At 68.0% G+C, this 50,481-nt stretch carries 51 protein-coding genes (1 of these 51 cut by a window edge); 24 read left to right on the top strand and 27 right to left on the bottom strand.

Going from position 1 to position 50,481, the window contains the following annotated elements; all coding sequences use genetic code 11:
• Positions 1-110: 110 nt before the first annotated feature.
• From cueR to DXK32_RS08050, 3 genes are all read right to left on the bottom strand, one after another.
• Positions 111-545 carry a Cu(I)-responsive transcriptional regulator gene (gene cueR, locus DXK32_RS08060; RefSeq protein WP_114858033.1) on the bottom strand — a complete coding sequence of 145 codons (435 nt, stop codon included), beginning with the start codon at positions 543-545 and terminating at the stop codon, positions 111-113.
• On the bottom strand, positions 542-2,950 hold the full coding sequence (locus DXK32_RS08055; RefSeq protein WP_114858032.1) for a heavy metal translocating P-type ATPase: 2,409 nt from the start codon (positions 2,948-2,950) through the stop codon (positions 542-544). Before DXK32_RS08055 ends, cueR begins: the two co-directional genes overlap by 4 nt.
• Before the next feature lie 231 nt (positions 2,951-3,181).
• On the bottom strand, positions 3,182-3,388 hold the full coding sequence (locus DXK32_RS08050; protein WP_114858031.1) for a heavy-metal-associated domain-containing protein: 207 nt from the start codon (positions 3,386-3,388) through the stop codon (positions 3,182-3,184).
• Between the two features lie 138 nt (positions 3,389-3,526).
• Between DXK32_RS08050 and DXK32_RS08045 the strand changes: the two genes are divergently transcribed.
• The 3 genes from DXK32_RS08045 to DXK32_RS08035 are packed head-to-tail and all read left to right on the top strand — an operon-like array spanning position 3,527 to position 5,427.
• Positions 3,527-4,366, top strand: a complete 840-nt coding sequence (locus tag DXK32_RS08045; RefSeq protein WP_114858030.1) for a TIGR02587 family membrane protein — start codon at positions 3,527-3,529, stop codon at positions 4,364-4,366.
• Between the two features lie 14 nt (positions 4,367-4,380).
• Positions 4,381-4,806, top strand: coding sequence for a hypothetical protein (locus DXK32_RS08040; RefSeq protein WP_014198257.1), 426 nt, complete (start codon positions 4,381-4,383; stop codon positions 4,804-4,806).
• A gap of 60 nt (positions 4,807-4,866) precedes the next feature.
• Positions 4,867-5,427, top strand: coding sequence for a hypothetical protein (locus DXK32_RS08035; RefSeq protein ID WP_114858029.1), 561 nt, complete (start codon positions 4,867-4,869; stop codon positions 5,425-5,427).
• A gap of 33 nt (positions 5,428-5,460) precedes the next feature.
• On the opposite strand, the gene DXK32_RS08030 is transcribed toward DXK32_RS08035, so the two are convergent.
• Positions 5,461-6,159: a pirin family protein gene (locus tag DXK32_RS08030; protein ID WP_114858028.1), complete on the bottom strand. Its 699-nt coding sequence runs from the start codon at positions 6,157-6,159 to the stop codon at positions 5,461-5,463.
• 169 nt (positions 6,160-6,328) lie between these two features.
• Between DXK32_RS08030 and DXK32_RS08025 the strand changes: the two genes are divergently transcribed.
• Both DXK32_RS08025 and DXK32_RS08020 read left to right on the top strand, forming a co-directional pair.
• Complete coding sequence (locus DXK32_RS08025) at positions 6,329-6,961, top strand: trimeric intracellular cation channel family protein (RefSeq protein ID WP_114858027.1); 633 nt, start codon at positions 6,329-6,331, stop codon at positions 6,959-6,961.
• A gap of 43 nt (positions 6,962-7,004) precedes the next feature.
• Positions 7,005-7,283 carry a GNAT family N-acetyltransferase gene (locus tag DXK32_RS08020; RefSeq protein ID WP_035678432.1) on the top strand — a complete coding sequence of 93 codons (279 nt, stop codon included), beginning with the start codon at positions 7,005-7,007 and terminating at the stop codon, positions 7,281-7,283.
• A gap of 3 nt (positions 7,284-7,286) precedes the next feature.
• On the opposite strand, the gene DXK32_RS08015 is transcribed toward DXK32_RS08020, so the two are convergent.
• The 5 genes from DXK32_RS08015 to DXK32_RS07995 all read right to left on the bottom strand — a co-directional run bounded on the left by DXK32_RS08015 (position 7,287) and on the right by DXK32_RS07995 (position 11,396).
• Complete coding sequence (locus tag DXK32_RS08015) at positions 7,287-7,715, bottom strand: carboxymuconolactone decarboxylase family protein (RefSeq protein ID WP_114858026.1); 429 nt, start codon at positions 7,713-7,715, stop codon at positions 7,287-7,289.
• Positions 7,666-8,079, bottom strand: coding sequence for a MerR family transcriptional regulator (locus DXK32_RS08010; RefSeq protein WP_114858025.1), 414 nt, complete (start codon positions 8,077-8,079; stop codon positions 7,666-7,668). The genes DXK32_RS08015 and DXK32_RS08010 overlap by 50 nt, the downstream gene beginning before the upstream one ends.
• A 92-nt stretch (positions 8,080-8,171) precedes the next feature.
• Complete coding sequence (locus DXK32_RS08005) at positions 8,172-8,876, bottom strand: ABC transporter ATP-binding protein (protein WP_114858024.1); 705 nt, start codon at positions 8,874-8,876, stop codon at positions 8,172-8,174.
• A gap of 92 nt (positions 8,877-8,968) precedes the next feature.
• A complete protein-coding gene (locus tag DXK32_RS08000) occupies positions 8,969-9,712 on the bottom strand; it encodes a sulfite exporter TauE/SafE family protein (protein ID WP_114858023.1) in 744 nt (247 codons plus the stop codon).
• Between the two features lie 67 nt (positions 9,713-9,779).
• Complete coding sequence (locus DXK32_RS07995; RefSeq protein ID WP_114858022.1) at positions 9,780-11,396, bottom strand: acyl-CoA synthetase; 1,617 nt, start codon at positions 11,394-11,396, stop codon at positions 9,780-9,782.
• Positions 11,397-11,545: 149 nt separating this feature from the next.
• On the opposite strand from DXK32_RS07995, the gene DXK32_RS07990 reads away from it, so the two are divergent.
• The 3 genes from DXK32_RS07990 to DXK32_RS07980 all read left to right on the top strand — a co-directional run bounded on the left by DXK32_RS07990 (position 11,546) and on the right by DXK32_RS07980 (position 14,654).
• Positions 11,546-12,085, top strand: a complete 540-nt coding sequence (locus tag DXK32_RS07990) for an RT0821/Lpp0805 family surface protein (RefSeq protein ID WP_432612340.1) — start codon at positions 11,546-11,548, stop codon at positions 12,083-12,085.
• 45 nt (positions 12,086-12,130) lie between these two features.
• Positions 12,131-14,293, top strand: coding sequence for a tetratricopeptide repeat protein (locus DXK32_RS07985; protein ID WP_114858020.1), 2,163 nt, complete (start codon positions 12,131-12,133; stop codon positions 14,291-14,293).
• A 115-nt stretch (positions 14,294-14,408) separates the two neighbouring features.
• The gene (locus tag DXK32_RS07980; RefSeq protein ID WP_114858019.1) at positions 14,409-14,654 is read left to right on the top strand and encodes a hypothetical protein; all 246 of its coding nucleotides are present in this window, start codon (positions 14,409-14,411) and stop codon (positions 14,652-14,654) included.
• Position 14,655: 1 nt separating this feature from the next.
• Here the strand turns inward: DXK32_RS07980 and DXK32_RS07975 are convergent, their stop codons facing one another.
• Complete coding sequence (locus DXK32_RS07975) at positions 14,656-16,356, bottom strand: tetratricopeptide repeat protein (RefSeq protein ID WP_114858018.1); 1,701 nt, start codon at positions 16,354-16,356, stop codon at positions 14,656-14,658.
• Positions 16,357-16,438: 82 nt separating this feature from the next.
• On the opposite strand from DXK32_RS07975, the gene DXK32_RS07970 reads away from it, so the two are divergent.
• Positions 16,439-17,203 (top strand): glycosyltransferase family 2 protein, encoded by a 765-nt coding sequence (locus tag DXK32_RS07970; RefSeq protein ID WP_114858017.1) that lies wholly within the window; start codon positions 16,439-16,441, stop codon positions 17,201-17,203.
• Here the strand turns inward: DXK32_RS07970 and DXK32_RS07965 are convergent.
• The 6 genes from DXK32_RS07965 to DXK32_RS07940 form a co-directional block, all read right to left on the bottom strand.
• On the bottom strand, positions 17,194-17,427 hold the full coding sequence (locus DXK32_RS07965) for a hypothetical protein (protein ID WP_035678364.1): 234 nt from the start codon (positions 17,425-17,427) through the stop codon (positions 17,194-17,196). The two genes, DXK32_RS07970 and DXK32_RS07965, sit on opposite strands and share 10 nt — an antisense overlap.
• Positions 17,428-17,868: 441 nt before the next feature.
• Positions 17,869-18,075 (bottom strand): DUF1656 domain-containing protein, encoded by a 207-nt coding sequence (locus DXK32_RS07960; protein ID WP_035678363.1) that lies wholly within the window; start codon positions 18,073-18,075, stop codon positions 17,869-17,871.
• Positions 18,072-20,159 carry an FUSC family protein gene (locus DXK32_RS07955; RefSeq protein WP_114858016.1) on the bottom strand — a complete coding sequence of 696 codons (2,088 nt, stop codon included), beginning with the start codon at positions 20,157-20,159 and terminating at the stop codon, positions 18,072-18,074. Before DXK32_RS07955 ends, DXK32_RS07960 begins: the two co-directional genes overlap by 4 nt.
• Positions 20,156-21,061, bottom strand: a complete 906-nt coding sequence (locus DXK32_RS07950) for an efflux RND transporter periplasmic adaptor subunit (protein WP_114858015.1) — start codon at positions 21,059-21,061, stop codon at positions 20,156-20,158. The genes DXK32_RS07955 and DXK32_RS07950 overlap by 4 nt, the downstream gene beginning before the upstream one ends.
• Positions 21,062-21,151: 90 nt before the next feature.
• On the bottom strand, positions 21,152-21,628 hold the full coding sequence (locus DXK32_RS07945) for a MarR family winged helix-turn-helix transcriptional regulator (protein WP_114858014.1): 477 nt from the start codon (positions 21,626-21,628) through the stop codon (positions 21,152-21,154).
• A 57-nt stretch (positions 21,629-21,685) separates the two neighbouring features.
• Entirely contained in the window at positions 21,686-22,585 is a 900-nt protein-coding gene (locus DXK32_RS07940; protein ID WP_114858013.1) for a LysR family transcriptional regulator, read from the bottom strand.
• A gap of 129 nt (positions 22,586-22,714) precedes the next feature.
• Here DXK32_RS07940 and DXK32_RS07935 point away from each other — a divergent pair, with 129 nt between their 5' ends.
• Together DXK32_RS07935 and DXK32_RS07930 are read left to right on the top strand one after the other, a co-directional pair.
• Positions 22,715-23,908, top strand: coding sequence for an MFS transporter (locus DXK32_RS07935; RefSeq protein WP_114858012.1), 1,194 nt, complete (start codon positions 22,715-22,717; stop codon positions 23,906-23,908).
• A gap of 43 nt (positions 23,909-23,951) precedes the next feature.
• Positions 23,952-24,776 carry an aldo/keto reductase gene (locus DXK32_RS07930; RefSeq protein ID WP_114858011.1) on the top strand — a complete coding sequence of 275 codons (825 nt, stop codon included), beginning with the start codon at positions 23,952-23,954 and terminating at the stop codon, positions 24,774-24,776.
• Between the two features lie 9 nt (positions 24,777-24,785).
• Here DXK32_RS07930 and DXK32_RS07925 read toward each other — a convergent pair whose 3' ends face one another.
• Together DXK32_RS07925 and DXK32_RS07920 are read right to left on the bottom strand one after the other, a co-directional pair.
• Positions 24,786-26,567 carry an SLC13 family permease gene (locus DXK32_RS07925; RefSeq protein WP_114858010.1) on the bottom strand — a complete coding sequence of 594 codons (1,782 nt, stop codon included), beginning with the start codon at positions 26,565-26,567 and terminating at the stop codon, positions 24,786-24,788.
• Between the two features lie 32 nt (positions 26,568-26,599).
• Positions 26,600-28,618, bottom strand: coding sequence for an AsmA family protein (locus DXK32_RS07920; RefSeq protein WP_114858009.1), 2,019 nt, complete (start codon positions 28,616-28,618; stop codon positions 26,600-26,602).
• 189 nt (positions 28,619-28,807) lie between these two features.
• Here DXK32_RS07920 and DXK32_RS07915 point away from each other — a divergent pair, with 189 nt between their 5' ends.
• Genes DXK32_RS07915 through DXK32_RS07905 form a run of 3 tightly spaced genes read left to right on the top strand, consistent with a single transcriptional unit; the run spans position 28,808 to position 31,643 of the window.
• Positions 28,808-29,911 carry a hypothetical protein gene (locus tag DXK32_RS07915; RefSeq protein WP_205215669.1) on the top strand — a complete coding sequence of 368 codons (1,104 nt, stop codon included), beginning with the start codon at positions 28,808-28,810 and terminating at the stop codon, positions 29,909-29,911.
• A 3-nt stretch (positions 29,912-29,914) separates the two neighbouring features.
• On the top strand, positions 29,915-31,243 hold the full coding sequence (locus tag DXK32_RS07910) for a hypothetical protein (protein WP_114858007.1): 1,329 nt from the start codon (positions 29,915-29,917) through the stop codon (positions 31,241-31,243).
• A 19-nt stretch (positions 31,244-31,262) separates the two neighbouring features.
• Positions 31,263-31,643, top strand: a complete 381-nt coding sequence (locus DXK32_RS07905) for a hypothetical protein (RefSeq protein WP_114858006.1) — start codon at positions 31,263-31,265, stop codon at positions 31,641-31,643.
• Here DXK32_RS07905 and DXK32_RS07900 read toward each other — a convergent pair.
• From DXK32_RS07900 to DXK32_RS07890, 3 genes are all read right to left on the bottom strand, one after another.
• Entirely contained in the window at positions 31,640-32,566 is a 927-nt protein-coding gene (locus tag DXK32_RS07900; protein WP_114858005.1) for a DMT family transporter, read from the bottom strand. The genes DXK32_RS07905 and DXK32_RS07900 overlap by 4 nt on opposite strands.
• A gap of 164 nt (positions 32,567-32,730) precedes the next feature.
• Positions 32,731-33,933: a CaiB/BaiF CoA transferase family protein gene (locus DXK32_RS07895; RefSeq protein ID WP_114858004.1), complete on the bottom strand. Its 1,203-nt coding sequence runs from the start codon at positions 33,931-33,933 to the stop codon at positions 32,731-32,733.
• 162 nt (positions 33,934-34,095) lie between these two features.
• The gene (locus tag DXK32_RS07890) at positions 34,096-35,298 is read right to left on the bottom strand and encodes an acyl-CoA dehydrogenase (RefSeq protein WP_114858003.1); all 1,203 of its coding nucleotides are present in this window, start codon (positions 35,296-35,298) and stop codon (positions 34,096-34,098) included.
• Positions 35,299-35,503: 205 nt separating this feature from the next.
• Here DXK32_RS07890 and DXK32_RS07885 point away from each other — a divergent pair, with 205 nt between their 5' ends.
• The 5 genes from DXK32_RS07885 (at position 35,504) to DXK32_RS07865 (ending at position 41,210) form a co-directional block, all read left to right on the top strand.
• Positions 35,504-36,421 carry a LysR substrate-binding domain-containing protein gene (locus DXK32_RS07885; RefSeq protein WP_114858002.1) on the top strand — a complete coding sequence of 306 codons (918 nt, stop codon included), beginning with the start codon at positions 35,504-35,506 and terminating at the stop codon, positions 36,419-36,421.
• A gap of 290 nt (positions 36,422-36,711) precedes the next feature.
• Positions 36,712-37,809 carry an ABC transporter ATP-binding protein gene (locus tag DXK32_RS07880; RefSeq protein ID WP_247877034.1) on the top strand — a complete coding sequence of 366 codons (1,098 nt, stop codon included), beginning with the start codon at positions 36,712-36,714 and terminating at the stop codon, positions 37,807-37,809.
• 95 nt (positions 37,810-37,904) lie between these two features.
• Positions 37,905-38,951: an ABC transporter substrate-binding protein gene (locus tag DXK32_RS07875; protein ID WP_114858001.1), complete on the top strand. Its 1,047-nt coding sequence runs from the start codon at positions 37,905-37,907 to the stop codon at positions 38,949-38,951.
• A gap of 169 nt (positions 38,952-39,120) precedes the next feature.
• Complete coding sequence (locus DXK32_RS07870) at positions 39,121-40,383, top strand: ABC transporter permease (RefSeq protein WP_114858000.1); 1,263 nt, start codon at positions 39,121-39,123, stop codon at positions 40,381-40,383.
• The gene (locus DXK32_RS07865) at positions 40,380-41,210 is read left to right on the top strand and encodes an ABC transporter permease (RefSeq protein ID WP_162801115.1); all 831 of its coding nucleotides are present in this window, start codon (positions 40,380-40,382) and stop codon (positions 41,208-41,210) included. Before DXK32_RS07870 ends, DXK32_RS07865 begins: the two co-directional genes overlap by 4 nt.
• Positions 41,211-41,359: 149 nt before the next feature.
• On the opposite strand, the gene DXK32_RS07860 is transcribed toward DXK32_RS07865, so the two are convergent.
• Positions 41,360-41,944 (bottom strand): cupin domain-containing protein, encoded by a 585-nt coding sequence (locus DXK32_RS07860; protein WP_114857999.1) that lies wholly within the window; start codon positions 41,942-41,944, stop codon positions 41,360-41,362.
• A gap of 140 nt (positions 41,945-42,084) precedes the next feature.
• Between DXK32_RS07860 and gabD the strand changes: the two genes are divergently transcribed.
• From gabD to DXK32_RS07845, 3 genes are all read left to right on the top strand, one after another.
• On the top strand, positions 42,085-43,545 hold the full coding sequence (gene gabD, locus DXK32_RS07855; protein WP_205215668.1) for an NADP-dependent succinate-semialdehyde dehydrogenase: 1,461 nt from the start codon (positions 42,085-42,087) through the stop codon (positions 43,543-43,545).
• Between the two features lie 38 nt (positions 43,546-43,583).
• Positions 43,584-44,870 carry a 4-aminobutyrate--2-oxoglutarate transaminase gene (gene gabT, locus DXK32_RS07850; RefSeq protein ID WP_114857998.1) on the top strand — a complete coding sequence of 429 codons (1,287 nt, stop codon included), beginning with the start codon at positions 43,584-43,586 and terminating at the stop codon, positions 44,868-44,870.
• A gap of 131 nt (positions 44,871-45,001) precedes the next feature.
• Entirely contained in the window at positions 45,002-45,886 is an 885-nt protein-coding gene (locus DXK32_RS07845; protein ID WP_114857997.1) for a hypothetical protein, read from the top strand.
• 9 nt (positions 45,887-45,895) lie between these two features.
• On the opposite strand, the gene DXK32_RS07840 is transcribed toward DXK32_RS07845, so the two are convergent.
• From DXK32_RS07840 to DXK32_RS07825, 4 genes are read right to left on the bottom strand one after another with little or no spacing between them, the layout of a single operon-like run.
• The gene (locus DXK32_RS07840) at positions 45,896-46,261 is read right to left on the bottom strand and encodes a DUF1428 domain-containing protein (RefSeq protein WP_114857996.1); all 366 of its coding nucleotides are present in this window, start codon (positions 46,259-46,261) and stop codon (positions 45,896-45,898) included.
• Between the two features lie 41 nt (positions 46,262-46,302).
• Positions 46,303-46,737 (bottom strand): VOC family protein, encoded by a 435-nt coding sequence (locus DXK32_RS07835; protein WP_114857995.1) that lies wholly within the window; start codon positions 46,735-46,737, stop codon positions 46,303-46,305.
• A gap of 49 nt (positions 46,738-46,786) precedes the next feature.
• A complete protein-coding gene (locus DXK32_RS07830; protein ID WP_114857994.1) occupies positions 46,787-47,251 on the bottom strand; it encodes an SRPBCC family protein in 465 nt (154 codons plus the stop codon).
• Positions 47,238-47,888, bottom strand: coding sequence for a TetR/AcrR family transcriptional regulator (locus DXK32_RS07825; protein ID WP_114857993.1), 651 nt, complete (start codon positions 47,886-47,888; stop codon positions 47,238-47,240). The genes DXK32_RS07830 and DXK32_RS07825 overlap by 14 nt, the downstream gene beginning before the upstream one ends.
• 205 nt (positions 47,889-48,093) lie before the next feature.
• On the opposite strand from DXK32_RS07825, the gene DXK32_RS07820 reads away from it, so the two are divergent.
• Together DXK32_RS07820 and DXK32_RS32060 are read left to right on the top strand one after the other, a co-directional pair.
• A complete protein-coding gene (locus tag DXK32_RS07820; RefSeq protein WP_114857992.1) occupies positions 48,094-49,281 on the top strand; it encodes a DUF262 domain-containing protein in 1,188 nt (395 codons plus the stop codon).
• A gap of 204 nt (positions 49,282-49,485) precedes the next feature.
• The gene (locus DXK32_RS32060; RefSeq protein WP_162801114.1) at positions 49,486-50,328 is read left to right on the top strand and encodes an MAE_28990/MAE_18760 family HEPN-like nuclease; all 843 of its coding nucleotides are present in this window, start codon (positions 49,486-49,488) and stop codon (positions 50,326-50,328) included.
• A 145-nt stretch (positions 50,329-50,473) separates the two neighbouring features.
• Here the strand turns inward: DXK32_RS32060 and DXK32_RS07815 are convergent, their stop codons facing one another.
• Positions 50,474-50,481, bottom strand: the 3' portion of a protein-coding gene (locus tag DXK32_RS07815; RefSeq protein ID WP_114857991.1) for a M14 family metallopeptidase. Its footprint extends 1,108 nt past the window's final position; 8 of the gene's 1,116 nt are visible here — the last part of the coding sequence; the start codon falls outside the window, past its right edge; its stop codon occupies positions 50,474-50,476.

Raw genomic sequence — 50,481 nt, 5'->3', positions numbered from 1 at the left:
CCCACGGCTTCGCCGTGGGCCCCTTCCCTCCCCCGCTTCGCAGGAGAGGGAGCTTGATCCCCTCCCCTGCGAAGCGGGGGAGGGTTAGGGAGGGGGCTCTTAGGGTGGAGTCACCGTGGAGGCCCGTCGCAACAACTCCCCCCACCCTCCTCCAGATCGCGCAGGATCGGGCAATCCGGCCGCTCGTCGCCGTGGCAGGCGTGGGCCAGATGGGTCAGCGTGTCGCTCATCGCGCGCAATTCGGCGATCTTGGCCTCCAGTTCCGCCACATGGTCGAGCGCCACGCGCTTCACCTCGGCGCTGGAGCGGCTGCGGTCCTGCCACAGCCCGACCAGGATCTGGATGCGCTCGATGCTGAAGCCCAGCGTCCGCGCCCGCTTGACGAAGCGCAGGACGTTCACGTCGCTGGACGAATAGACGCGGTAGCCCGCCGCCGTCCGCCCGGCCTCGGGGATCAGGCCGATGGACTCGTAGTAGCGGATCAGCTTGGCGTTGACGCCGGACGCCTTCGCCGCGTCGCCGATGGTCATGCCGCCCGCGCTCATGGCTTCCACCCCCGAAGCGACAGGGCGTTCAGCACGACGCTGACCGAACTCAGCGCCATCGCCGCCCCGGCCAGCACCGGGCTGAGCAGGCCCGACGCCGCAAGCGGGATGCCCACCAGATTGTAGATGAAGGCCCAGAACAGCCCCTGGCGGATCTTGGAGTAGGTGCGGCGCGACACGTCGATGGCGCCGGCGACCAGGGCCGGATCGCCGCGCATCAGCGTGACCCCGGCCGTGTGCATCGCCACGTCGGTGCCGGTCGCCATGGCGATGCCGACATCGGCGGCGGCCAGGGCGGGCGCGTCGTTGATGCCGTCGCCGACCATGCCGACGACCTTGCCCTCCGCCTTCAGCGTCGCCACCACATCGGCCTTGCCGTCCGGAAGCACCTCGGCGAAGACGCGGTCGATGCCCAGGTCGGCGGCCACCGCGCGGGCGGCCCCGGCACCGTCGCCGGTGACCATCACCGTCGCCACCCCCTGCGCCTTCAGGGAGCGGACGGCGGCGCGGGCGCTCTCCTTCACCGTGTCGCCGAAGGCGACGAGGCCCAGCACCCGGCGCTCCGGCGCCGTCTCGCCCAGCCAGGACACAGTGCGCCCTGCGGACTCCAGCGCCGCCGCCCGCGCCTCCAGCGCCGCGTCGGACAGGCCGTTCTCCGTGATCAGCCGCTTGTTGCCCAGCAGCAGGGCGCGACCCTCCACGCTGGCCGACACGCCGCGCCCGGCCAGCGCTTTGAAGCCCTCCGGCGCGGTGGTAGCCACGCCACGCTCCGCCGCGCGGTCGCGGACGGCGCGGGCGAGCGGGTGTTCGCTGCCGGTCTGGAGCGCCGCGGCCAGCCACAGAAGTTCTTCCTCCTCGACGCCATCCGCCGGCACCAGATCGGTGACGCGGGGCTTGCCCTCGGTCAGCGTGCCGGTCTTGTCGAAGGCGACGGCGGTGATGGCGTGGGCGCGCTCCAGCGCCTCCGCGTCCTTGATGAGGATGCCGTGGCGGGCCGCCGCCCCGGTGCCGACCATGATCGCGGTCGGCGTGGCGAGGCCCAGCGCGCAGGGGCAGGCGATGACCAGAACCGACACCGCCGTAATAATGGCGGTCTCCGCGTTCCCGGTGCCGATCCACCAGCCGGCCAGCGTCATCGCGGCGATACCCAGCACCACCGGCACGAAGACCGCGGCCACCTTGTCGACCAGCCGCTGGATCGGCGCCTTGGACGCCTGGGCGCCCTCGACCATGCGGACGATCTTGGCGAGCATCGTCTCGGCGCCCACCGCCACCGTCTCGACCAGCAGCAGCCCGTCCACGTTGATCGACCCGCCGGTGACGCGGGAGCCCGGCGCCTTTTCCACCGGCAGGCTTTCGCCGGTCAGCATGGATTCGTCGACGCTGCCCGACCCCTCCGCCACGTGCCCGTCCACGGGAATACGCTCGCCGGGGCGGACCGCCACGCGGTCGCCGACGCGCACCTGAGCGATGGGAAGCTCGATTTCCACGCCATCCCGGCGGACGCGGGCGGTGTCGGGGCGAAGCTGCATCAGCGCGCGGATCGCCGCCGCCGTCCGGCCCTTGGCGCGGGCCTCCAGCCACTTGCCGAGCAGCACGAAGGTGATGAGCACCGCCGACGCCTCGAAATAGAGGTGCGGCGTGTGGCCCGGATGGGCCGTCAGCATCATGTAGACGCTGAGCCCCCAGGCCGCCGAGGTGCCGAGCGCCACCAGCAGATCCATGTTGCCGGACCCGGCGCGCGCCGCCATGAAACCGGCCCGGTAGAAGCGCCAGCCCAGCCAGAACTGCACCGGTGTCGCCAGCAGGAACTGCGCCCAGGGCGGCAGCATCAGGTTCAGCCCCAGCAGGTCCCCCGCCATGCCGAGAACCAACGGCGCCGACAGCGCGGTGGCGATCAGCACATGGTGAAGGTCCCGCCTATTGCGGTCCTGCGCCGGGTCCTCCGCCGCCTCCGTGGAATTGGTGTCGGCAACGGGGGCGGCGGCGAAGCCGGTCATCTCCACCGCCTCGGCCAGCCGGGCGGCGTCCACCGTTCCGGCGTAGGCGGTGACGTGCGCCCGCTCCGTCGCGAGGTTCACGGCGGCCGACTCCACCCCCGGCACGCGGAGCAGCGCCTTCTCGACGCGCGCGACGCAGGAGGCGCAGGTCATGCCGCCGACCGTCAGGTCGAAGTCCTGTCTCTGCGGTTCGAAGCCGACGTTTTCGATGGCCTCCGCCACCGCCCGCGGATCGGGTTCGCCCGCGAAGGCGACCCGCGCCCGTTCGGTGGCGAGATTGACCGACACGCCGGTGACGCCCGGCAGGCGCGACAGCGCCTTTTCCACCCGCCCCACGCAGGAGGCGCAGGTCATGCCGGAAATGCCGATGTCGAGGTCGGTGGTGTTCATCGCAGGCGTCCTCATGAACCCTCTCCCCTCTGGGGAGAGGGTGGCCCGGAGGGCTGGTGAGGGGGTTGAGCGTGGCGGTGCGTTCGGGACAAGCGCAACCCCCTCACCCTAACCCTCTCCCCAGAGGGGAGAGGGGACAGAGCCGACATCGACTGTGCAGTGGCGGACATGACCGTCCCTTCTTCGTCAACCGGCTTCCCCAGATAAGGCTTCCAATGATTGGAAGGTCAAGGGCGCCGAAACCCGTTACGCGACCGGAAGCCCTTCGGCCTCGAAGCCGGCCTTGTCGAGGGCTGTCCGCAAGGCGTCGGCGCTGGGCGTCCCGCCGACGCGGACGTCTTTCGAGTCCAGGTCGATCTGCACATCCTCGACCCCGGCGACGGCGCCGAGCGCGCGGCGGACCGAGGCGGCGCAGCCGCCGCAGGTCATGCCGGGAACCTTGAACGCAACCATGACGAACTCCTTCCCACGAGGTGGTGTTGCCGTCAGCTTCCGCCTTCCAGCGATTGGAAGGTCAAGAGGAAATTCGCAGCCCCGGTCACCACCGTGGTACCGCCGGAACCAACCGCTCCGCTCGCGCATTCATGGGCCATGGACATCACCCGCCAGCGCAGCTTTCTCCATGACGAGGCTCAATTCGCCCGCGCATTGGCCCGCGCGTCGGCGGGGGCGATCATTTTCGCCCTGCCGCTGCTGATGACCATGGAGATGTGGGAGCTGGGCTTCTACATGGACCGCTTCCGGCTGGCCCTGTTCATCCTGGTGACCCTGCCGGTCCTGTTCGGCCTGTCCTACTTCGCGGGCTTCGAGGAAACCTTTTGTTGGCAGGACGACCTGATCGACGCGCTGTCGGCCTTCGCCGTCGGCTTCCTGATGTCGGCGGCGTTGCTGACCGTCTTCGCCATCGTGCGTCTGGACCAGCCCTTGCCGGAGATCATCGGCAAGATCGCGCTCCAGTCCGTGCCGGCCAGCATCGGCGCCATGCTGGCGCGCAAGCAGCTCGGCCAGCAGGACGACGCCGACCGGGAGCGGCGAATCCGCTCCAGCTATCCGGGCGAGCTGTTCCTGATGGGGGCGGGGGCGCTGTTCGTCGGCTTCAACGTCGCCCCGACCGAGGAGATGATCCTGATCTCCTACAAGATGTCGCCCTGGCATGCGGTGGCGCTGGCGGTGCTGTCGCTGGGGCTGCTGCACGTCTTCGTCTACACGGTCGGCTTCGCCGGGCAGGAGAGCGCCGGAGACGACGGGTTCCTGTCGGTCTTCCTGCGCTTCTCGGTCGCCGGCTACGGGATCGCCCTGCTCATCAGCCTCTATTTGCTGTGGACCTTCGAGCGGATCGCCGGCCTGTCGATGATGGAGCTGGTGACCGCCACGGTGGTGCTCGGTTTCCCCAGCGCGCTGGGCGCCGCCACCGCCCGCCTGATCGTGTGAGGGAAGGGACGCCGATGGCCGATATCCGGGAAAACGACATCACGTCAAGGGACGAGGACGGCAGCGCGTCGGTGTCGCGGCTGGCCTGGATCTCGTCGGGGCTGGGGCTCTTGCTGTTCCTGGGCTCGGTGGGGGTGCTGGGGTATGAGGGCATCACCCGCGGCAGCGGCCCACCGGCGATCACCGCCGTCGTCGAGGAGGTGGTTCCCGCCGGGCCACGCTGGCTCGCCCACATCCGGCTCACCAACGACGGCGGCAAGACCGGCGCGAAGGTCCAGGTGGAGGGGCAACTGATGGCGGGCGACGAGGCCTTGGAAACCTCCGTGGCCGAGTTCGACTATGTGCCCGCCGGCTCCGAACAGAAGGGCGGCCTGTTCTTCGACCGCGACCCGCGGGCGCACGCGTTGCGCCTGCGCGTGCTGGGCTATGTGGAGCCCTGAACCAAGCGGGCCCCCGGCCTGTTGTCCTTGGGACCGGCAACAGAGGACACCAACACCGCGATGACCCGCCTGACCATCGACGAGGCGCAGCAGCGCATCCGCCTTTTCCTGACCGGCGACATGGTGGAGGCGCTGCGCGCCGTGGATTATGAATCCCCGCCGCTGGCCGCCCAGCCGTCCGGCCTGACGCTGGAGGCGGCGCGGCGGGCCGCGGTGCGCTTCAGCCACGTCGAGGGAGCGTCCGACTGCCTGTACCGCGTCGACGCCTTCGAGGAATCGCTGGTGATGCGGCTGCAACTGAACGTCCGCCGCTTCGTGGCGATCTATCAGGTGCCGGTCGCCGATCCGGTGGCCAGCGCCACCATCTCCCCGCATTTCGAGCGCTGGGCCATCGGCGCCGGCCACGCCGGCTGGACCATCGGCTGGCGCGACGGCGCCGACCCCTGGCAGCCCGACCGGCGCGTGGTGGAAACCTACTGCTACGCCATGCTGCCGGAGGACTTCCTCGACAACCCGCTGGAGCAGCTCTACTGGCGGACCGACCTCGTGCAGATGACCCGCGCCTTCTTGCTGGAGGCCCGCCGCATGGGCATCCGTCTGGCGGTCCCGCAGGGGATGTGAAGGTCCCCGCGACCTGCGGGGACCTTCCTCACCTCACGCCAGATCGAACAGCAGCACCTCGGCGCTGACCACGCCGTCCAGCGTCAGGGCGGTTTCATTGCTGATCGCGGCGCCGTCGCCTTCCTTCAGGACCGTGCCGTTCAGCCGCACCTGACCGCGGGCGACCTGCACCCAGGCGTGGCGGCCCGGACGCAGCTCGTGGGTCACGCTGTCGCCCTCGTCCAGAAGCGTGGCGTAGAGGTCCACGTCCTGGTGGATGACCACGCTGCCGTCGCGCCCGTCTTGGGAGCCGACGAGGCGCAGGCGGCCCTGCTTCTCCTCCCGCTCGAAAGCCTTCTGCTCATAGCCGGGGACCATGCCCTCCTCGTTGGGCAGGATCCAGATCTGCAGGAAGTGCACAGGGTCCTTCTTGGACGCGTTGTACTCGCTGTGCCGGATGCCCGACCCGGCGCTCATCCGCTGCACGTCGCCGGGGCGGATGACCGAGCTGGTGCCCAGCGTGTCCTTGTGCTCCAGCGCGCCGTCGAGAACATAGGACACGATCTCCATGTCGGCGTGCCCATGGGTGGGGAAGCCGGCGCCGGGGATCACGCGGTCGTCGTTGATGACGCGCAGCGCGCGGAAGCCCATGTGGGCCGGGTCGTAGTAGTGGCCGAACGAGAAGCTGTGCTTGCTGTTCAGCCAGCCCATGTTGACGGCGCCCCGTTCGTTGCGGTTGCGGATCGTGATCATCTCTGCTCCTCCTCGTCCTGTGCGAGGCCCTGTGGCCCCTCGTCTGGAGAGGAATGTGCTCCCGTTTGCGCAAAACAACAATTGCCGGAGTTGCGGCTTATCTGTTCCATGAGACGCAACAAACGGCTATGGTGTGGGCTCCCCTCAACCAGCGTCGCCGACCGCCATCATGCCCACCATTATACCCGATGTTTCGCCCCTCCTCCTGGCCATGGACCTGACCGGGATCTTCATCTTCGGGCTGACGGGAGGGACGCTGGCCGTGCGGCACCGTCTGGACATCTTCGGCGTGATGGTGCTGGCGCTGGTCACGGCGCTGGCTGGCGGCGTGCTGCGCGACCTGCTGATCGGGGCGATCCCGCCGGCCACCATGCAGGACGAACGCTACCTGATCACGGCGCTGGCCTCCGGCCTGTTCGCTTTCTTCTTCCACCCCTTCATCAACCGGCTGGTCAAGCCGGTGATGGTGCTGGACGCGGCCGGCCTCGGCATCTTCGCGGTGGCCGGCTGCGGCAAGGCGCTGGCCTATGGGCTGGGCCCGCTGCCCGCCGTCCTGCTCGGCGTGCTGACCGCCTGCGGCGGCGGGCTGGTGCGCGACGTGCTGGTGGCCGAGGTGCCGCGGGTGCTGCGCGAGGAGATCTACGCGGTGGCCGCCCTGCTGGGTGCGGCGATCGTCATCGCCGGTGCCATGCTGGACCTGCCGAAGGCGCCGGTCGCCATCGCCGGGGCGGCGGCGGCCTTCCTGCTGCGGGTGGTCAGCGTGCTGCGCGGCTGGAGCGCGCCGCGCGCCCCCGGTTCATGACATTCGCTGTGAACAACCAAAGGCTTCGGCTGTTGGAAGGAGCATGAGCGACACCGTGACCGACAACCCGGCCATGAGCCGGTTCGAACTGGACGTGAACGGCCAGACGGTCTTCGCGACCTACCGCCGCCGTGGCACCATCCTGCACATCCCCTATGTGGAGGCGCCGCCGTCCCTGCGCGGCACCGGGGCGGCCGGGCGGCTGCTGGAGGGAGTGATGGCCATCGCCCGCGCCGAGGGGCTGACCATCGTCCCGATCTGCGGCTACGCCGCCAACTGGATGCACCGCCACCGCGAGCATCACGACCTGCTGGCGCGTTAGGTCTCACGACGGTCCCGGCGGCCTTTGCCCGTCCTTCATCGCGAAGACCTCCTTGGCCGCGAACAGCCCGTTGAGAGCCGCCGGGAACCCCGCATAGACCGCCATCTGGATCAGGACCTCGACGATCTCGTCGCGGGTCAGCCCGACGTTCAACCCGGCCTCGATGTGCACCTTGAGCTGCGGTGCGGCGTTCCCCATGGCGGCGAGCGCCGCGATGGTGGCAATCTCGCGCGAGCGGAGATCGAGTCCGGGTCGCGAATAGATGTCGCCGAAGGGAAATTCGAACAGATAGGTCGCGAAGTCCGGCGCGATGTCGGCAAGCGCCGCCACCACCTTGTGACCGGCCTCGCCGTCGATGTCGGCAAGCGCCCGTTGCCCGCGCTCAAGCCGGCTTTCTTCGACCCCGGATGCGATTTTGTTCAGGTGCGTCATCGTCAGTCTTCCTCTGTTCCGTTTCGACGTAACCGTCGATCTTGGTATCGAGGACGAGAAGACAGGCGTTCAGTTCATCGACCTGGGCACGCACGCGCTCGCGGTGCCGCTCCAGCAAGGCCCGCCGTTCCGCTTCGGTCCCGGCGCCCGCCTCGCGCAGCGCCGCGTAGCGGAGCATGTCGCGGATGGGCATGCCGGTCGTCTTCAAACGGCCGAGAAACTCGATCCAGGTCAGGATCGAGGCGTCGTAATCGCGGTGGCGGGATTGGTTGCGGTCGGCGTAGGGCAGCAGCCCGATCCGCTCATAGTAGCGGATGGTGTGCGCCGTCAGCCCCGAACGTTTCGCAAGGTCTCCGATCTTCATGCGCGTCTGCTTCTCATCACGATGCGCAGGACGCTACGGGTTCGAGCGCGCTCTAAGTCAAGAGGGATTCGGTCACCGCGACCGCCAAGGCGTCACAGGCCGAGATAGGCCTGCTTCACCGCGGGATCGGCCAGCAGCTCCTCGCCCGTGCCGGCCAGAACAACGCGCCCGTTCTCCAGCACATAGGCGCGCTGCGCCAGCTTCAGCGAGGCGGCGACGTTCTGTTCGACCAGGATGATCGTCATGCCCTCGGCGGCCAGCGCGCGGATGGTGCGGAACAGCTCCTGCACCATGGTCGGGGAGAGGCCGAGCGACGGCTCGTCGAACATGATCAGATCGGGCTTGCCCATCAGGCAGCGCCCGATGGCCAGCATCTGCTGCTCGCCGCCCGACAGGGTGCCGGCGGCCTGCTCCAGACGCTCCTTGAGGCGGGGGAAGAGGGTCAGCACGCGTTCGAACGTGCCCTTCGCCCCGGCGCGGGCGCGTGGAATGACGGCGCCCATCTCCAGGTTCTCGCGGATGCTGAGGGTCGGGAAGATCTGCCGCCCCTCCGCCACCTGCCCGATGCCGAGGTCGCAGACGACGTGGCTGGGCAGGCCGGCGATGTCCTTGCCGCGGAAGCGGATGGTGCCGCGGGCCGGCTTCAGGATGCCGGAGATGGTGCGGATCAGCGAGGTCTTGCCCGCCCCGTTGGCGCCGACGATGGCGGTCGTCGTGCCCTCCGCCACCGCGATGGACACGCCGTCGAGCGCCTGGGCGTCGCCGTAGAAAAGGTCGAGGTCGGATACGGTCAGCATGCGGAGTCTTGCGTCGTGGCGGCCATCATGGAGAGGGCCGCCACCTTAGCGCAGGCACCGCCGGAACCGAACGGCTTTTGCTTCAGCCCCCACTACTTCAGGAAGAAGAGGACGCTCATCGCCAAGCCCACGGCGATGATGCCCGCGCGCAGGATGCGCGACGGGATCTTGCGCCCGACCCGCGCACCGACGTAGCCGCCGGCCACCGCGGCCACGGTCATCAGCGCGGCGTAGGACCATTCCACCGCCCCGCCGACCGCGTAGGCGGCGACCGCGATGGCCGTCAGCACGGCGGAGAACAGGTTCTTCAGCGCGTTCATGGCGTTCAGGTTGGTCATCCCGAACAGGCTCAACTGCGCCAGCAGCAGAATGCCGAGGCCGCCGTTGAAATAGCCGCCATAGACCGACACCGCGAACAGCGTGGCGAGCATCGCCCCCGTCCCGTGCAGCCCCACCGCCCGCAGGCGGGCCGCCAGCATGCCGCCGAAGGCGAACAGCGCGGTGGCGACCAGCAGCAGCCAGGGCACGATGCTGCGGAACACCGAATCCGGGGTCACCAGCAGCAGCGCCGCCCCGATCAGCCCGCCGGTCAGGCTGACCACCGACAGCGTGACCAGCCCGACCCCGCCCACCGGCTCCAGGTCGTGGCGGTAGCCGTAGACGCCGCTGGCGTAGCCGGGCAGCAGCGCCACCGTGCCGGTGGCGTTCGCCGCCACCGGCGGCACCCCGGCGTAGATCAGCGCGGGAAGAGTGAGAAAGCTGCCGCCACCGGCGACCGCGTTCATCGCCCCGGCCAGGAAGGCCGCGGCGAGCAGAAGAAGGGATGTCGTCACCATCGTTCGGGTCGTTGTCTTTTCTTGTTGTTTTTCATCCCTCTCCCGTCTCGGGAGAGGGGTTTGGAAGTTACCCCCTCGTCCGCAACTCGCGGCGGATGATCTTGCCCGTGGTCGTCATCGGCAGGCTGTCGACGAACTCCACGGCACGCGGGTATTCGTGGGCGGCCAGCCGCGTCTTCACATGGGCCTGGATCTCCGCCGCCAGTTCGTCGCTGGGGCGCACGCCGTCCTGAAGGACGATGAAGGCCTTCACGATCTCGGTGCGCAGGGGGTCGGGCACGCCGACCACGGCGGCCATGCGGACGGCGGGGTGGCCGATCAGGCAATCCTCGATCTCGCCGGGGCCGATGCGGTAGCCCGCCGAGGTGATCACGTCGTCGTCCCGCCCGACGAAGCGGATGTAGCCGTCGGTGTCCAGCTCGCCCTGGTCGCCGGTGACCAGCCAGTCGCCGACAAATTTCGCGGCGGTGGCCTCCGGGTTGTTCCAGTATTGCAGGAACATCACCGGGTCCGGGCGGTGCACGGCGATCAGGCCGATCTCACCGGGCGGAAGGCGGTTGCCCTGTCCGTCGATCACCGCCACGTCGTGGCCGGGCGCCGGGCGGCCCATGACGCCGGGCTTGGGGGGCATGACCGTGGCGCAGGAGGACACGATCATGTTGCACTCGGTCTGGCCGTAGAACTCGTTGATGGTCAGCCCGAAGGTCTGGCGGCCCCAGTCGAGAAGCTCCGCCCCCAAAGTCTCGCCGCCGCTGGCGACGGAGCGCATGCTGTAGGCCCAGCGCGTCTGCGGGTCCTTCACCGCGCGCATCATCTTCAGCGCGGTCGGCGGCAGGAAGGCGTTGCGCACCTTGAAATCGGCGATCAGACGGAAGGCCTCCTCGGCGTCGAACTTCTCGAAGCGGTGGGAGACGACGGTCACGCCATGGTGCCAGGCGGGCATCAGCACGTCGAGCAACCCGCCGATCCACGCCCAGTCCGCCGGGGTCCAGATGCGGTCGCCCGGCTGCGGAAACAGGTCATGGGATATCTCCACCCCCGGCAGATGGCCGAGCAGCACCCGGTGCGCGTGCAGCGCGCCCTTGGGCTGACCGGTGGTGCCGGAGGTGTAGATGATCACCGCCGGATCGTCCGCCGCCGTGTCCACCGGCGTGAAGTCCTCCGACGCGGCATCGACCAGCGCGTGCCAGTCCAACTCGCCCTCTCCGGCCTCGTCGATGCGCAGGACGAGTTTCAGTTCGGGCAGGCGGTCGCGGATCTGGGCGATCTTGGCCGCACCCACGGCGTCGGTCACCACCGCCCGCGCCCCGCAATTACCGAGGCGGTATTCCAGCGCCTCAACCCCGAACAGCGAGAACAGGGGGACGGCGACGCCGCCCATCTTGTAGACGGCAACGTGGCTGACCGCCGTCTCCGGCGCCTGGGGCAGCAGGATGCCCACCCGGTCGCCGCGCGCCACCCCATGGGCGGCCAGCGCGTTGGCGAGACGGTTCGACAGGCGGCGGATGTCGGCGAAGCTGTGGGTCTCCACCGCGCCGTCGCGGCGTTTGTGGATCAGGGCGGTGCGGTGCGGATCGCGCTCCGCCCACTTGTCGCAGACGTCCACGCCGATGTTGTAACGCTCCGGCACCGACCAGACGAAACGGTCGCGCAGGCCCTCGTAGCTGTCCGCTTCCGGCAGCATGCTTTTCCTCCCGACAAGGTCTTGCCGGCCGCTTGACCGCGGCCATTTGGTTTCATCATAGGGGCAACGGCGGCGGTCCGTCACGCGGACGGAATAGTTTGCGGGGCTGCCATGTTCATGGACAGAGGTTCCGTTCCGTGGGGTTCGACATGAAGGCCAAGGGGATCGTTGCGGTTGTGTTGTCCGTGGGCCTGCTGGCCGGCTGCGCCAGCCCCTATGGCTATGGGTATGGCGGGGGCTATGGCGGGTACGGGGCCAATTACGGGGGCGGCTACGCTCCCGGCTATGGCAACAAGGCGACGGCGGGCACGCTGCTCGGCGGCGTGGCCGGCGGCCTCGCCGGGTCGCGCTTTGGCGGCGGCACGGGCAAGCTGGTGGCGGTCGGCATCGGCACGCTGCTCGGCGCGGCGCTCGGCAACGCCGCCGGCCAGTCGATGGACCGCGCCGACCTGATGTACGCGCAGCAGGCGGCGGGGCAGGCCTACATGGCGCCCACCGGCGCCACCGTGCAGTGGAACAACCCGCAGACCGGCAACTGGGGCACCTACACCCCGACCCGCGACGGCACCGGCCCCTATGGCGAGCTGTGCCGGGAATTCCAGACCAGCATCGTGGTCGGCGGGCAGCTCCAGCAGGGCTACGGCACCGCCTGCCGCCAAGCGGACGGAAGCTGGCGCATGGTGAGCTGACGCGCGCTCTTCAGCCCTGCGGAGAAATGCTTTACACAAGCCAGCATGGCGACGATCAAGGACATGCTGGCCGCGGCGCTGGCCCATCATCAGGCCGGACGGCTGGCGCAGGCCGCCGCCGGCTATCAGGCCGTCCTCGACACCGTGCCCGACCATGCGGACGCGCTTCACCTGCTTGGCGTCGTCTATCTCCAGGCCGGACACCCGGCGGAGGCCGAGCCGCGCATCCGCGCCGCCATCCGCGCCGACGCGACCGTCGCCGACTATCAGGACAATCTGGGCAGTGCGCTGCGCGCCCTGGACCGGGCGGCGGAGGCCGCGGACGCCCACCGCGCGGCAATCCGCCTGCGTCCGGCCTTCGCGCAGGCCCACTACAACCTCGGCAACGCGCTGGACCGGCTGGGCCGGCTGGAGGCGGCCGCGGATGCCTACCGGCAGGCTGCCGCGTTGCGTCCCGGCTACGCACGGGCGCGCTTCAACCTCGGCAACACGCTGACGGCGCTCGGCCGGCTGGCCGAGGCGGATGACGCCTTCCGCGCCGCCCTGGCCGACGATCCCGGATTCGGGGAGGCGCACGCCAACCGGGCCTCGCTGATGCTGCAACGCGGGCGGGCGGCGGAGGCTGAGCGGGCCTTGCACAACGCGCTGGCGCTGCGCCCCGACCACGCCACGGCGCTCGCCAACCTGTCGGCCGCCCGGCTGGCCCTCGACGCGCCGATGGACGCCGAGCGGGCGGCGCGCCGCGCCGAATCCGTGCGCCCGGACTTCGCGGAGGCGGCGCTGCGCCGGGGCGACGCGCTGCAAAAGCACAACCGGCTGGCCGAGGCCGCCCGCGCCTACGCCCGCGCCGCCACCCTCTGTCCCGATCTGGCGGAGGCTTACGCGAACCTCGCGCTGGTCCGCCAGACGCAGGGCGGCCTGGATGCCGCCGAGGCCGGCTATCGCCGCGCCTTGACGCTGCGGCCCGATCTGGCCGAGGTGCGTTCCAACCTCGCCTATCTGGACCTGTTCCGGCCCGGCGTGACGCTGGCCCGCGTGCTGGAGGCGCACCGCGGCTGGGACGCCGTGCACGGCGCTCCGCTGCGGTCCGAGTGGGCGCCGCGCGCGCCATGGGTGCGCAACGACACCCGTCCGCTGCGCGTCGGCATCCTGTCGGGCGACTTCCGCCGCCACCCGGCGGGGCAGTTCGCGGTGCGGGCGGTGGAGGCGCTGCCGGACTTCGGCGTCGAGCTGACCCTCTACGCCAACCAGCTGGAAGCGGACGACCTGACCAACCGCTTCCGCGCCGCGGCGGCGCGCTGGGTGCCGGTCGCCGACCGGACCGACGCTGAACTTGCAACAGTGATCCGCAACGACCGGCTGGACGCGCTGATCGACCTCGCCGGGCACAACGCCCGCGGACGGCTGGGCGTCTTCGCGCGCAAGCCGGCGCCGCTCCAGGTGGCATGGTCCGGCTACATGGCGACCACCGGTCTCGCCGCCATGGACGCGCTGGTCGCCGACTCCCACCATGTGCCGGAGGGGGCGGAGCGCTTCTACGGCGAGCGCATTCTGCGCATGCCCGGCGCCTTCATCGCCTACGACCCGCCACCGGACGCGCCGGAACCCGGCCCGCCGCCCTGCCTGACCGGCGGGCCCGTCACCTTCGGCGTTTTCAACATCCTGACCAAGCTGACCGACGAGGTGCTGTCCACCTGGGCTGCCCTGCTCGCCCGCGTGCCCGAGTCGCGCCTGCTGCTGAAAACCAAGGCGCTGTCCTGCCCGGACACCGCCGCCGATTGGCGCGCGCGGCTGGCCGCGGCGGGCATCGCGCCGGAGCGGCTGATCCTGGCCGGGGCGACCGACAGCCGCGAGCATATGGGCTGGTGCGCCCGCGTGGACGTGGCGCTGGACCCCTTCCCCTTCGCCGGCAGCACGACGACGCTGGAGACGCTGTGGATGGGGGTGCCGGTCGTCACCCTGCCCGGCGAGACCTTCTCCAGCCGCCATTCCCTGGCGTTCCTGAACGTGGCGGGGGTCGAGGGCTGCGTCGCCCGCGATCCAGCGGACTATGTGGACCTCGCCTCCCGCTGGGCCGCCGCCCCGGAGCGGCTGGCGGACCTGCGCCGCACCCTGCGCCCACGCATGGCGGCCGGACCGCTGTGCGACGGCCGGATGTTGGCGGAAGCGCTGGCGACGTCTCTGCGCGACTTGGCGACGGCCCCCTAGCCTTTCCGGATAGGACGGCGCAAATCCCTAAATTGGGGGTTGTTTGTCAGAAGGTTTTTCGTCACACGTTGTATATCAGATTCATCAAGGGTCGCCACGCCCAGGGAGCTCCTGGATGCTGAACCTTTCGGCTGTCCGCACCGCCATCGAGGATGTGGAGCAGGCCATCGCCGCGATGCTGGCGCCGGAGACCCTGGCCGCCAATACGGTGGCCGCCAACCGGCGGGCGCTGGCCCGCCTCTACACCGCCTACGCCCAAGGCATTCTCAAGCGGCACGGCATCGCCGTGGACCTGGACGATGTCTGCGGGCAATGCTGCCGCGACTGCCCGGATGGACACTGCGCCCGGCTCCCCTGCTGAGTCACTTTTCCCCGATGAAGCGGACCCAGGGGAAATCCAGAACGTCGAAGCCGCGCACCCGCAACCCGTTCTCCCGCCGTTCCCCCCGCCCTTGCAGCGCGTCGAGCACCGCGAAGGGGGCGGCCTGATCGAGCATCCAGAATCCCCGCCCCTCCCGCAGGAAGGCCCCGATATAGGCCGCGGTCGAAGCGAGGAAGGCACGCCCTAGCGGAGTCGGCTGGAACGCCGCGAAGCAGACGGTGATGTCCCGCGTCGGGCCGCGCCAGCGGGCGTCGCGCAGCAGACCGACGTCGGAGTCCTCAAGCAGCGCCACCAGCCCTTCAAGCCCCCCGGCCGCCCCCTCGGCCAACGTGCAGTCGGCGTCCAGATGCAGCAGGAGCCGCCCCCAACGCGTCATCAACTGGTGCCAGCGCAGGAAGCGGATGCAGGCGTAGTAGGTGGTGCGCCGGTGATCGTCCCAGCCCGTGAAGTCCACCGCCTCCCGGCTCCAGCCCAGCGGCAGGCGCTCCCGCCGCCGGGCGAGGTCGGCCAACGTTTCCGGCGAGGGGTTGACCACATGGACATGGACCGCCATGCCGCCGCCCGTCCGCGCCTCCACCGAATCGAGCAGGCCCATGGCGAAGCGCCGGTAATAGCCATCGTCGCAGGACACCGCCAGCAGCGGCCCGCTCCCGGCCGGCGGCTCGGCCAGAAGCTCCAGCGGCGGGAAGGAGTCCAGCAGGGCGTCGGCGTCTGGCAGCCCGTCCAGCGCCCGCCGCCCGGCCCGCACCATCGACCACAGGCGCAGTTCGAAATCCGCCGCCACCTCCGCCGCCGTGAAGCGCCGGGCAAAGCGCCGCATGAAGCGGCTGGCGAGGTCCGTCCGTCCCCACCGGTAAAAGCGGTAGGCGACCACGGCCGCCGCCCGCGTGTCGCGCGGGTTGCGGCGCAGAGCCGTCGTGGCGGTGCGGGCGGCGCGGTCCAACAGCCAATCCGGCGCCTGCCCGGCCTGGACGAGCGCCAGAGCCGCCCCGATCAAGGCATCCGCCGCCGCCCCATGCCGCGGATCGGCGGTCACGGTGCACGTCAGGGCACGCCCCGCGCGCTCCACCAATTCCGGGTCGAGGCGGTGGGCGTGCGACAGCGGGCGGTCCAGCCCGGCGTCGGCGAGCGCGCTCACCGCGGCGTTGTGCAGCGCGTCGGGATGGGCCGGCGCCAGGGCCACCGCCTGCCGGCGCAGCCGCGCCGCGTCCTCCGCCCGGCCAAGCGCGGCCAGGGCGTTGGCGCGGTTGATGCGCGCCTCCGCGAAGTCGGGCCGCCAGGCCAGCGCTTGGGCGAAGGCCGCCGCCGCACCCGCCGCATCCCCGCGCTCCAGCCGCAGGGTGCCCAGCGTGAAGGTGGCCTGGACATCCGCGGGGTCGAGCGTCGCCGTACGGGCGAAGGCGCGCTCCGCCGCGTCGGCCTGCCCCGCCGCGCGCAGAGTCCGCGCCAGATTGCCGAGAAAATCCGCGTCGCCGGGCAGCAGCGCCACGGCGCGGAGCAGCAGCGGCAGCGCCGCGTTCGGCCGGCCGCTCTGGCTTTCCAGGACGCCCAGCAGGTGAAGCGCGTCGGGATGGCCCGGCTGGCCGCGCAGGATGCTATGATAGAGCGGCCGGGCCGCGTCCAGCCGGCCCGCCTGATGGTGGCCGACCGCGGCGGCCAGGGCATCCCGAAGTGTCACCATGCCGCCTGTCTACACGCGCCGCCGCGCCGGAGTCCATGCGGTGTCGCAATCGGGGGCGCCGCTTTGTTGCGAAGGAGAGACCATGGCCGACCGGCCGCTCGTCAGCGTCATCACGCCAAGCTGGGGACGGGAAGCCTTCCTGCCGCTGTGCCACGCGCGCGTGCTGTCGCAGACCGTCCCCGACATCGAGTGGCTGGTGTTCGACGACAGTCCGCGCCCGTCCGCCTATCTCCAGCCGCTCGCCGGGCCGCGGCTGAAGTATTTCTACGCGCCGCGCCGCTACGCCATCGGGGAGAAGCGCAACATCCTGGCCGAGCACGCGCGCGGCGCGATCATCGTCCATTTCGACGACGACGATTTCTACGCCCCCACCTATGTGGAGCGGCTGCTCGGCTGGCTGGAGGCGGGGCACGACGCGGTGACTCTTTCCGGCTGGTTCCTGCACAGCGCGGTGCACGGGACCTTCGGCTATTGGGACACGGCGCGCGGCGGCTCCTATCACCGCTGGGGCCGGACGACTCGGTCCTACGTCGAGGCGCCGGAGACGCCGCCGTCCGACGACAATCTGCTGGGTTACGGATTCTCCTATGCCTACCGGCGGTCGGTGTGGGAGGCGGTCCGCTTTCCGGCGGTCAACGCCTGCGAGGACGCACCCTTCATGAAGGCGGCGCGGGAGCGCTTCCGCGTCGCCGCCTTTCCGGACGCCGAGGGGCTGTGCCTGCACACCCTGCACGCCCGCAGCACCAGCTTGTGCCTGCCGCAATACGAATTGCCGCCCCTGCTGCTGGAGCGTTTGTTCGGACCGGAGATCGCGGCTTACACGGGTGGTGGGGTGGATCAGACCTGAACGTCGAGATACATGCCGCGGCGGTAATTGCGCGGCAGCGTCAGGATGCCGTTGACCAGAAGGCTGGCGAGTTCACGGACGCTGGGGATACGCTGGCGTCCGCCGCCGACCTGCTCCGCGCGGTTGCGCACGCCGACCGCGCCGGGCGACGCGACTCGCCCGCCCCCGACCTCGGAGCGGATCGGTTCGTTGGAGCGGTCACCGGTGCGTCGCGTTTCAACCATGCCCGATGTTTACCGCAAAAACCGCTCAACCGGCAAGGCGGAGCCGGCGCGGTCCATCCGTTGTCCCGCGGAAGCGCCGATATCCCCTCTCCCCTCCGGGGAGAGGGTCAGGGTGAGGGGGTTGCGCTTTTGCCGAACGCAGCCACATGCGCATCCCCCTCACCGGCTCTCGGCGGATGCCAGAGGCATCCGCCTGCCGCCGTCAGCGCTGGCTTTCAGCCAGCGCGAGAGGCCCTGCGGGCCACCCTCTCCCCAGAGGAGAGAGGGTTATTAAGAGCCGGATAAAATCTTCCCGATTCTCAACCGTCCCATCGCTTGACAAACTGTTATATCAGCGGTAACCGATACGTCTCTAAACCTTATGGTTTGGATGGGTATAGGTGGTTCGGGGCGTCGGAGGGAAGTCCATAACAATAAGCGCCCCGACCCACCTTCTTCCCTTCACCGCAACCACGCGGTCAGCGCCGTCAGCGCGCTCAGCACCAGCACATAGAGCGCCAGATCGAACAGTGGCGGGTGCCAGACCCAGCCGTAGAAGCCCGCCGCCCGCAGACCGCGCCGCAGCAGGCCCGAGACGAACCACGCCGCGATCGCCAGGATCAGCAGCGGCGGGATGAACAGCCCGTAGATGTCGATTTCGCCGATCATGCGGTCACCGGTTCGCGGAGCGAGTCGCTGGAAGATTCGGGGGTAGCGAAGGTCAGGTGCGGGAACAGCGCGCGGCGCAAGCCCGCCAGCGCGATCACCGCCCGGTCACGCTCCGCCGAGCGCGGCTCGGCCGACAGGTTGGAGAGGGCGGCGTCCATCATCGGCAGGACCTCCGCCGGCGGCGTGCCGAGGCGGCGGCTGGACAGGCCGCGGAAATGCTGCCCCACCGCCCCCAGCAGCCGCGCCACATGGGGCGCCGCCGGACCGCCCAGCGCGCGGCGGGCGCGCTGCAATTCCGCGATGTTCAGCCCAACCCGCAGGTCGTTCACCGCGTCCGCCGCCGCCAGATCCTGCTGCGGACCGGCCAGCGCCAGACGGGAGGACAGCAGCCCCACCCGGTCGAGCATCCGGTTCTCGAAGCTGCCCACCGGAATGCCGGAGCGGGCGGCGGTCATCCCCGCGATCTCGCTCCAGCCGGCGCGGAGCAGGCGCCGGGCGCTCCAGGCCGCGCCAACCGAACGGCAAAGCTGGGTGACCAGCAGCGCCGTGGCGATGCCCACCACCTGGGCCACGTTGCTGTTGAGGAAGGAGGCGAAGTCTCCCGACCCGAGGTCGAGCAGGCTGAGCGAGCCGACCACCCCCATCAGCAGGGCCATCGCCTTGCCCATGGTCGCCGGGCGGGCGATGAAGACCCCCAGCGTCAGGAAGGTCGGGGCAAGGCCCAGCACCAGCATGGGGAAGCTGTCGAAGGACGGCAGCACGACCAGCAGGTAGAAGGCGGCCAGCGGCACCGACAGCAGGGTGAAGACCAGGAACAGCCGGATGCCCGGCGCCGGGTCGTCCAGCGAGGCGAAGAAGCAGCAGAAGACCGCCGTCATCATCGCCGCCGTCGATCCCGACGACCAGCCGGTGCCGATCCAGAAGGCGCAGACCACCGCGATTCCGAGCAACGCCGCGAAGCCCGACCACAGGGCCATGCCGGCGTCGAGATGGAAGACGTCGCGCGACCGGCGGCGGGTCAGCGGGTCGAGACGCTCCGGCAGGCTGCCCTTGCCGTCGCGGATGTGCGCCCGCAGGTCGCGGCAATCCTGATGGATGTCCACCAGCGAGCGCAGCCGGGTCAGCAGATTGAGAAGCGTCGCCTCCTTCCAGCCGGTGCCCTCCCCGATGGCCGGGGACAGCCGGGCGATCTCCGCGCGCAGACAGTCGGCGCCGCCCTCCTCCTCACCGCCGCCGGCTGATTCGCTGGCCACCCAGCGGTCGAGATCGGCCAACAGGGTGGAGACCTCGGCGGGCAACTGGCCGCGCAGGGCGTCCAGCCGGTCCTCGATGCCCGCGGTCAGCGGCAGCAGATAGGCCATGCGGTCCTGCATCGCCCGCACCGCCCGCGTCATCCAGCGGACCTCCGACGTGTCGTAGGGCAGATGGGTCGCCATGACGCGCAGTTCGGTGATGTCGCGGGCCAGCTTCTGCCGCTCCTGGGCGTTGGCCGCGCCCTCCGGCGCACGCTCGCGCGACAGGGCCTCGCGCGTCCAGCGCTCGGCGTCGCGCAGCGTGGCGTCCAGCCGGCCGAGCAGCGCCGGGCCGACGCTCTGCGGGAAGACCACGCTGTGCACCAGGGTGGCGCAGAGGATGCCGATCAGGATCTCCTCGACGCGGGCCAGACCGGTGTCGAAGATGGTCGACGGGTCGGTCACCGCGGGAAAGCCGATCAGACCGATGGTGTAACCAGCCAGCATGAACAGGTAGCTGCGCGGCGTGCGGTCGAGCAGCGAGATGAACAGACAAACCGCCACCCACAGCCCCAGCGCCAGGGTCAGCAGCTCCGGCGAATCGGCAAGCGCCGGCACCAGGGCGATGGCCCCGGCGCAGCCCAGCGCCGTCCCGGCGACGCGGAAGACCGCCTTCGACCGCACCGCGCCCGACAGCGGGCCGGAGACGATGTAGGCGGTCGCCATCGCCCAGAAGGGCCGCGGCAGCCCCATGGAGAAGGCGATGTAGAGCGCCGCCATGGCCGCCGCGAAGGCCTTGGCCGAGAACAGCGCCTCGTTGAGTGAGACCAGCGTGAAGGCGGGAGTCCTCATTGCCCGGCCACCCGCTTGGCGGGCGCTCCCTGCTCGGTCTCCCGCACCACCTCGACGGTCACGGTGCGCCCGGCGACGAGGTCGCGGGGATCGGGCACCTGCTCCAGCGCGACGCGCACGGGGATGCGCTGGGCCAGACGGACCCAGTTGAAGGTCGGGTTGACGTTGGGCAGCAGGCCCGTGCCATCGGTGCGGTCGCGGTCGACGATGGCGTGGGTCACGCTGTCGACCCGTCCGGTCAGCCGCTCGGGCTCGCCCATGATGGTGACGCGGACCGGGTCGCCGACGCGGATGCGCGGCAGCTTGGTCTCCTCGAAATAGCCGACGACGTAGAAGGAATTCCGGTCGATCACCGCGACCACCGGCTGGCCCGCCGTCACGTAGTTGCCGGCCTTGAGCTGGAGGTTGGTGACGAAGCCGTCCACGGTCGCCCGCACCTCCGTCCGCTCCAGGTTGAAGCGGGCGAGGTCGAGCGCCGCCTCCATCTGGCGCGCGGCGGCGGCGGCCTTGGCCTGGGCGGAGGCGACCTCCTGCCGCTGGGCGGTGGAGACGACGTTGTTGCCGAGCTGCGCGTAGCGGTCGGCCTCGGCCTTGCGGAAGGACAGTTCGGCCCGCGCGCTTTCCAGATTGGCCTCGGCCTGATCGACGGCGAGGCGGTAGCGGCTGGGGTCCACGACGAACAGGACGTCGCCCTTGCGGATCGCCTGGTTGTCGATGACCCGCACCTCGGTCACCAGACCGGCGACGTCGGAGGACACCTGCACCACGTCGGCCCGCACCCGTCCGTCGCGGGTCCAGGGCTGGTTCATGTAGTAGTCCCACAACCACCAGCCGCCGCCGACGGCGCCCAGCGTGACGACCAGCGTGACCGTGATCCGAATGAGAAGGGAGAAGAGTTTCACCGTGGTTCGTCCTTGCGCTCCACCGGCCCGGCCGGGAGCGATCGTTCCGTATCCCGCCGCTGCGGGACGCGCTGCTGTGTAGAACCCCCGTCAGCCCTTCATGGCTCGGGCGTTCGACTCAATCGCCGCCATGACCCGCACGGCCCCCGCGATCTCCGGGCCGGAAGCCCCCTCAAGCAGGCGGCGGCGCACGTCGTTCAGCGCGGCGTTGACGCGGGCCAGCAGGTCGCGGCCCTGGTCCGTCAGGTGCAGGGTCTTGGCCCGCCGGTCGTCCGGGGCCTCCCGGCGCTCGACCAGCTTCGCGGCTTCCAGGCTGTCAAGCAGCCGGACCAGCGACGGCCCCTCCACCCCCATCTCCTCGGCCAGCTCGCGCTGACGCATCCCGTCGCCGAGTTCGTTCAGAAGCATCAACGGCGAGATGACGGAGGAGGAAAAGCCGCTCTCCGCCAGCACCTTGTTCGCTTCCCGCCGCCACAGATGGGCGGCGCGGAACAGGTGGATGCCGAAGTTGGACGGAAAGTTCGGGGCGGCGGTGGGAGCGGGGATGGACGGGTCGTTCGATTGCATGCCTATTTAATAGCTTTGCTATCTAATTTCGGCAAGACGCCCCACCCCGCTGCTCGGTCATTGCAGGCATGCGCGCATCCGCGGCGTCATGTGGTCGAGGAAGGCGCGGACCCGGTGCGGCACCCGCTCCCGCCCGGTGTAGACGGCGTGGATCTCCTCGCGGTCCACCAGCACCTCGTCGAGCACGCTGACCAGCCGCCCGGCGGCGAGGTCGGGGCGGATGTGGTATTCGGCCAGCCGGGCCAGACCGAGGCCGAGCAGGGCCATGTGGCGCACCGTCTCGCCGTTGTTGGCGACGATGCGCGTGTCGATCTCGCGGTCGATCAGCCGCCCGCCGGACTTCAGTGGCCAGACCGCGGCGGCACGGCGGAAGTTGAAGCCCAGGCAGTCGTGGCGCTCCAGGTCGGCGGCGCTCTCCGGCCGGCCCTTGCGCTCCAGGTAATCCGGCGCGGCCACGATGCGCCGCCGCACGTCGCCCAGCCGCACCGCCAGCAGCGCCGAGTCGGACAGCCGCCCGGCGCGGAAGGCCACGTCGGTCCGCGCCGCGTAGAGGTCCACCACCTCGTCGGTCAGGGTCAGGTCCAGCCGGATGCCGGGATAGGCCAGCGTGAAGTCGGGCAGCAGCGGCAGCAGGCAATGCCGCCCGAAGGGCACCGACACGCTGATGCGGATCAGGCCGGTGGGCGAGCGGGCGCCGCCCGCCACCTCCGCCTCCATGGCGTCGAGGTCGCCCAAGAGGCTCTCCGCCCGCTCGCGGTACAGTTCGCCCTCCGCGGTCAGGCGCAGCCGGCGGGTGGAGCGTTCGACCAGCCGCACGCCGAGCCGTTCCTCCAGCCGGGTCACCAGCTTGGCGGTGGAGGACGGGGTCATGCCGACCTCACGCCCGGCGGCGCTGAAGCTGCCCAGCGCCGCGACGCGCAGGAAGACCCTCATGTCCCAGGCCCGGCTGTCGCTCATCGGGTGTGCCCTTCCGCCGATCTTGTCATTCAATGACACGATCATGCGAAAACGGACGGCATTCCGCATCCATTCCTTTTGGCGCATCTGATGCGTCCTGCACAGCTCGCATGGATGGAGCCTTCAGTCATGCCACTCGCACTGCTGGCGCTGGCGATCAGCGCCTACGCCATCGGGACGACGGAATTCGTCATCGTCGGCCTGCTGCCGACCGTCGCCACCGACCTCAACGTCAGCCTGCCGATGGCCGGCATGGTGGTCAGCGTCTACGCCCTGGGGGTCACCGTCGGCGCCCCGGTCCTGACCGCGCTGACCGGCCGGCTGCGGCGCAAGCCGCTGCTGCTCGGCCTGATGGGCCTGTTCATCGCCGGCAACCTGCTGGCCGGTGTCAGCCCCAATTACGAGACGCTGCTGGCCGCCCGCGTGCTCAGCGCCTTCGCGCACGGCGTCTTCTTCTCGGTCGGCGCGACCATCGCCGCCGACCTCGTGCCGGAGAACAAGCGGGCCTCGGCCATCGCCATGATGTTCTCCGGCCTGACCATCGCCATCGTCACCGGCGTGCCGATGGGCACCTGGATCGGCCAGCATTTCGGCTGGCGCGCGACCTTCCTGGCGGTCTCCGCCCTGGGCGTGATCGGCGCGCTGGGCGTCGCGGCGCTGGTCCCGGCGAAGCTCAGCCAGCCGCCCGCCGCCGGCCTCGGCACCCAGGTCCGCGTGCTGGCCAAGCCGCGCCTGCTGCTGGCCTTCGCCATCACGGCGCTCGGCTATGGCGGGACCTTCGTCGCCTTCACCTATCTGGCGCCGATCCTGGAGACGATCACCGGCTTCTCCAGCGGCACGGTCAGCCTCGTGCTGGTGCTCTACGGAGCGGCCATCGCGGTCGGCAACATGGTCGGCGGCAGAGTCGCCAACCGCAACCCGGTCCGCGCGCTGGCCTGGCTGTTCGCCCTTCAGGCGGTCGTGCTGATCGTCTTCACCTTCACCGCCTCCAGCCCGGTCCCGGCGCAGGTCACCCTGGCCGGCATGGGCGCGCTGGCCTTCGCCAACGTGCCGGGGCTCCAGCTCTACGTCGTGCAGCTGGCGCAGCGCCACGCGCCGGGCGCGGTGGACGTCGCCTCGGCCCTCAACATCGCCGCCTTCAACCTGGGCATCGCCGCCGGCGCCTTCTTCGGCGGGCGGGTGGTGGACAGCCCCCTCGGCCTCGCGGCAACACCGTGGGTGGGTGGGCTGTTCGTCCTGGGTGGGCTGGCGCTGACCCTGCTCAGCGGCGCGCTCGACCGCAGGGACGGGCGCCGCGGCGAGGCCGTCGCCCAGCCGGCGTGATACTACATAGATAAGAAATCCACGTTCGAGAGGATCGAGACCAATGCACACCGTGAGCGCCAACGGCGCCTCCATCCCCGCCCTCGGCTTCGGCACCTTCCGCATGAGCGGCCCCGACGTGCTGCGCATGGTGCCGGAGGTCCTGAAGCTCGGCTTCCGCCACATCGACACCGCGCAGATCTACGGCAACGAGAGCGAGGTCGGCGAGGCCATCAAGGCGTCCGGCCTGCCGCGCGGCGAGGTCTTCCTGACCACCAAGGTCTGGGTCAGCAACTACAAGGCCGACGACTTCCGCCGCTCGGTGGACGAGAGTCTGGCGAAGCTGCGCACCGATTACGTGGACCTGCTGCTGCTCCACTGGCCGAACGAGGCCGTGCCGCTCGCCGAGCAGATCGAGTCGCTGAACGCCGTCCGGGCCGCCGGCAAGACCCGCCACATCGGCGTCAGCAACTTCAACCGGACGCTGCTGGACGAGTCCGTGCGCCTCAGCACGGCGCCGATCGTGACCAACCAGATCGAGTACCACCCCTATCTCGACCAGTCGGTGATGCTGGAGGCGGCGCGCCGCCACGGCCAGTCGGTCACCGCCTATTACGCCATGGCCGACGGCAAGGTCTTCAAGGACCCGGTGCTGACCGACATCGCCGCCCGGCTGGGCCGGAGCCCCGCCCAGGTGGTCCTGCGCTGGCTGGTCCAGCAGGAGGGGGTGATCGCCCTGTCGAAGACGGTCGGCGAAAAGCGCGCCGCCGAGAATCTCGCCGTCTTCGACTTCGCGCTGTCGGAGGCGGACATGGCGGCCATCCACGGCCTCGCCCGCCCCGACGGGCGGATCGTCAGCCCGGACGGTCTGGCGCCCGCCTGGGACTGACGTCCGGGGTCAATGCGGCATCAGGGGCCAGAACAGCGCGATCGCCGTCGTCCCCAGCACGATGACGATCAGCGACAGCGGCAAACCAAGCCGTGCGTAGTCGCTGAAGCGGTAGCCGCCCGGCCCCATGACCAGCGTGTTGCACTGGTGCCCGATGGGGGTGAGGAAGTCGCAGCCCGCCCCCACCGCCACCGCCATCAGGAAGGCGTCGGGCCGCAGGCCGAGATGGTTGGCGAGGCTGGCGGCGATGGGGGCCATCACCAGCACGGTGGCCGCGTTGTTGAGGAAGGGCGTCACCGCCATCGCCGCCACCAGCATCATAGCCAGCGCGCCGATGGGCGGCATCCCCTGCGCCGCGACGGACAGCCAGCCGGCGATCAGCTCCGTCCCGCCGGTGGTGCGCAACGCCTCGCTGACCGGGATGAGGGCGCCCAGCAGCACCAGGATCGGCCACTCGATCGACTCATAAGCTTCCTTCAGCGTGATGACCCGCAGCGCCGTCATGGCGACCGCGGCGCCGAAGAAGGCCAGCGTCACCGGGACGAGGCTGGTCGCCACCAGCCCGATGGTCACCGCCATCACCGCCAGCGCGATCCGCCGCTTGCGCCGCCGCCCGATGGACAGGTTGCGCTCCGCCAGCGGCAGGCAGCCCAATTCGTTCAGCGTGTCCGACAGCCCCGCCGCCCGCGCCTGGAGAACCACCAGATCGCCGGGCTGGAAACGGACGCGGCGCAGCCTCTGGCGGATCGGCCGACCGCGCCGGCTGAGCGCCAGCAGGTTGGCACCGTAGCGCTCGCGCAGCTCGACATCCTCCACATTGCTGCCGATCAGCGGGGAGCGCGGCTCCACCACCGCTTCGAGGACCGCCAGATCCTCGTCGCTCTGCACCCCCTCCAGCTCCTTCTCGTGCATCAGCTCCAGGCCGGCGTGCTTCACGAGGTCGCCCAGCGCCTGGGTGTCGGCCTCCAGAACCAGCACGTCGCCCGCCAGAAGCACCCAGTGGCCGGACGGGATGTGGCGGCGGTGCCGCCCGCGGATGATTGCCGCGACCGTCACGTCGCCCTCGCCATAGGCCTCCAGGTCGGCGACCGTCTTGCCGACGAAGGGTGACTTCTCCGGCAGCAGCGCCTCCGCCGTGTAGTCGTCGATGGAGAAGCCTCCGGCGCTGCCCGACGCCGCCTGCCGGCCGGTGGGCAGCAGGCGGTAGCCGACCGTCAGGAAGGCCACCCCCGCCACCGCGATGGTCAGGCCGACCGGTGTGAAGTCGAACATGGTGAAGGGTTCGCCGACCATCTCGTTGCGCAGGCGGCTGACGATGATGTTGGGGGAGGTGCCGACCAGCGTCATCAGCCCGCCCAGCAGCGAGCCGAAGGCCATCGGCATCAGCAGCGACGACACCTTCGTCCCGTTGCGCCGCGCCACCTGCATGGCGATGGGCATGAAGATGGCGAGCGCCCCGATGTTCTTGACCACCGCCGACAGCAGGGTCACCGCCCCGGTCAGCACGATGATCTGCGCCGGCACGGTCTTCATGCGGGCGCTGAGGGGGCGCATCACCTCCTCGACGATGCCGGAGCGGCCGACCGCCGCGCTGACCACCAGCGCCGAGCCGACGATGATGACGATGTCGTCGGAGAAGCCGCTGAAGGCGTCCTTTGGCTTGACGATCCCGACGGCCACCGCCGCCAGCAGCGCCAGCATGGCGACGAGATCGTAGCGCAGCTTGTCCCAGATCAGCAGCGCGATCACCGCGCCGATGATGCCGAAGGCGAGTCCCTGGTCGAGCGTCATGCAGCCCTTTTTTGGGAATTGTTGGTGCGTCGTTACTGCGATTTGCCGGACGGGGAGCCCGATGGCGCCGCGTCGCGCCCCTTGCCGGTCCCGCTGGAACCGGTGCTGGAGTTCGACGGGGACCGGGCGTTCCGGACGAGTTCGCCGCAGTGTGGCTGCTCGTTACTGCCTGGGTCAAGAAAAGGCAGGACGCTGGCCAGCGGCGTCAGCAGGACGCCGAGCGCCACCGCCGCGGCGCCGCGCGCCGCCGACTCCGTCGCGTTCACCCCGATGTCCGGCGCGCCCAGCGTGCCGCGGACATGGACCGGGACATGGGTGGCGAAGATCTGGGGACTCTTGGCGCGGCCCAGCACGGTCATGTCCATCGCCTCGCTGCGCAGGTTGATCGTGCCGTCCGCCGTCACCAGCGTTTCCGGCGTGTCGAGCACCAGGGCGCGGCTCTCCACCAGCCCGTCCTTCACCGTCACGTCGGCGACCAGGCAGTTGAAGGGCAAGGGCTTGTCGCCGGACAGCACCACCCCCAGCGTTTCCAGGATGTTGGTTTTCAGTCCCTTCACCGCGTAGCTGGTGATCCGGCCGCCGTCCACCGCAACGCCCAGCTTGCCGTCGGAAGACCCCAGGATGTTGGCGACCGTGGTGCCCTGCCCCTTGAGCTGGATGCGCCCGCTGGCCGTGCCGCCCATCTCCTGCGCGAAGGCCGTCTCGCGGAACAGCCGGGCCAGCTTGATCTGCCGGACGTCCAGATTCACGTCGAGCGCCGGGGTCTTGCGGCTTCCGTCGAGCACCGCCGTCCCGGCGACCCGCCCGCCGCCGACGCCGAGCGACAGCGGGTCGAGCACCAGCCGCCCGTTCTCCAGCTTGGCCCGCGCGTCGAGCGCGTCCAGCGTGGAGAAGGGCGCCTCCACATGCTCGCCACGGAATTTGACGTCCATGTCGGCGGTGCGCAGCTTCTCCAGCGGAACCTCGGTGGCCGGGATGATCCGCTCCCGCCCCTTGGTCGGGTAGTCGCCGCGGCCTTCCGGCGAGGCGCCGATGAAGCCCGCCAGATCGATCGCCGCCAGCTTGCGCGACGTGAGGTCGCCGGTGATCCGCGGACGCTCACCGCCCAGATCCACCGCGACCTGACCGGACAGGTCGCTCTCGCCGACCTTGCCGTTCAGCCCCTCGAACCGCCACACATCCCCCTCCCGGCCGAGATGGCCGGAGATGGCGTAGGGGCGCGTCGTCGGCACGGGAATGCCCAGGATCGGGAAGACGTCGGCCAGATCGTCGCCGCGCAGTTCCACCGACAGGTCGACGCCCTGGAGCAGGACCGGCTCGGCGATCGAGCCCTCGATCTTGCCGCGCGTCTTGCCGATGGCGGTTTCGACGCGCAGCGGGTAGGGCTTGGGATCGTCGCGCAGATACTCCAGCGAGCCGCCGGCCGCCGTCAGGGTGAAGGGCTTGCCGGCGAAGTCGCCCTTGCCGTCCAGCCGGACCTCCTGGTCGCCGTTGCCGCCGACCGCGGTGTTGATGCCGCTGTCGATGTCGATCTTGCGGATGGGGTCGCGGAAGCGCAGGCGCCCATCCTCGACCACCAGCGTCTCGATGATCGGCAGGTCGGTGCGGTCTTCCGGCTTCACCGTCTCCTTCGCCGCCTCCTTGCGCGGGTCCGGCCCGCCGAAATCCCAGTTCGCCGCACCCTCCCGGTTCTTCTCCAGAAGCAGCTTGGGACCGGTGAGGCGGATCTCCGGAAATTCGAAGTCGCCGCGCAGCAGCGGCCAGGGACGAAGCTGAAGGTCCAGCACCCGCAGTTCCGCCATCGTCCGGTCGTCGCCCCACTCCGCGTTGGCGACCCGAAGCCCCTCGACACGGATGCGCAGCGGGTCCCCCAACCGGACGTTGAGATCGCCGTCGATGGCGACCTCGCGGTTGAGCGCCTTCGACGCCTGCCGGGCGATGAAGCCGCGGGCGTCGTTCCAGTCGAAGACGGCCAAGGCGATGCCAATGCCCGCCGCCACGGTTACCACCAGCCCCATCAGGCCGTAGCCAATCCATTTCACCACGGCCATCCGCCGCGCCCCCCTGTCTGCCCGCACCGCACCCTGTGGCTGAATAACGGGCAAATGACCGGCGGTGTGACGCCTTACCTCCAAAGGGCAGACGAAGGGACGATCTTGTGCGGATTTAACGAAAAATTGAGCGAATCATGCTACGGGTGGTACCGCGCGGCTTTCCACTTCCCTCCCGATCCGAGAACTATGCGTTCACTTACGAATTTTGCCCCCTCCACCTTCGAGGAGCGCGGTGCCGCCGTGGCCTTCACCACCCCGGTGCTGGCGCAAACGCGGGTGCGCAAGGACGACCGGGACAAGCTGGAGGTTCTGATCCCCAACCTGTCGGACGGGCATGGGGTCTATGTGGTGCCGTGGAAGGGGCTGCCGGCCGCCTTCCCGATGACCGTCCACGACCGCATGTTGCAGGACCTGATCCGCAAGGCGGACGGCTGCTCGCCGGACGACATCCGCAAGGCGGTGCTCCAGGCGGCGCGCTGCGGCCTTGCCGGGCCGCTGGCCGTGGAGTCGGCCGAAGCCGCGCTTCGCGACGAGGACGAGCAGCGGCTGCTCATCAACTACCAACTCATCGTCGAGGTGCTGAAGGCGGTCGGGCTGGAATCGACGGACATCCTGCGCGCCGGCCTCGGCTCCGAGAAGGGCGAGCAGCTGACCCGCAGCTACATGACCAAGGCGGCGCAGAGCCTCGCCCTGGAGCCGACCGAACTCTACGCGCGCGTGGCCGAGCTGGCGACCTTCATGGAGCCGGTGGGCATCGCCACCTCGCCCAAGCCGGCGCGGCTGCGCCGTCTGGCGCGCGACCTGCTGCAGTTCCGCGACAGCATGACCGACTGGGCGAACGGCAGCGTGTCGGAGGCCGCCCCCATCGGCACCTTCTGCGCGGAGGTGGCGGAGCACACGCTCAACCAGGTCCGCAACGTGGTGAACCAGCTCGACCAGTCGGTCGCCGCTTTTGAAACGCTGCTGCGCCAGTGGGACACCAAGCGCACGCTGGTGCGGAGGTCGACCACACGGCTGTCCTGGCTGCTCGACGGCTGGGACTTCATCATCACGAGCTGGGCGGAGGCCCAGACCCGGAGCAAGCACGAGCAGGACATGACCGTGCACGAGCTGTTCCGCGTGCTGCCTCTGCTGCCCAAGAACGAGGAGAAGTCCGACCACGCCCTGCTGGCCGACCGGCTTCTGGCCTCGAACCGCCGCACGGTGCGCGCCTATGTGGACTGGCGCAGCGGCCAGCTCGACATGGACCTCGTGATGCGGATCGAGGCGATCAAGGCGAAGGCGGCCTGACCCATGATCACCGATCCCAAAGCCCTCCTCAGCCTCGGCACCAAGCTTCTCGACATCGACGAGGCCCGCTTCCGGCAGGTGGTCGACCTGCTCCAGCAGATCGGCGACCACCCCGAGGTGCAGCACACCTTCTCGCTGATCCGCCCACGGCTGGCGGAGGTGCGGCCCAAGCGGCGCGCAACCTTCAAGCGGCTGTTCTGCGAACCGTTCGAGGACCTGTTCCAACTTCCCGGCGGCAACCAGCCGGCTCCGCTGAACAAGCTGGACCGCGGGGTGGTCAACGCCCTGTGGCCGCTGGTCGAGGGCCAGATCGGCAAGGAGCGGCTGCGCAGCGTCGATGCGGCTCTGGGCGGGCCCGGAAACGCCGCGGGCGGCGCCCAGCAGGCGGAGAAGGCCCGCGCCTTCTGGTCGATGGCCGCCGCCGCCGTGGCCGACATCCGGGAGCAGACGGAGACGGGGCGCTTCGCGGACGAGCTGGGGCTGCGCCTGAACCCCGACCGCGCCCGCACCATCGAGGACATCGCCCGCATCCTGACGATCGCCCAGCCGGTGGCCGAGCTGAAGGCCGTCCTGTCGCCCAAGCCGGTCCAGAAGCTGCACAAGGACCATCTGGACGGCATCCAGGCCATCGGACGGCAGGTCGCGCGTGGGCGCCCGGAGGCGCTGAAGCTGTTCATCCTGCTGGCCGCGGCCCGCCTGTCCGACCCGTCGATCCTGCTGGGCAGTCTGTGGGACATGGATCTGGGCCAGAAGTCCAGCGACCGCGCCGCCCTGTTCCTGGACCTCAGCGGCACGGTGGTGGCGCAGATCGAGGAGCGGTCGCGCGGCGTCGCCTCGGCCTCCGGCGGCACGGTGGATCGCATGGCCGCCGCCACCCTCGCGGTCGATCTGGTGGCCAGCCTGGAGGCCACGCGCAACGCCATGGAGCACAGCCGCAACAAGGACTTCGACCAGCGGCTGAAGACCATCCGCAACTCCGTGCACGAGCTGGTGCGCACCCAGGTCCTTGACGGGGCGGACGCCGAAATCCTCTCCGCGGTGGAGACGCTGGTCCCCGGCACCGACACCGCCCGGATGGCGCAGGCCGAGAACCAGGCCCGCGCCCTGCGCAAATGCTCGACCATCGCCGACACGCTGGGCCTGCGCGGCGAGCTGAAGAGCGTGACCCAGCAGGCCACCGCCTCGCTGACCGGAACGGCGCGGCAATCGCTGGCCGACGGCGTCGGCGACGCGCGGACCGGCTACACCGCCATCCGCATGATCGAGCTGATTGCCGGACCGGCGGAGGCCAACCAGATCATGGACGACATCCTGAGGGGTGGCCGCCGCTGAGGGGGACCGGGAAGATCGCATGACGCGTCGCGGAGGCTATGTCGGCTGGGCGCTGCCCGAGGCCGAACGCGCCCGCCTGCTGGCGCGGTTCCCGGCGCGCTACGCCCGCACCGTCGCCCATCACGTCACGCTGGCCCACGGCGTCGGGGCACGACATCCGTTGCCCGCGGAGCGTGAGGGAACGGTCCTGGGGCTGGCCGACGATGGGGAGGGCGTTCAGGCGCTGGTCGTCGCCATCGCCGGGACGACCGAGCGGCCCGGCGGCGGCACCTACCACGTCACATGGTCGCTGGGGCCGGGCCGCCGCGCCGTGGAGTCGAACGCGGTGATCGCGCGCCTCGGCTGGACTCCGGTGGAGGCCGTCACCGTCCGGCTGGAGCCGCGCTTTTTCCCTTTTTAAGCGCCGGGGCCGCCGCTGGCGTTGGCCTCCGCCGCCGCACCGCGGTTCAGCGCCTGCTCGCGGTGGAAGACGAACAGGCCGCTGCCGATGATGAGCAGCGCGCCGACGATGATGCGCAGGGTCGGCGCCGTGCCCCAGACCAGCAGGTCCAGCACCACCGCCCAGATGATCGACACATATTGGAACGGCACCACCACCGCCGCCGGGCTGAGTTGGAGCGAGCGGTTCATCGCCGCGTGCCCCACCAGCGCCGTGACGCCCAGCGCCCCCAGCAGCAGGAAGTCCAGCCCCGGCGGCGGCACCCAGACCAGCGGCAGCGCCGCACTGCCGAGCAGGCCGGTGCCGAAGGTCTGGAAGCTGACCAGCGACAAGTTGCTCGAATCGCGCAGCAGCCGGGTCGAGATCAGGCCGGTGGAGAAGACCAGCGTGCCGAACAGGGCGACCAGCGACGGCACCGCGTCGAACTGGCCCGTCGGGTTCAGCACGATCACCACCCCGGCGAAGCCGACCACCACCGCCGCCCAGCGGCGCCAGCCCACCTTCTCGCCGAGCAGCGGCACCGACAGGGCGGTGACGATCAGCGGAGCGGCCATGTAGATGGTCATGACGTTGGCGAGCGGCAGCGACCGCACCGCCCAGTAGAAGCACGCGACCTCCCCCGCCACGCAGCCGACGCGCAGAAGATGCAACGGCAGCCGCTTCACCGCGAAGACCGACCGCACCCCCTCGCGCAGGATCAGCGGGGCCAGCAGCATCGCGCCGAACAGGCTGCGGATGGCCAGCAGCATCGCCACCGGGTAGTCGGCGACCAGCCATTTGCCGAGCGCGTCGTTGACGGTGAACAGCGACATGCCCAGCAGCATCAGCAGGATGCCCAGGCGGGTGTCGGTGGCGGCGGAGGACGGGGTGCTGGAGGCGATCATCTCGGTTCACGCAAAAATCGGCATTCCCAATCCCCTCTCCCCTCTGGGGAGAGGGTTAGGGTGAGGGGGTTGAGCTTTTGCCGGACGTACCATCGCGCGCAACCCCCTCACCGGCCCTTCGGGCCACCCTCTCCCCAGAGGGGAGAGGGCTATGATGGTCGGGTTCAGACCACGCCCTTCTCCCGCAGGGCCGCGATGTCCGCCGCGCATAGGCCCAGCGCCTCCCCCAGCACGGCGTCGGTGTGCTGGCCGAGCGTCGGCGGGGCGACCGTGTGCTCGATGGGGGTCGCGGAGTAGCGGATCGGGCTCGCCACCGTCGGCACCGTCCCGGCGGTCGGGTGCGGCAGGTCCTGGTGGATGTGGCGGGCCTGGACGTGGGGATCGGCGAAGACCTGGGACACGTCGTTGATCGGCCCGCAGGGCACGCCCACCGCCTCCAGAGCCGACAGCCAGTCGCGGCTGGTCCGCTGCTCCAGCAGCAGCTCCAGGATCGGCACCAGCTCCTTGCGGTTGGCGACGCGAGCCGGGTTGGTGGCGTAGCGCGGGTCCTGCGCCAGCTCCGGACGGCCGGCGACCTGGCAGAACTTGGCGAACTGCCCGTCGTTGCCGACCGCCAGGATGATGTGGCCGTCCAGCGTGGCGAAGGCTTGGTAGGGAACAATGTTCGGGTGGGCGTTGCCCAGCCGCTGCGGCGCCTTGCCGCCGACCAGATAGTTCATGGCCTGGTTCGCCAGAACCGCCACCTGCACGTCGAGCAGGGCGAGGTTCACCCACTGCCCCTCCCCCGTCCGATCGCGGTGGGCCAGCGCGCCGAGCACGCCGATGGTGGCGTAGAGGCCGGTGAAGACGTCGGTGACCGCGACGCCGACCTTGACCGGCCCGCCGCCCGCCTCAGAGTCCGGCTGGCCAGTGATGCTCATCAGCCCGCCCATGCCCTGGATCATGAAATCGTAGCCGGCGCGCTTGGCGTAGGGGCCGTCCTGCCCGAAGCCGGTGATCGAGCAGTAGACGAGGCCGGGGTTGATCGCCTTCAGGCTGTCATAGTCCAACCCGTACTTGACCAGCCCGCCGACCTTGAAGTTCTCGATGACCACATCGGCCTGGGCGGCCAGCTTGCGCACCAGCTCCTGGCCTTCCGGGCGTTCGAAGTCGATGGTGATCGACCGCTTGCCCCGGTTGGTGGAGAGGAAATAGGCCGACTCCTCCCCGGCCCAGGGGGGACCCCAGGCGCGCGTGTCGTCCCCGGCGCCGGGCCGTTCGACCTTGATGACGTCGGCGCCGAGATCGGCCAGCGTCTGCGCCGCCCACGGCCCGGCGAGCACGCGGGAAAGTTCCAGGACACGGACATGGGAAAGCGGGCCGGGCATGCTCTACATCCCTATAAATTCAACCATTTTCCCCTCGCCCCTCTGGGGAGAGGGTCAGGGTGAGGGGGTTTTGCTTGTGCCGGATCTTCCGCCGTGCACATCCCCCTCACCGGCCCTTCGGGCCACCCTCTCCCCAGAGGGGAGAGGGCTTCAACAATCACCTCACGCGAAGGCCTGGATGCCGGTGATGGCGCGGCCGAGGATCAGGGCGTGGATGTCGTGCGTGCCCTCGTAGGTGTTCACCGCCTCCAGGTTCATCACATGGCGGATGACGTGGAACTCGTCGGCGATGCCGTTGCCGCCGTGCATGTCACGGGCGACGCGGGCGATCTCCAGGGCCTTGCCGCAGTTGTTGCGCTTGATGAGCGAGATCATCTCCGGCGCCGCCTTGCCCTCGTCGAGCAGGCGGCCGACCTGCAGCGCGGCCTGCAGGCCGAGCGCGATCTCCGTCTGCATGTTGGCGAGCTTGAGCTGCGGGATCTGGTTCGCGGCCAGCGGGCGGCCGAACTGCTTGCGGTCGATCTGGTACTGGCGGGCGGCGTGGAAGCAGAACTCCGCCGCACCCATGGCGCCCCAGGCGATGCCGTAACGGGCGCGGTTCAGGCAGCCGAAGGGACCGACGATGCCCTCGATGTTCGGCAGGCGGTTCTCCTCCGGCACGAAGACCTCGTCCATGACGATCTCGCCGGTGGCCGAGGCGCGGAGCGAGAACTTGCCCTCGATCTTCGGCGCCGACAGGCCCTTCATGCCCTTTTCGAGCACGAAGCCGTTCATCTTGCCCTCGTCGGTCTTCGCCCAGACGACGAAGACGTCGGCGACCGGCGAGTTGGTGATCCACATCTTCGCGCCGCTGAGGATGTAGCCGTCCGCGACCTTCTTCGCGCGGGTCTTCATGCCGGCGGGGTCGGAGCCGGCGTCCGGCTCGGTCAGGCCGAAGCAGCCGATCCACTCGCCGGTGGCGAGCTTCGGCAGGTACTTCTCGCGCTGCGCGTCGCTGCCGTAGGCGTAGATCGGGTGCATGACCAGCGAGGACTGCACCGACATGGCGGAGCGGTAGCCGCTGTCCACCCGCTCGACCTCGCGGGCGACCAGACCATAGGAGACGTAGTTGACCCCGGCGCAGCCGTAGCCGTCGATGGTGGAGCCGAGGAAGCCCAGCTCACCCATCTCGTTCATGATCTCGCGGTGGAAGATCTCGTGCCGGTTGGCCTCGGTCACGCGCGGCAGCAGCTTGTCCTGGCAATAGCTGCGCGCGGCGTCGCGGATCATCCGCTCGTCCTCGGTCAGCTGCTCGTCGAGGAGCAGCGGGTCTTCCCAGGCGAAGGAAGCGAGCTTGGCGGAGGCGGCTCCGGTCTTGGCGGCCATGTTTAAAATCTCCCCTGGCAGGATGTCCAAGGCCGCCCGTCTGCGGGCGGCCTTGGACATCCTGCCGAATTATTGAGCTGCAGGTTTCGCCCGATTGGGCGAAACCTGCATGGGTCCGATGCGCCCCAACATGGCGCGGTCGCTTTCATGGTTCAAATACATTTATCAGGGGACTTTAATATGATCCTCATATAAATAAGGCGCCATGGACCTGCGCCATCTCCGCCATTTCGTCGCCGTCGCCGAGGAGCTGCATTTCAGCCGCGCCGCCGCCCGTCTGGGCATCGGGCAGCCGCCGCTCAGCCAGTCGATCCAGGCGCTGGAGGCCGAGCTGGGCGCCCGCCTGTTCGAGCGCACCAAGCGCCGGGTCGAACTGACCGAACCGGGCCAGCTCCTGCTCGGCGAGGCGCGCGAGATCCTGGCGCGGGCGGAGCGCGCGGCCGTGCTGACCCGCCGCGCCGCCAAGGGCGAGGTCGGCGAGCTGCGCGTCGGCTTCACCGCGGCGGCTCCCTTCCTGCCGATGGTGCCGCGGATCATCGACGCCTACCGCCGCGCCCACCCCGACGTGCATCTGACCCTGGTCGAGCTGCCGTCCAAGCAGCAGTTGACCGCGCTGGCCGACCGCCGGCTCGACGTCGGCTTCATCCGCGAGCCGCGCTTCGTCCCCGATCCCGACTCCTTCCGCTTCCACGACGTGGTGCGCGAGCCGCTGCTGGCGGTGATGCGCGCCGACCACCCGCTGGCCGGGCGGGAGGTCGTGCCGTTGGCCGCCCTGCGCGACGAGCCCTTCGTCTTCTACCCCGCCGATTTCGGCACCAGCACGCACGAGCAGGTCTTCGCGCTTTGCGCCGCCGCCGGATTCCGCCCCAACGTGACCCAGGACGCGCGCGAGGCCTTCACCATCATCGGGCTGATCGCCGCCGGGCTGGGCGTGTCGATTCTGCCCGGCCAGCTTCGGCAGGTGGCGCTGGAAGGGGTGGTGTACCGGCCGCTCGACACGCCGGACGCCGTCACCACCCTGCAACTGGCCCAACGGAGCAACGAAAGTTCGCCCCTGGTGAAAAAATTCACCGGTCTGGTGGAGCGGATCGTTCCGTTTGTTCCACCCATCCCCGGCGCCTGAGCGGCGACTCGGGGGAAATCGCCGGTCCGGACGCCAAACCTCCCAAAGTCTGGGTTTTCAAGCGGTCAAGGAAGGAGCAAACTCCCGTTCAAACCGCGTGCACGGCCTTCGCAGATGCACAAATTTTCGTCAGACCGTTGAATTGATCGCGACGCGAGCAACGGGCTTGTCGAATTTATTAAACGGGTATACCGTCTGACCCATTGCATAGGTCCTGTGTCGGGAACGCAACCCTGGCCCCGGACCGCGCTCGGGACACCTCGGACGGGGGGAGGATGATGGACGGCGGCATGGTCACGACCGCACAGGCACTGGTGCGCTTCGTCGGGGTCCAGAAGACCTATGACGGCGAACACCTCGTGGTGAAGAACCTCGACCTCGACATCAAGAAGGGCGAGTTCGTCACCCTGCTCGGCCCTTCGGGCTCGGGCAAGACGACCACGCTGATGATGCTGGCCGGCTTCGAGGTCCCCACCCACGGCGAGATCTATCTCGCCGACCGGCCGATCAAGAACATGCCGCCGCACAAGCGCGACATCGGCATGGTCTTCCAGAACTACGCGCTGTTCCCCCACCTGACGATCGAGGAGAACGTCGCCTTCCCGCTGACCGTGCGCAAGATGCCGCGGTCCGAGGTGAAGGAGCGGGTGCGCTCGGCGCTGCGCATGATCAAGCTGGAGAATCTGGCGCACCGCCATCCCGGCCAGCTGTCGGGCGGCCAGCAGCAGCGCGTGGCGCTCGCCCGCGCGCTGGTCTTCAACCCGCAGCTCGTCCTGATGGACGAGCCGCTGGGCGCGCTGGACAAGCGGCTGCGCGAGCACATGCAGCTCGAAATCAAGCAGCTGCACGAGACGATGGGCATCACCGTCGTCTACGTCACCCACGACCAGAGCGAGGCGCTGACCATGTCGGACCGCATCGCCGTGTTCAACGACGGCATCGTGCAGCAGATCGACAAGCCGGACGCGCTCTACGAACGCCCGGTCAACAGCTTCGTCGCCAACTTCATCGGCGAGAACAACGTGCTGAGCGGCACCGTCGAGAATATCGAACAGGGCTTCTGCCGGGTGGCGCTGGCGGCGGGCGGTTCGGTCGTGGCCCAGGCGGTCAACATCGCCGGCGCCGGGGCGGCCACCGCGTTGTCGGTCCGGCCGGAGCGCATCAGCATCCTGACCGACGGGCAGGCCCCGGACGGCATGAACGCCCTGCCCGCCCAGGTGCAGGACACCATCTATCTCGGCGACCACGCGCTGGCCGTGCTGAAGGTCGCCGGCAACGGGGAATTCATGGTCAAGCTGCCGCCGGGCGCCCACGCGGGTCTCAGCCACGGCCAGAGCGTGTCCATCGGCTTCCGCCCCGAGGACTGCCGGGCGCTCGATCCCGTGTGATCGGCCGCATCCGTCCGTCCGGTCTCTCCGGGAGGGGGGACCGGGGGCGCGCACCACCTCCTGACGCAACCACACATAATGAAGGAACGGGGACGATGTCGAAGCTTAAGGTGGCAGTTGGGTTCCTTGCGACGTTCACCGCCGGTGTGGCGCTTGCCACCGCCGCGCAGGCCCGCGACCTGACGGTCGTGTCCTGGGGCGGCGCCTATCAGGAAGCCCAGAAGAAGGTCTATTTCGAGCCGTTCAAGAAGACCGGCACCCCGATGAACGACGAGTCCTGGGACGGCGGCATCGGCGTGCTGCGCGCCAAGGTCCAGGGCGGTGCGGCGACCTGGGACGTCGTCCAGGTGGAGAGCGAGGAGCTGGCCGTCGGTTGCGAAGAGGGCCTGTTCGAGACGATGGAGTTCAGCCGGATCGGCGGTGAGCAGGCCTACCTGCCGCAGACCGTCGATGCCTGCGGCGTCGGCGCGATCGTTTACGACTTCGTGCTCGGCTACGACAAGGACAAGCTGAAGGACGCGCCGAAGAGCTGGGCCGACTTCTTCGACACCACCAAGTATCCGGGCAAGCGCGGCCTGCGCCAGGGCGCCAAGACCACCCTTGAGATCGCCCTGATGGCCGACGGCGTCGCGCCGAAGGACGTCTACAAGGTCCTGGGCACCGAAGAGGGCCTGGAGCGCGCCTTCAAGAAGCTGGACACCATCAAGAACGACATCGTCTGGTGGAAGGCCGGCGCTCAGCCGCCGCAGCTCCTGGCCTCGGGCGAGGTGGCGATGACGTCCGTCTACAACGGCCGCATCGACGCCGCCAACAAGGCCGAGAAGAAGAACTTCGGCATGGTGTGGAACGGCGCGCTCTACACCATCGACAGCTGGGTGATCCTGAAGGGCAGCCCGAACAAGGAGGCCGCCTACAAGTTCCTCGACTTCGTCGGCAAGGCGGAGAACCAGGCGAAGCTGTCCGAGAACATCGCCTACGGCACCTCCAACAAGGACGCCCCGTCCAAGCTGGCCCCGGCGGTTCTGACGGACCTGCCGACCGCTCCGGAGAACATGAAGAACGCGGTCGAGATCAGCGTTCCCTTCTGGCTGGAGAACATCGACCGCCTGACCGAGCGCTTCAACAAGTGGGCGGCGAAGTAAGCCGCTCCCGTACTTGAGTGGTTGCGACGGGCCCCCACCCCGGCCCTCCCCCGCTTCGCAGGGGAGGGAGATTGGTCCCCTCCCCTGCGAAGCGGGGGAGGGTTAGGGAGGGGGCCCACCTCGACCACCCCGCACACATCATCTACCGCATTTTCGAAATAGGCCGCCCATGACAGCCGCGTTCGTCGCCGGCGCCGATGCGTCGTCCGAGGTGCCTCTCAAGCGCCGCCTGAAACGGGCGGAGCGGACGCGCCGGCTCAAGGCCCTGGCGCTGATCCTGCCGCTCCTCCTCTTCCTGCTGTTCACCTTCCTCGGTCCCATCGCCGGCATGCTCTGGCGGTCGGTCGACGACTGGGAGGTGCGTCAGGTCATGCCCCACACCGTCGCGGCCCTGGCCGACTGGGACGGCAAGGACGTTCCGGGCGAGCCGGCCTTCGCCGCGTTGGCCGGCGACATCCGCACGGCGCGCGACGCCGGCACCGTCGCCATCGCGTCCAAGCGGCTGAACTACGCGCTGAACGGCTTCCGCACCATCATGTCGGGCACCGCGCGCAACCTGAAGGCCCTGCCCGAACCCGGCACCGCCAAGGACACGCTGATCGGCATCAACCCGGCCTGGGGCGAACGGGCCACCTGGGCGGCGATCAAGGGCGCCAGCGGGCCGCTCACCAGCTTCTACCTGCTGGGCGCGCTGGATCTGACGCGCAACCTGGACGGCGCCATCGTCGCCGCCCCCGAGGAGCAGGCAATCTACCGCGACGTCTTCGGGCGCACCTTCACCATCAGCCTGGGCGTGACGGTCCTCTGCCTGATCCTGGGCTTCCCGGTCGCCTACATGCTGGCGACGCTGCCCACGGGCCAGTCGAACGTGCTGATGATCTTCGTGCTGCTGCCCTTCTGGACCTCGCTTCTGGTGCGCACCTGCGCCTGGATCGTCGTGCTGCAGAGCGAGGGCATCGTCAACGACAGCCTGCGCTGGATCGGCCTGATCGACGAGCCGCTGCGGCTGATCTACAACCGCTTCGGCGTCTATGTGGCGATGACCCATGTGCTGCTGCCCTTCATGATCCTGCCGCTCTACAGCAGCATGCGGTCGATCTCCCCGGCCTACATGCGGGCCGCGGCGTCGCTCGGCGCCTCGCCGGTCACCGCCTTCCTGCGCATCTACCTGCCGCAGACCGTGCCCGGCATCGGGGCGGGCAGCCTGCTCGTCTTCATCCTGGCCATCGGCTACTACATCACGCCGGCCCTGGTGGGCGGCGCCGCCGACCAGATGATCAGCTACTTCATCGCCTTCTACACGACGGAAACCGTCAACTGGGGTCTGGCTTCGGCGCTGGGCGCGGTGCTTCTGCTCGCCACGCTGCTGCTCGCCGTCGTCTATGGAAAGCTGGTCCACGGCCAGCAGGTCACGGGAGGGATGAAGAATTGAGCGACAACCATTCCCCCCGGACCGCCAGCCAGCGCATCGCCTGGATCACCACCGTGGTCGTCGCATCGCTGGTGCTGGTCTTCCTGATGGCGCCGATCCTGGCGATCATGCCGCTGTCCTTCAGCTCCGGCTCCTACCTGACCTACCCGCTGCCCGGCTTCTCGCTGCGCTGGTATGAGGATTTCCTGAACTCCCCGCGCTGGGTGTCGTCGCTGAAGAACAGCGTCATCATCGGGGTGGCCTCGACCATCCTGTCGATGGTGCTGGGCACGCTGGCCTCGCTCGGCCTCGCCCAGTGGAAGAGCAAGTTCAAGCCGCTGGTGCTCGCCATCGTGCTGTCGCCGGTCGTCGTGCCGGGCGTCATCACCGCGGTCGGCCTGTACTTCTTCTTCGCGCCGCTGGGCCTGACCGGCAGCTACGCCGGGCTGATCCTGGCGCACACGGCGCTGTCCACGCCCTTCGTGGTCATCACGGTCAGCGCGACGCTGCAGAGCTTCGACATGAATCTGGCGCGGGCCGCGGCCTCGCTCGGCGCCTCGCCGATCTACGCCTTCCGCCGGGTGATCCTGCCGCTGATCCTGCCGGGTCTGGCCTCGGGCGCCCTGTTCGCCTTCGCCACCAGCTTCGACGAGGTGGTGGTGGTGCTGTTCATGGCGGGTCCGGAGCAGCGCACACTGCCGCGTGAGATGTTCAGCGGCATCCGCGAGAACATCAGCCCGACCATCACGGCGGCGGCGGTGATCCTGACGACCATCTCGGTCATCCTGCTCGCCACGCTGGAGGCGCTGCGGCGCCGCAACGAGCGGCTGAAGGGCAACCTGCGCTGAGCCTCATTTCATATGTTCTGGCTGATTCAGCCCTCTCCCCTCTGGGGAGAGGGTGGCCCGTAGGGCCGGTGAGGGGGTTGCGCGTGGCGGCAGGTTCGGCAAAAGCACATCCCCCTCACCCTAACCCTCTCCCCAGAGGGGAGAGGGAATTACAGGTACGGCGGGGTGCAGGCGCTGATGATTTCGCATTCCTCGTCGCCGAGGTTGCGGAAGCGGTGCGGGATGCGGCTGTCGAACAGATAGGCGTCGCCGGGGCCGAGGATTTCCTTGCGGTCGCCGACCGTCAGCTCGATCCGGCCCTTGATGACGATGCCGCCCTCCTCCGATTCATGCTGGAGCATGGTGCGGCCGCCGGTGTCGGCGCCAGGGGCGTATTTCTCGTGCAGCACCTGGAGGTTGCGGCCGCGCAGGTCGCCCACCTGCCGGAAGGAGATGGAGCCGACCCGGCTCTTCACCAGCCCGGTCAGCTCGACCAGATCGCCGCCCTTGAAGAAGATCTGCTCGCGCGGCGGCAGGTCGTCGGAAGAGAAGAACTCCGCCAGGGTCATCGGAATGCCCTGGAGCACCTTGCGCAGCGAGGAGACAGACGGGCTGCACCGATTCTGTTCGATAAGCGAGATGGTGCCGTTGGTCACGCCCGCCCGTTGCGCCAACTGGCGCTGGGACAGGGCGTGCGCTTCGCGAACCTGCTTGAGGCGCGCGCCCACGTTGAAATCGACAGCGTCCATGTCCATGGATCGGTTCCTCGCTCCTGACCGGAAGGCATACCGGATTCGCGTGTGTGCGTCATCAAAAACTCAACACCCGATTAGGGTTGTTTAATTTATTAAACATGGGTACGCTCCCTTCACATCGCAAATCGAGGCTGATTCCCATGCTGTCGCTGAACGACCAGAGCCTTCTTCGGACGCAAGCCTATGTGAACGGCGCGTGGCGCGACGCCTTCTCCGGCAAGACCTTCGCGGTGACCAACCCGGCGACGGGCGAGGAGCTGGCCCGGGTCGCCGACGTCGGCGGGGAAGAGACGCGGCAGGCCATCAACGCCGCCGACGCCGCCCTGCCCGCCTGGCGCGCCAAGACCGCGAAGGAGCGCGCGGCCATCCTGCGCCGGTGGTTCGAGCTGATCATGGCGGCGCAGGAGGATCTGGCCGTCCTGATGACCCTGGAGCAGGGCAAGCCGCTGGCCGAGGCCCGCGGCGAGGTCGCCTACGGCGCCAGCTTCATCGAGTGGTTCGCCGAGGAGGGCAAGCGGGTCTACGGCGACGTGATTCCAAGCTTCGCCGGCAACAAGCGCATCGTCGTCCTGAAGGAGCCGATCGGCGTCGTCGCGGCGATCACCCCGTGGAACTTCCCCAACGCGATGATCACCCGCAAGGTCGGCCCGGCGCTGGCCGCCGGCTGCACCATCGTCGTCAAGCCGGCCGAGGACACCCCGCTGTCCGCCCTGGCGCTGGCCGAGCTGGCCGAGCGCGCCGGCGTTCCGGCGGGGGTGTTTAACATCGTCACCGGGTCCGACCCGGTCGCCATCGGCGGCGAGCTGACCGCCAGCCCGATCGTGCGCAAGCTGTCCTTCACCGGCTCGACCGAGGTCGGCAAGATCCTGATGCGCCAGTCCGCCGACACGGTGAAGAAGGTGTCGCTGGAGCTGGGCGGCAACGCGCCCTTCATCGTGTTCGACGACGCCGACCTGGACGAGGCGGTCAAGGGTGCGCTGGCGTCCAAGTACCGCAACTCCGGCCAGACCTGCGTCTGCGCCAACCGCCTGCTGGTCCAGGCCGGCGTCTACGACGCCTTCGCCGCCAAGCTGGCCGAGGCGGTGAAGCAGATCCGCGTCGGCAACGGCATGGAGGCCGGGGTCACCCAGGGCCCGATGATCAACGGCCAAGCCGTCGAGAAGGTCGAGGAGCTGATGGGCGACGCGCTGGCCAAGGGCGCCACGGTGGCGCTCGGCGGCAAGCGGCATGGCCTGGGCGGCACCTTCTTCGAGCCGACGATCCTGACCGGCGTCACCACCGAGATGCGCGTGGCCCGCGAGGAGATCTTCGGCCCGGTGGCCCCGCTGTTCAAGTTCGAGACCGAGGCCGACGCCATCCGCATGGCCAACGACACCGAGTTCGGTCTGGCCGCCTATTTCTACAGCCGGGACATCGGCCGGGTGTGGCGCGTCGCCGAGCAGCTCGAATACGGCATGGTCGGCATCAACGAAGGCATCCTGTCGACCGAGGTCGCGCCGTTCGGCGGCATCAAGCAGTCGGGCATCGGGCGGGAAGGCTCCAAGTACGGTGTGGAGGACTTCCTGGAGATCAAGTACCTGTGCGTCGGCCTGGGCGCCTGACGCCATCCTTTCCAATCGGGTCCAATCGGGGGTTTGAGATGAGCAACCAGTCCTTCCAGGATCGTCGCAACGCCGCCGTTCCGCGCGGCCTCGCCAACGCCATGCCGGTCTATGTCGACCGCGCCGAGAACGCCGAGCTGTGGGACGTCGAGGGCAACCGCTTCATCGACTTCGCGGGCGGCATCGCGGTGCTGAACACCGGCCACCGCCATCCGAAGATCATCGAGGCGGTGAAGGCCCAGCTCGACCGCTTCACCCACACCTGCGCGATGGTCACGCCCTACGAGTCCTTCGTGACCCTGGCGGAGCGGCTGAACGCGCTGGTTCCGGGTTCCACGCCGAAGAAGACCGCCTTCTTCACCACCGGTGCGGAAGCCGTCGAGAACGCCGTGAAGATCGCCCGCGCCCACACCGGCCGTCCGGGCGTGATCGCCTTCAGCGGCGCCTTCCACGGCCGCACGCTGCTGGCGATGGCGCTGACTGGCAAGGTCGTTCCCTACAAGGTCGGCTTCGGCCCCTTCCCGGCCGAGGTCTACCACGCGCCCTTCCCCAACGCCTACCGCGGGGTCAGCGTCCAGGACAGCCTGAAGGCGCTGGAGTCCCTGTTCAAGTCGGACGTCGACGCCACCCGCGTCGCCGCGATCATCGTGGAGCCGGTGCAGGGTGAGGGCGGCTTCAACATCGCCCCGCCGGAGTTCCTGCAGGCCCTGCGCAAGATCTGCGACGACAACGGCATCCTGCTGATCATCGACGAGATCCAGACCGGCTTCGCCCGCACCGGCAAGATGTTCGCCATCGAGCATTCCGGCGTCGAGCCCGACCTGATGACCATGGCGAAGAGCCTGGCCGGCGGTTTCCCGCTGTCGGCGGTCACCGGCAAGGCGGAGATCATGGACGCCCCGATCCCCGGCGGCATCGGCGGCACCTACGCCGGCAGCCCGTTGGCGACCACCGCGGCGCTGGCCGTGCTGGACGTCATCGAGGAGGAGAAGCTGATCCAGCGCTCCAACGACCTGGGCGAGCGCATCGCCGGCCGCTTCCGCACCATGGCCCAGCGCAACACGCTGTCGGTGATCGGCGACGTGCGCAACCTGGGCGGCATGATCGCCATGGAGCTGGTGAAGGACCGCGGCACCAAGGAGCCGGCGCCGGAGCTGACCAAGGCGCTGGTCGCCAAGGCGGCGGAGAAGGGCCTCGTCCTGCTGTCCTGCGGCACTTACGGCAACGTGATCCGCATCCTGGTTCCGCTGACCGCGTCGGACGCGCTGGTGGACGAGGGGCTGGACATCATCGAGCGCTCCCTGGAGGAGCTGGTCTCAGCCTGACGCTGCGACCCGGTTTTTCAGCGAAGTCCCCAGACTGCACGCCCTCCTTCCCACATGGGAAGGAGGGTTTCTTTTTGTGCGCCCGCCCGCTCCCGCTTTAGGATAAGGGCGCGGAGCGGAGGGGCAAGCCCATGGCCGGCGGGATCGACATCGTCATCATCAAGAAGAACGGTCTGGGCGACGCCGGGGCCAGCGTCTTTTCAGAGGTCGCGGAAACCCTGCGCTTCGCGCTGCGCCGCCTGGGCATCGACGCGGAGATCGTGTGGAACCGCGTCGGCCGCCGACGCCGCGCCATCGTCCTGGGCGGGCACGATCTGTCGCCGGAGGAAGGCGACCGGCTGCCCAGCGGCACCATCCTCTACAATCTGGAGCAGATCGCCACGCTCCACCCGCGCAACGCCCATTATCTGGACCTGCTGCGCCGCTGCCGGGTGTGGGACTACAGCCCGCGCAACATCGCCGATCTGGCCGGCCAGGGCATCCGGGCGCGCCACGTCCCCATCGGGCATGTGGACGAGATGACCCGCATCCCGAACAGCCCCTCCCCCGGCATCGACGTGCTGTTCTACGGCGCCGTGAACCCGCGCCGCCGCGCGATCCTCGACGCGCTGGGCGAGCGCGGCCTGACCGTGGTCGGCCTCCAGCATTATTACGGCGAACTGCGCGACCGCTTCGTCGCCGACGCCAAGCTGGTGCTGAACCTGCATTACCACGAGGCGGGCATCTTCGAAATCGTCCGCGTCTCGCACCTGCTGTCGAACCGCAAGGCGGTGCTGGCCGAGCGCCACCCCGGCACCGAGATCGACCCCGACCTGCTGGACGCCATGGCCTTCGCCCCCTACGACGGGCTGGTCGAGGCCGCCTGCGCGCTGGTCGCCGACGATGCGCGGCGGGCGGCGCTGGCCGAGGCCGGGTACCGGCGCATGAGGGAGCGGGACGCGGCGGCGCTGATGCGCAACGCCGCCGCGGACCTCGGTCTTTCAAACAGCGAAGCCGGCGCGCTCACCGGCTCCTGACGCGCCCGCTCAAATCTCGACGACCGGCGTGAAGCCGCCGAAGATCATCCGCTTGCCATCGAAGGGCATCGGGTTGTTCTCTGGGCTGAACCGCTCGTCGGTCTTCATCAGCTCCTCGATCCGCCCCATCCCGGCGTCCCGCGTCGCCTTGTCCGGCCATTCGATCCAGGAGAAGGCGACCGTCTCGTCCTCCGTCGCCTGCACCGCCCGGCGGAAATCGGTGAGCTTGCCGTTGGGCACATCGTCGCCCCAGCATTCGATGATGCGCGTCGCGCCAAGCTCCTTGAACAGAACGTCGATCTTGTTGGCGTGGTCGATGAAGGCCTGCTTGTTGGCCGTCGGCACCGCGATGACGAAGCCGTCGATGTAAGCCATGCCCTTCCTCCCTTGTTTGTATGAAGCTTCGGCCCCGTCCGTCAGGACGCCGCCGCGTCCGGGCACTTCGCGCCGGTGTGGTTGAGCATCCAGGGCGTGCCGAAGCGGTCGGTGACCATGGCGAAGCGCTCGGCCCAGAAGGTCTCGCCCGGCGGCATCTCCACGGCGCGGGCGTCCTTCGCCAGCACGGCGAAGACGCGGTCGAACTCGGCGAGCGACGGCGGGGCGATCTGCACCCGGAATCCCTGCGGCGTGCTGTACATGCTGTCCGGCGAGTCGGACGCCATCACCGTGGTCGCCCCCAGCTTCACCATCATGTTCATCACGAGGTCATCGCCGCCGGGCATCCGGCTGTCCGCGTCCGGGGCGTCGCCGTTGCGGAACACATAGACGACCTCGCCGCCGAGGGCTTCGGCGTAATGGGTCATCGCTTCCAGGCAGGTCCCGTTGAAGAACAGGTAGATCGTCGGTTCCATGGTGTCGTTTCCTCCCGGTTCGTTTGTTTCTGAATCAGAGCGTCTTGGGTCAAAGCGTCTGGGCGAGGGCTTCGAGCTGGTCGGTCGCTTTGCCCCAGCCCTCGTGGAAACCCATCTTCTCGTGCTCGTCGCGCGCCTCGGCGCTCCAGTGCATGGCGCGGGCGGTGTAGAGGGTCCGGCCGTCGCCCGCGTCCTCGAACCGCACCTCGGCGGTCATGAAGGCCCGGCCCGACGGCCGCCAGCCGGGGCGGAAGGCGTCGGTGAAGACCAGACGCCGCCCCTCCTCCACGTCGAGGAAGACGCCGGGCTCGCCGAAGGATTCGCCGTTCGGACCGTTCATCAGCGTGAAGAACTCGCCGCCCGGCCGCAGGTCCATCCGGGCCTCGGACACGAACCAGGGCTTGGGGCAGAACCACTGTTTCAGCAGTTCGGATTCGGTCCAGCAGCGCCACAGCGCGCCGCGCGGCGCATCGAGGCTGCGGGTCAGAACGAGGTCGCGCTCACCTTCCGTCATGGGGATTCCCTTTCGAACGGGTCTGTGAAAAGAGCAGCGTGAGGTAGCGTTTCAGGTGATCGACGCTGTCCAGCGCGTCCTCGCGCCCGCCCGTCGCCTTGGCGAGGATGAAGGCGCCCTGGAGGACGGCCTGGGTGTGCCGCGCGAGGCTCGCCGGGGTCCAGTCGGCTTCGATGCCGCGCGCCGCCATGGCCGCCGCGATGTCCGGTTCGAGCGTCGCCGCGTGGCCGAAGATGCTGGCGGCGCAGGCGTCGCGGATTGCCGGGTGCGACCCGTAGACCTCCTGCGTCATGGTCCCGACGAGGCAGGTGAACTCGGCAGGGTCGCCGTCGATGATCGCCTTGCGGAAGTCGACATAGCCGAACAAGCGGTCGAGCGGGTCGTCGAGCCGGTGGTACGGCGCGTTCGCGAAGAAGGCCGAGGTGGTTTCCGCCCAATAGGCGGCGGCGGCGACGCCGAGCGCTTCCTTGGTCGCGAAATGATGGAAGAACGCGCCCTTGGTGACTCCCGCCGCCTTGCAGAGATCATCGACGGAGGTCGCCGCGAAGCCCTTGGCCCGGATGACGTCCCGCGCCGCGTCGAGAAGCCGGGTGCGGGCATCGCCGCGTTCAGGGTGATGTTTGGCGGGTCGTGGCATGGGTCAAAAACATACCGAACGGTTGGTATGGTTGTCAAGCGTGGACATATATTGGCGCGCATCCGTTTCAATACATAAAATTCTGAACTACATGCATACGTAGCTTCCTTATCAGAAATAGAGCAAGCTTGAGATATCCTTTAGAATATGCCATACACCGTTAGTAGTTTAATTGTGAACTTTGATTAGAAGTGGGTGGTCTGCGATGACGTTGATTGCGGCTGAGAAGCGGATGTGGCTAGCCGAGACACGTATTGCACAGGAGGCTCAAACGGATGCCGATATCAACGAGCGCTACCAACGTGGTGAGGGGCGAATAGTTGTCGAAAACAACCGTGAAAAGCTGCCCGGCTTTGTAGATCAGTTAAAAAAATCAGACTATATGGACCTCCGTCCATTTTATCAAAGACGCCCCAGATGGGATGCCGAAAGGCAAAGTCGCCTTATTGAATCTTTTATTATCAACGTTCCAGTTCCTCCTATATTTCTATATGAGAAAAATTTTAACTCATATGAGGTAATGGACGGACAACAAAGGATAACTGCCGTTCGTGATTTTTATGAAAATAAGTTTGCCCTTAAAGGGCTTCAGCATTGGCCGGAATTAAATGGCCGGTATTACCACAATCTGCCGTCTCTAGTTAAGTCAGGAATCGATAGGCGTTCCATATCATCTATAGTTATGCTTAAAGAATCAGCCCCACAAGACGAAGAAGCTTTTCTCTTACGACAGATTGTTTTCGAACGTCTCAACACAGGCGGGGTCGAGCTAGAGAGGCAAGAAATTCGCAATGCTCTCTACCAAGGCGAGCTCAATGAACTCCTACTAAAGCTTTCTCGACACCCCATAATTAGGGGAGCCTGGGGCTTGCCTGAGCACCACCCAGACGAACTGCGTTCGGGTGACAGAGCTTTGTTGAGCAGTAATTTTTTTCAGAAAATGGAAGATGCTGAGCTAGTCCTTCGTTTTTTTGCTTTACGCAACGCGGAACATTATCGGCGTGGCATGCAGGGCTTTTTAGATCTTTATATGATGAAAGCGGCTGAATTCAGCCACGATGATATCATGGCTTTAGAAAACTTATTCCTCAAAACGATAGATGTTGTGCATGAGGTATTTGGCGAAAACGTTTTTCGCCCTTACGATACCGTGAAAAATAGCTGGGCGAAACTTCCTCAGAAAGCATTTTTCGATGCTGTCATGATAGGCACGTCTCACCACATTAGCGATGCGGAAAGAATCAAACAGAAAAAGCGAGTAATTATTGAGAAAACAAAAGACCTATTTCGAATTCATGAAGAAGGAACGTTCACCGGTCGCGCAAATACTAAGGGAGATGTACAGAATAGAATCAATTTATTTAGCAACATGATTGCTTCTGTATTGGACTAAACAATGATCCTGAAGCCATTAGAGCGCCTCCAATTAGGCGCCACTGCTCTAACATCGTACATCACGGCGAACGATGGAATGCGTTCTGTGTTGGGACGACTCCCCATATGCTCTGAACCAACAGAGTTGGAATTTGAGCTGACATCTTTGAGGCATACAGCACCTACAATTCCGCAATGGAGAATTTTGGACCATTGCTCCGCCGTGGGACGCATCTATGCCCTATATGAGCAGTTTGCAGAAAGCATACTCTCGGAGTGGATTGAATTCAGATCAGCTGACGTCAAGTTTCCAGATTTACCTAAGGGGCTAAAAGATGGCTACACAGAAGGGTTTCCTTACATTCTTAGTATGCTTCATAAAAATCGCTATGAGCACTTATCCAGAGAGAATCTTGTTGCGCAATATCATCAAGCATTAAGTGGAAGCTCAAGATATAAGCTTCAAAGCGAATGCTTAACACACCATCAAAATAACCTACGCTGGGATGATCTTGGTCAAATTTTCGCAAGGTGCGGAATTGATGGAATTGGCATTTGGGTCCAGCAAAGCAAATCTCTCCAATTACACTTCCAGAGCACAAGAAAAATTCAGGAGCAAACATCAACTAAGCTAAAAGAGCTCGTTGAGTACAGGAACGCTGCTGCTCATGGCACTGTTGCTGTAGATGAAATACTTGGGACTCAAAAGCTCATCGACATAATTCAATTTGTTATGTGCTTATGCGACACCTTATCACAATTGGTGAACCATGAGGCATTAAAGGTTATGCTTGAAGATGGCAGAGTATCGTGCGTCGGAACAATAACGGAAAATCTATCCTCAAATATTGTAATAGCAATCGTTGAAGGAGTCGTTCTAAAAACTGGCAGCCTCATCGCCGTATCCACGGACAGCTCTTATCACCGCATGACCATTGAGTCTATTCAAATAAATGGCACGCCATTAGCAGAAGTAAATATAGCCAACGCAAAGGAAATTGGAATGAAATTAAACAGTAACGCTCCAAAAAGAGGACGCATTATTCCAATCCAAAACACCGCATAATATCAATTATAGAATCTGGGAGAAAAGTCATAAAAACGATCAATAACCCGTCGCAATCGGCATTCTTAGTTTCAATTATTGGCCCAAAAATAAAAACAATGCAACCATAACTTGAATAAAAATCCACCTGATCCCTAATGAAAGGTCACGCAC

It is taken from the genome of Azospirillum brasilense (assembly GCF_003349955.1).
Taxonomy (GTDB): Bacteria; Pseudomonadota; Alphaproteobacteria; order Azospirillales; family Azospirillaceae; genus Azospirillum; species Azospirillum brasilense_B.
This window is presented reverse-complemented; position numbering and strand designations above follow the sequence as displayed.

Bases quoted from the DNA above. Each gene is read 5' to 3' on its own strand.
- DXK32_RS07945 (WP_114858014.1), bottom strand. From the start codon at position 21,628: ATGCAATCGAACGACCCGTCCATCCCCGCTCCCACCGCCGCCCCGAAC.
- DXK32_RS07915 (WP_205215669.1), top strand. From the start codon at position 28,808: ATGCGTTCACTTACGAATTTTGCCCCCTCCACCTTCGAGGAGCGCGGT.
- DXK32_RS08030 (WP_114858028.1), bottom strand. From the start codon at position 6,159: ATGATCACGATCCGCAACCGCAACGAACGGGGCGCCGTCAACATGGGC.
- DXK32_RS07875 (WP_114858001.1), top strand. From the start codon at position 37,905: ATGTCGAAGCTTAAGGTGGCAGTTGGGTTCCTTGCGACGTTCACCGCC.
- gabD (WP_205215668.1), top strand. From the start codon at position 42,085: ATGCTGTCGCTGAACGACCAGAGCCTTCTTCGGACGCAAGCCTATGTG.
- DXK32_RS08050 (WP_114858031.1), bottom strand. From the start codon at position 3,388: ATGGTTGCGTTCAAGGTTCCCGGCATGACCTGCGGCGGCTGCGCCGCC.
- DXK32_RS07910 (WP_114858007.1), top strand. From the start codon at position 29,915: ATGATCACCGATCCCAAAGCCCTCCTCAGCCTCGGCACCAAGCTTCTC.
- DXK32_RS07840 (WP_114857996.1), bottom strand. From the start codon at position 46,261: ATGGCTTACATCGACGGCTTCGTCATCGCGGTGCCGACGGCCAACAAG.
- DXK32_RS07900 (WP_114858005.1), bottom strand. From the start codon at position 32,566: ATGATCGCCTCCAGCACCCCGTCCTCCGCCGCCACCGACACCCGCCTG.
- DXK32_RS07925 (WP_114858010.1), bottom strand. From the start codon at position 26,567: ATGACGCTCGACCAGGGACTCGCCTTCGGCATCATCGGCGCGGTGATC.
- DXK32_RS07985 (WP_114858020.1), top strand. From the start codon at position 12,131: ATGGCGACGATCAAGGACATGCTGGCCGCGGCGCTGGCCCATCATCAG.
- gabT (WP_114857998.1), top strand. From the start codon at position 43,584: ATGAGCAACCAGTCCTTCCAGGATCGTCGCAACGCCGCCGTTCCGCGC.
- DXK32_RS07870 (WP_114858000.1), top strand. From the start codon at position 39,121: ATGACAGCCGCGTTCGTCGCCGGCGCCGATGCGTCGTCCGAGGTGCCT.
- DXK32_RS08045 (WP_114858030.1), top strand. From the start codon at position 3,527: ATGGACATCACCCGCCAGCGCAGCTTTCTCCATGACGAGGCTCAATTC.
- DXK32_RS07890 (WP_114858003.1), bottom strand. From the start codon at position 35,298: ATGGCCGCCAAGACCGGAGCCGCCTCCGCCAAGCTCGCTTCCTTCGCC.
- DXK32_RS07955 (WP_114858016.1), bottom strand. From the start codon at position 20,159: ATGAGGACTCCCGCCTTCACGCTGGTCTCACTCAACGAGGCGCTGTTC.
- DXK32_RS07980 (WP_114858019.1), top strand. From the start codon at position 14,409: ATGCTGAACCTTTCGGCTGTCCGCACCGCCATCGAGGATGTGGAGCAG.
- DXK32_RS07835 (WP_114857995.1), bottom strand. From the start codon at position 46,737: ATGGAACCGACGATCTACCTGTTCTTCAACGGGACCTGCCTGGAAGCG.
- DXK32_RS08035 (WP_114858029.1), top strand. From the start codon at position 4,867: ATGACCCGCCTGACCATCGACGAGGCGCAGCAGCGCATCCGCCTTTTC.
- DXK32_RS08055 (WP_114858032.1), bottom strand. From the start codon at position 2,950: ATGAGGACGCCTGCGATGAACACCACCGACCTCGACATCGGCATTTCC.
- DXK32_RS07960 (WP_035678363.1), bottom strand. From the start codon at position 18,075: ATGATCGGCGAAATCGACATCTACGGGCTGTTCATCCCGCCGCTGCTG.
- DXK32_RS07820 (WP_114857992.1), top strand. From the start codon at position 48,094: ATGACGTTGATTGCGGCTGAGAAGCGGATGTGGCTAGCCGAGACACGT.
- DXK32_RS07990 (WP_432612340.1), top strand. From the start codon at position 11,546: ATGAAGGCCAAGGGGATCGTTGCGGTTGTGTTGTCCGTGGGCCTGCTG.
- DXK32_RS07940 (WP_114858013.1), bottom strand. From the start codon at position 22,585: ATGAGCGACAGCCGGGCCTGGGACATGAGGGTCTTCCTGCGCGTCGCG.
- DXK32_RS07825 (WP_114857993.1), bottom strand. From the start codon at position 47,888: ATGCCACGACCCGCCAAACATCACCCTGAACGCGGCGATGCCCGCACC.
- DXK32_RS08015 (WP_114858026.1), bottom strand. From the start codon at position 7,715: ATGACGCACCTGAACAAAATCGCATCCGGGGTCGAAGAAAGCCGGCTT.
- DXK32_RS07885 (WP_114858002.1), top strand. From the start codon at position 35,504: ATGGACCTGCGCCATCTCCGCCATTTCGTCGCCGTCGCCGAGGAGCTG.
- DXK32_RS08040 (WP_014198257.1), top strand. From the start codon at position 4,381: ATGGCCGATATCCGGGAAAACGACATCACGTCAAGGGACGAGGACGGC.
- DXK32_RS08020 (WP_035678432.1), top strand. From the start codon at position 7,005: ATGAGCGACACCGTGACCGACAACCCGGCCATGAGCCGGTTCGAACTG.
- DXK32_RS07830 (WP_114857994.1), bottom strand. From the start codon at position 47,251: ATGACGGAAGGTGAGCGCGACCTCGTTCTGACCCGCAGCCTCGATGCG.
- DXK32_RS07905 (WP_114858006.1), top strand. From the start codon at position 31,263: ATGACGCGTCGCGGAGGCTATGTCGGCTGGGCGCTGCCCGAGGCCGAA.
- DXK32_RS07995 (WP_114858022.1), bottom strand. From the start codon at position 11,396: ATGCTGCCGGAAGCGGACAGCTACGAGGGCCTGCGCGACCGTTTCGTC.
- DXK32_RS07975 (WP_114858018.1), bottom strand. From the start codon at position 16,356: ATGGTGACACTTCGGGATGCCCTGGCCGCCGCGGTCGGCCACCATCAG.
- DXK32_RS07970 (WP_114858017.1), top strand. From the start codon at position 16,439: ATGGCCGACCGGCCGCTCGTCAGCGTCATCACGCCAAGCTGGGGACGG.
- DXK32_RS08025 (WP_114858027.1), top strand. From the start codon at position 6,329: ATGCCCACCATTATACCCGATGTTTCGCCCCTCCTCCTGGCCATGGAC.
- DXK32_RS08005 (WP_114858024.1), bottom strand. From the start codon at position 8,876: ATGCTGACCGTATCCGACCTCGACCTTTTCTACGGCGACGCCCAGGCG.
- cueR (WP_114858033.1), bottom strand. From the start codon at position 545: ATGAGCGCGGGCGGCATGACCATCGGCGACGCGGCGAAGGCGTCCGGC.
- DXK32_RS07935 (WP_114858012.1), top strand. From the start codon at position 22,715: ATGCCACTCGCACTGCTGGCGCTGGCGATCAGCGCCTACGCCATCGGG.
- DXK32_RS07845 (WP_114857997.1), top strand. From the start codon at position 45,002: ATGGCCGGCGGGATCGACATCGTCATCATCAAGAAGAACGGTCTGGGC.
- DXK32_RS07965 (WP_035678364.1), bottom strand. From the start codon at position 17,427: ATGGTTGAAACGCGACGCACCGGTGACCGCTCCAACGAACCGATCCGC.
- DXK32_RS07860 (WP_114857999.1), bottom strand. From the start codon at position 41,944: ATGGACATGGACGCTGTCGATTTCAACGTGGGCGCGCGCCTCAAGCAG.
- DXK32_RS07920 (WP_114858009.1), bottom strand. From the start codon at position 28,618: ATGGCCGTGGTGAAATGGATTGGCTACGGCCTGATGGGGCTGGTGGTA.
- DXK32_RS08000 (WP_114858023.1), bottom strand. From the start codon at position 9,712: ATGGTGACGACATCCCTTCTTCTGCTCGCCGCGGCCTTCCTGGCCGGG.
- DXK32_RS07930 (WP_114858011.1), top strand. From the start codon at position 23,952: ATGCACACCGTGAGCGCCAACGGCGCCTCCATCCCCGCCCTCGGCTTC.
- DXK32_RS07895 (WP_114858004.1), bottom strand. From the start codon at position 33,933: ATGCCCGGCCCGCTTTCCCATGTCCGTGTCCTGGAACTTTCCCGCGTG.
- DXK32_RS08010 (WP_114858025.1), bottom strand. From the start codon at position 8,079: ATGAAGATCGGAGACCTTGCGAAACGTTCGGGGCTGACGGCGCACACC.
- DXK32_RS07880 (WP_247877034.1), top strand. From the start codon at position 36,712: ATGGTCACGACCGCACAGGCACTGGTGCGCTTCGTCGGGGTCCAGAAG.